This is a genomic window from Erwinia sp. HDF1-3R, assembly GCF_039621855.1.
GTDB lineage: Bacteria > Pseudomonadota > Gammaproteobacteria > Enterobacterales > Enterobacteriaceae > Erwinia.
This window is the reverse complement of sequence record NZ_CP155071.1, coordinates 3046407-3104077: the sequence shown is the minus strand read 5'-3', so window position 1 is coordinate 3104077 and position 57671 is coordinate 3046407. Positions and strand designations below refer to the sequence as shown.

The following is a 57671-nucleotide window of genomic DNA, read 5'->3' as shown; positions in this document are numbered from 1 at the left end:
CGTCTGCCAGCAGCTTCACTTCAGCGGGGGCCCCTTCGGCATGGATGATGACGGCAAGCGCATCACGCGTTTGCAGATACACCTGCTTTTGTTGATCGAAGCGGGACAGCTCCGACTCAATGGCCTGAGGATCGGTAAAGAGCGCCATGTTCCTTATTTCGACCAGCATATTTCGCAGCGTGGTACCCATTTCGTTAACCAGCACGACTTTTTTCAGCTTAAGGTTAACGACGGTGTTCATACTGTCTCTGGACTGACTCAGACCATTAAATGCCAGGCCCAGACAAAGAATAAAGAGCAAAATTAACAGGGAAAAACCTGCTGTCAAACGGGTCGATATTTTCATGTATCCATCCAGCTAAAGGTTATGGGGCAGATCTACTATCGACAGCAGCCTTAGAGAGCAACAGGGTGAGAGGGATATTTATTTAAGCGATGTTACCCTGGCTGTGGGGGAGGCGTCAGGGTATTGGATATTTGAATAATTCCTTACAAAAGAGTCACCTGTGCACATTTTGCAGTAACCTGACACGGCTTATCCCTGCTACCGATCCTCCTGAGTTTCGCGCTCACTTGCTTTGTGTAATGTTATATCATAACATTTTGAATCTTTACTAAAGCGAGGGTCGAACGTTGAAGAGTCATCTGGGTAAGTGGGTGTTGGCATCGGGGATGCTGATCGTCAGCAGCGAGGCGCTGTCACATGCGCATCATTCACACGGCAAGCCGCTGAGTGAGACAGAACAGCACGCGGCGGAAGGGGTGTTTGCCGATCGGGATGTGCAGGACAGAAATCTGACCGACTGGGAAGGGATGTGGCAGTCGGTTTATCCGCTGCTGCAGAAGGGCACTCTGGATGCAGTATTCCGTAAAAAGGCCGAAAAGGACAACAGCAAAACCTTTGCGTCGGTAAAGGAGTATTACCGCACCGGCTATGCCACCGACGTCGCCACCATTGGCATTGAGGATGGCGTGATGGAGTTCCACGTCGGGGACAAGGTCAGTGCCTGCCACTACACCTACGCGGGTCATAAAATATTGACCTATGTCTCCGGTAAAAAGGGCGTTCGCTACCTGTTTGAATGTCACGACGCCAACAGCAGCGCGCCAAAATACGTGCAGTTCAGCGATCATATTATCGCGCCGCGAAAATCCAGCCATTTCCACATTTTCATGGGCAACCGCTCGCAGCAGGCGCTGCTGGAAGAGATGGACAACTGGCCAACCTATTACCCTTATCAGCTGTCGGATAAAGAGGTGGCAGACGAAATGCTGCATCATTAAGCCTTTCGCCTGAACCTGGCTCAGCTCCCACGCAGCAGAAAGGAAAAGGGATGCAAGGCGCCCTGGTCGTCTATTGCGGTATAGTTGAGTGTCGATTCACCGTCGGGCAATGTTCCGGCTTTATTCTGCAGGGGAAACGTCCTGGTGGTGAAAGGGGCAACGTTTTTCTCCGCATCCAGGTAAACGGGATAGGTATTCTGGCCGAGGGTGATACTCATCTCTCCGGGCGTAAAGTAATAGGGGGTGTTGTTAACGGCGATCACCCCCTCCTTACCCGCTAACCGCTGAAGTTTGAAAACCACTCTTTTGGTCCTCTGCTCAAATGATTCCGTTTCTTTGAACGGGCGATTAATCACTTTGAGCTGGGTATTTAAGGCAATACTCACCTTATTATTTGCCTCCCTCAGGGTGCTTTTTTTGACCGAGCTTATTTCATAGATATTCAGCCAGTAGAGCGACTCCCGATCGGTGGGGAGTTTATCTGCCAGCGCACTTCGCATGATTGTGATCTCCTTTTTTTCACCTTTATTGAGCGTAAACACGCCGGGAAGCGCGACGAAAGGGAAAGCCTGGCTTCCCGGATCCTTGTCCGGCGTCCCCCGGTCTACCCAGCTCTGGACCAGCGCCGGGGTGTCGGCGCTGTTGACCAGCAGTAAAGGAGCACGCACCTGGTGCGGATGGAAAATAACCCGGCTGGCCTGAGGAATAATAGCGGCAGGACAGGCCGTGGCAAAGGATGCGAGGAGCAGGAAGAGTTTTTTCATTCTACTGTAACCTGATTAAGAGATAAGCGGTCGCGTCAATTTTGCCCGCGCTGACGTTTTTTCCCGGCAGCTGAGCCAGCTGCGCAACGAAGTTTCTCTGATACATGTTGCTGTCTCCCTGACCGCCGCGGGTTCGTTGAGCGTCCTCCAGCACGGGCCGCCATCCGGCACTGCTGCTGTAATCACTCCAGCCGAGAAATGAGACCGGTTTGCCGCTGGAGGTATTGAGTTTGATACCCACGCCAGTGGCAAGGGAGGGGTCTGAATCATAGTGATCAGACACCAGATAATCTGAAATGCCATTGCTCCCGGTCAGCCCCAGCTTTTGAGCCTGAAGCCAGGCCGCATAGCTGGACTGAAAACCCAGTGAGATCTGGCCTGAAGCCACACCAGATTGCGTCTCTGCTGCATTTGAGCATTCGAGCGTGACGCTCAGCGGCGCACTTACCGACTGACCCTGCGAGAGCGCGTTAATGCTGACCGATGGAAAAAGGACGTGGGCGGTATAGTTTTCCACCCGGCATCCCTGACTCCGGTTCTGCGTAAGGGTTGCGACCGGCGCGGTATTCATCCCGAAGGCCATATAACGTCCGGTGATCCAGGTGTCAAAGTTATTCCAGCTGTCTTTTCCGGCTTCGGGAACATTCTGGCCCGGCCCCATAAAAACCACGTAGCCATTGGGCTGATTGCAGTTATAGGACCCCGTATAGCTGTCCTTTGCGGCAGAGGGACAACCCCATGACGCATAGCCGCTATCCCGATTGTTTTTATCTGTCCTGATCAGTTCAGCGCCGATCGGGCTGAAGTGCTTGCCTTTAATCAGTATTTTATTGCCGCTCACGTCATAGTCAGTCAGCGGGACTTTCTGCCAGATCCGCGTAAAAGGCTTACTGCTGCGCAGATGAACCAGCTTCAGCGCGGTAAAGGGGAAATAGGTCTGGAAATAGTTATCCCCCATATTCCATGCGCCCCCGACGTTACTGTCGCCATTGGTGGCAAATACCTCAAAGATCTTGTCCTTATCCGCCAGGTCGCACTCATAGAGCACGCGTTCGGGATCGCTATTTTTAATCGAGGGAACAACCTGAAATACGGAACGGGCCAGCACCGTACCGGCAGGCTGATATCGCAGGTCCATCAGGCCAATGTTACCCAGATTCAGCGATGCGCCACAGGCATCACACCCCTGATCGACCGCCCTGATGCGGGTACAGTTTGCCTGCAGCGGCGTACAGAGGCTGGAAATAAGGACAACGAAAGCATAAATACAATATTTCATTTTTTATCCTGGTAAATCAGAAACGACACACGGCGTTTGCATAGGTAATAACCGCATCCGGTTTGGGCGTTGGGATATGATAATTAATGGTGCATGAATCATTTTTACCCGCACCCCAGACGGCCTTCAGCGTTCCCTGCGTCTCACTCAGCCGCAGATACGCATTCCCTGCCTGGCCGAAGGTCCCAATGGTTTTTCTTTGTTCATTGATAATATCGGCGCCCATTGGCACTGAAATATTCCGGTTAGTGGTCGTTTTCATCATCACCGGATAGCCGCGCAGCGTCTGAAATTTAACCCTGACCATAGCACCGGCATAAGGCGCGATGGTTTTCTCGCTGTTCTGCACCTCAACCTGACTGTCGCTGCCGCTGGCATCCAGCGCGATAGCGTTATAGTGGTAAGGGATCAGGGAGGGCACCAGGGCGTATCCCGAACCGTCAACGTGAATGCCGGGGCTACTGATAACCCGTGCTCCCTGAGCGCCTTTTGCCTCAATCAGCGCAAAGGTATCACTGACATAATTTCCCAGCGTCAGTCCGCCGCTGTGCAGTACCGCCGCGCCCATCGCATTCACCGACATCTGATTAAACCGCGACGACGTTGAAGCGGTGGCCGTAAGACTGGCCAGGGACATTTTCCGGTTAACGCTGCCGCTGAAAGTGGTATCCCTCTGGCGCTGGTCGCGATTAACGTTCAGGCTGTAGCCGGTTTGATCTTCTCCGGCCACGCCGCTCAGCGAGGCGTTATAGCTGCTTCCGCTACTGCTGTCATGGGTGCCTCCCAGCGTGAGGTACGGTGAGTTGGTGGCGGAGCCTAACGGCATTGAAAAGCTAATCTGTAGCTGGGTATCCTTGAAATATTCATTCCTGCGCGTCGGTGCTGCAAATCGCCGAAAAGCGTCATGCGAGTGCGATCGGACCGTATACTGCCTGGAGAGGGACAGGTTCATTGAAATATTTCCCGGCATAACGGTGCTGTATCCGGCCTGGTACTGCGTGTCACGCGAGCGCCCGTCATAGTAATTCTGCCTGGAACCAGAGAGATAAATACTGCCCCAGTCGCCCAGCGTTTGATTAATGGTCATCTGCAGACGATTACGCTGCATGTATTCGCTGCGGGTATTATCCTGCCCCGGGGTCGCGTTGTTATTTAACGCAATGACGTCGTTAAGGTCACGGTATCCGTGCGTGGAATACTGATACCCGGCAAACGTTAGCGTGGTGTGGGTCGGCTCAAAGGTTCGGCTGTAATTCAGCTCATAGCGCCATCCCTGGGCGGTATTGCCCTCGTTCAGATCGGCTGAAGAATAAGCACTGTTGAATCCAACGGCGCCCATTTCCGAGGCCCAGACGCCACCCGCCAGCAGCGAGCGGTAGTCATTTCCCAGCCGCATTCCACCATTGATGGTGATGGCGTTGGTCAGGCCCCGTTTAACCGTGAGTTCGGTGAAGTTATTGTCTTTGCGGTAATCTGTGACCTTACCGGCAGAAAAGCTGTAATCGGTTCGTCCCGGGCGTAATGATTCAGGTAGAACGGCAAAGGGTACGGTATAGCGGTGACGACTGCCATCGGACTCCAGCACCTCCACGCTGAGGTCGCCGCCGTAGCTCACCGGACTCAGGTCATTGATGAGGAAAGGGCCGGGTGGCACCGTGGTCTGATAAATTCGCTGCCTGCCCTGCCAGACAGAGACGCGGGCATTGCTGTTAGCCACCCCACGGATTTCCGGGGCATAGCCGCGAAGGGAATCCGCCAGCATCCTGTCGTCCGAGTTCAGATTGAGCCCACGAAAGCTGACCGCATTAAACAGATCTCCGGCGCTAAAGAGCTCCCCGACAGACACTTCACTTTTTACGGACGGCAGCGCACGTTGCACCCAGCTTCGGGTGGTTTGCCAGCGATTACCATATTCATTATGGGTAAAATTACCCTGCTGACGGAAACGCCACATGCCGATATTCATCCCGCCGTTAATACCCAGCCAGGTGGACTCGAAACGCTGACCATTTTTATAATCAGAATAGAACTGATTCACATTGTAATTAACGAAGGCCATCGTGGATCCTTCGGAAAGATTGTCAGGCGCAATGTAGCCTGCGGGCTGAGTAACAAGCATCGCCTGCGGAATAGTGATATCCACGCGCAGTTTACCCGTATCGACCCGCACCGACGCCGCCGGGAGAAAGCGTTCGGGATGGGTACATCCTTCTGCAGGCAGGTCAGAAAGATAACGCTCCCTGACGGCAAACGCCCGGTAAAAACGGGGAGGAAGGCACAGGGTAAACTCTCCGTTTTCCCGTTGCAGCTTTAACGGCGTGTTACTCTGAAATTTACCATTGAGGTAAAGGTCAACATCATATTCACCTGACTGGAAATAGGGATCCCCGGTGCCATCTTGAATATTCAACTGGCCTGGCAAAGCAGCACGAATCAGCGAGGGATCGAAAATATAGTCATTATCTGCTGACGTTTTTGCGTAGCCCGCAGGTACCCCACACAGCATCAGCAGTAGCGTTATAAGTAAAGATTGGTTTTTCATTGCGATTTATTTTTTGCGATTTCTATTATATCGTCTGAACCAAAATCATTAATCAAAAGTGCACGCATGCTCCAACCTGAAAGCGTACTGTCTTTTCCTTTTCGGCTGACGTTAGCTTGACTGAAGGGGGCAATCGTCACCGCGTCACTAAAATTCACTTTTTCCGTACCGCGCTGTAGAGAAAAAGAGCGGAGATTGGCATAAAAAGGAGAGCGGTTTTTAATGATGATATCGCCGCCGTTGAGGCTAAAGGAGAGCTTCTCACGTATTTTATCGACTTTGGGTGAGATACCATCCGGACGAACAAATACTTTGACCCTGCTTTTAACAATAAGGTAAAGCTTGTTTTTATCTTCATCATTTTTTTTTACCGAGGGAATATCAATGTACTCAAGGTAAAACATGGACTCTCTGTCCTGTGGCAGGTTTTCCCTGGTGATTTTTATTTTCACGGTCTGACCGGCATCAGGTAAAATTCTGAATACCTGAGGCAGAGCAACAAAGGGCGGACGATCAGCGTTTTCCTCATTCCCTGGCATAATCTGAACCAGGGCAGGGTGGTGACCTGAATTAGTAAACTGTATATTTTTCTCCTGTCGGGCATTATCAATTATTATGCGGGTGCCGTTCAGGACAACGCTTGCCTGCGCGGTGCTTATTAGAAATACAGCGATTAAAGAGAGAATAAAATGCCTGAGCACAATGGACTCCGGCCCCTCGCATAAGGGAGGGGCAATAAGGTTTATGGATAGCTAATTGCGTACTGCACGCTGCTCAATACTGACCCTGCTGAAACACTCCCTGCATCAGTATAATATTCCACGGAATAATCCTGTGAAGTGCTGGTCGCTCCTTCGGCAAGCTTCATTCCCGACACCTTTGCCTGGCCCGATGAGAGATTAATCACTTTATCGCTGGAATCTAACAGGCGCAGATCAACATTTTCAGCCGTGCCGGTATTTCCAAGATTACCATTAGTGGAAATATTGTTTCCCTGGAAGAGAACATTAATATCCTGGCTGCCGGAGGCAGGGGCGGGGCAGCCTGAGACATTAATAGTGAAGCTGGTTTTACCCGCGGTGGCTTTTGCAGTGCTTAGCTGACCTGTTGACACGGTCGGCAGTAAAACCACCGGGCTGCCTGATGCACCATTAACATCAACATTACAGGTCTGGGCATTGACTTCACCCTGGAAGCGAATAGTATTTTGTGATGCCGCCTGCACATTGCCTGAAATTACCCCTGTAACACAGGTGGAAAGCGCTAAATATAATGATACTGAACTGGTTTTCATTAAATTCCCCTTGATTTAGTAGGCTGCTGAAAGTGAGGAGGTTCAGCTCTCTCATCAGCGGAGGGAATGTTAACACCTCGCTTTTTTTTATCGTCTGAAGTAATTTGAATCTATCTCATATGAGAGGTGATGAGTAAAGCTAAAGCCTTTTCCATGGGATAAAATCCACTTATAACAATAAGTTAGCGTATTTCTCTGACGTGAACGATGCGGCGGGGTAGATTTGTAGCGGATTGGAGATCGAATCAATCTTTCGGCTGTTTGATGGATGTTATAATAAAGCGCAATACTGAGGTAGCGACCTGAACGACAGGAAGAGATAACACACCTTCATCCTGAAGTTCAGATTTTATATGAATCGCTACTTTTCGCAGATAAAGAGTGGCACAGGATTTGAGTAAAAAATCCAGGTGTCTATTCCCGTTCTCTTTATGGTTAAGGGAAGCTTTCCACCCTTTTTGACAAAGAACTCCGGGAACCACTTTTTTTCTTCCTCGCCTTTTATCTCATTCATTGGGGAGTTCTGAATAAGCGTTGACTGCGCGATAAGGATGTTATTTTCCTCATGATAGTCAAATTGAATGACCTTACTGACATTGATGCGGGACTCTTTTCCCTCATAAAGGGCACCGGAAAGGGTGAGCAGTCCTTTCCCATCATTCATTTTCTGCCCGATGATAAGAGAAAGCTTATCATCACCCTTAAAGTAATTAATGTTGCCTACGCAGCTGATCTCCCTGTCTTCACAGAACCTGTAAAAAAATAATTCACCTATTGCAATCATAATAATAACAAAGGTCAGAGTCTTCCTCACAGGGGGTTACCTATATAGTAATAAGAAATGCAGTTAGGTCTGAGGAAGGGACCTATCTCTTTTTCACACTGTATCACTGACATTCTGCTCCCACCCGGAAATAGCGTGATGTAGACATATTTTCGTTCATCACATCGTATTTTCTTTTTTATCACTGCTTGCATAGTGATGTCATCATCCGCCATATTATTGCTGTAAAACGCGCAGCCATTAAAATCGAATCTCTTCACGTAATCCACGCTGTAAGTGATAAAATTAAGACAGGGCGTCAACACGATGGCGGCAAAGGCCACGCCATAAGCGATGCAGAAGAGAGCATTATTTATTTTCAGTCTGATACGCTCAGGCTGTGAATATGTCCCGGTGGAGGCTTCTGAAACGTGATTTTCCTCAGTGGGAAGAGGAAGCTCCTCGGGAAGAATGGTGACGTTTTCATTGCCCTCAGGCTCTGCCTGCCTGGGAGCGGGATCATTTTCACCCTCAGTTGAAGAAGGCTCATTCTGTAACTCGGTGCAGGTGATTTCTACCTTTCCCGACAGCATAAATCCGCGCCGGGGAACGGTGCGAATAAAGTCCTCACTATTACCGCAGGCTAACAGTGCTTTCCTGAGCATTGAAATGCTTTGATACAGCGCATTGGGACTGACTTCCATGCCAAACCTTCTCCAGGCAAAGTCATAAAAAGCCTCATGCTCAATCACCTTCCCCTGATTTTCAATGAGCAACTCCAGACAATATACGGAGGATGACTGGATTTTTAATTCTTTGCCACCGCCGCGCATAACTCTTCTGCCGGGTTCAAATTCAACTTCCCCTCCTATGGAAAACTTTCTCATCGGGACTTCTCCGTGATGTAAGATCAGAAAATGATAAGTTTCATTAAATATTAAGGTTTGCTTTTAATGCCGCTTTATGCTTGAAAGTCGCTGTGCTGTATATCATTGGTTGGGTTATCTCAGTTTTGTTTCTTCAGGGTTTATCTGCGACCTGTAAGCGAATAACGTCGCAATGGTGAAACCTCGGCAGTGATTAATAAATTATACCGTTTTCTCAGGCTTAATAAGTTATAAAAAACTAAGAAAATTGCTAAATTGTATGAATGCCAGCGGGTCTCGGGGAAGTGTCAGTAACGGGATGCGTTATTTCTTTCAGGGTTATGTACCTGCATTGCCCTGAATCTAACAGAACGACTGAGTATTCCAGTCTTACCGCGGCCGATGGAACCCTCGCGCCTGTGCCTGTCAATTGCTGGTTTAGTATACTGCTATGCACGCTTTCCAGAGGAGACAATCGACCCTGGTGCTTCATTGGAGAGGAGGGGGGAAACGAAACAGCACAAACCTTAAAGATAAGATTTGCGCTCAATACCTTCTCATGGCGCTTACCCCGAAAGGGTAAAATAACTATGCATGTTTAAATTTTATATTCAATGTGCAAGTGTGGTTAATGCGGCGTTCCTTTTGGTTGTTTAATTATAATAAAATCCAGGGGTGTCTGTGATATTCCCTTCGGGTGTGCGAGATTAAATGCGAAGTGTGAATTTGATCACCAAAGAAAATTTATAATTGTTTACTATCCCTGATGTTTAATTTTACAAGGGCATTTTTCCTGTATTACCTGCTTAATTATTCCCGATGATGGGAATTTATTATTTATTACGGGGTGTAGTAACATTATTATGGATAGTCATGTGGTATTTAATCGGGTATACCGGACTGACGAACGCACCGTTTCGGCAATAAAAACCTTTCTGCGTGAAATTGATCTGAGCATCGACAGGACCATCAGGGTGTTTGTGACCGCCACGCAGGCGGGCAGGCTGGTGGCCTGCGGCGGCATCGCTGACAATATCATTAAGTGTGTCGCCGTCTCGCCAGAATTACGTGGTGAAGGGCTGGGGTTGAGCCTCGCCACTGAGCTGGTTAACCTGGCCTGGGAGATGAACCAGACTCAGCTGTTTCTCTGTACGAGCACGCAAAATGAGTCTTTGTTTCGGCAGTGCGGATTCTACCCTGTCGCCCGCGTACCGGGGGTGATGGTACTGATGGAAAACAGTCCCTGTCGGCTGGCCCAGTATGCTGCGCGGCTTGCGCATCTGCGAAAACCCGGTAAGAAAATTGGCGCTATTGTGATGAACGCCAACCCCTTCACCCGCGGGCATCAGTATCTGGTGCAGCAGGCGGCGGCGGCCTGTAACTGGTTACATCTGTTCCTGGTCAGAGAAGATACCTCCCGCTTTCGCTATCAGGACAGGTTTGATCTGGTTGTGGCCGGAACGCATGGTATAACCAATCTGACAATCCATGAAGGCTCACAATATATAATTTCACGGGCCACTTTCCCCTGCTATTTCATTAAAGAAAAAGGCATCGTCGATAATTGCTATACCGAGATCGACCTAAAAATATTCCGACAGTCTCTGGCTCCCGCCCTGGGCATTACTCATCGCTTTGTGGGGAGTGAACCTTTTTGTGCCGTGACGGAAAAGTATAACCGCGATATGCATTACTGGCTAAAGACGCCTTTATTAACGGCACCGCCCATAGAACTGGTTGAAATTGAACGGCTGAAATATAAAGGGACGCCTATCTCGGCCTCATGGGTAAGGAAACTGCTGCCCGCCGGTAATATGCAGGCTATTTCACCGCTGGTGCCGGAAGCAACACAACACTATTTAGAACGCCTGCTGGCAAAAAGTCAGAAAACTGCCGCGACTCAAAACAGAAAGCCAGATAATCAGAGGACGGAATGAAAATAATCAGGGAAGCCATGGCCGGAACGCTTGAGTCCAGCGATGTGATGGTCCGCATTGCGCCTGCGGAGGGTGCACAGCACGATTTACTGATTGCCAGCAGCGTGGAAAAGCAGTTTGGCGAAGCCATTCGACAGACGCTGCTTCAGCTGCTGACGCGCTATCGGGTTGAGCCGGTGCAGGTGATAGTTGATGATAAAGGTGCGCTGGACTGTGTGATCCGTGCGCGAATGGAAACGGCGCTGATGCGCGCCAGCGGGCTTGAAACCCTCCCATGGGAGGTGAGTCATGATGACGCTTAAGCCACGCGTCCGGCGAAGTATGCTGTTTGTTCCCGGTGCCAACGCCGCCATGATCAGCAACGCCTTTATCTATCAGGCAGATGCGCTGATGTTCGACCTGGAAGACTCCGTTATTCTTCGTGAAAAGGATGCCGCACGGCGGCTGGTTTACCATGCGTTGCAGCATCCCCTCTACCAGCAGGTGGAAACCCTCGTTCGGGTAAATGGCCTGGATAGTCCTTATGGCCTGGCAGACTTACAGGCCGTGGTACGGGGAGGGGCTGATATCGTGCGCCTGCCAAAAACCGATCGTGCACAGGATGTGCTGGATATGGCGCAGGCCATCGGCGCCATTGAAACCGCCTGCGGGCGTCAGCAGGGCAGCACGGGCCTGCTGGCGGCGATTGAATCCGCAGAGGGGATAACCAATGCGGTGGAGATAGCACAGGCATCACCGCGATTAATGGGCCTCGCGCTTGGCGCGGAGGATTACGTCAGGGATCTGCGAACCGAACGTTCGCCTGAAGGCACTGAGCTGCTTTTCGCTCGCTGCACCATCCTCCAGGCTGCCCGCGCAGCCGGTATCCAGGCCTTTGATACGGTCTACTCTGACGCCAGCAATGATGCGGGCTTCCTGCGCGAAGCCGCTCTGATTAAGCAGCTGGGTTTCGATGGGAAATCCCTGATTAATCCCCGGCAGATCGCGCTGCTCCACAACCTCTACGCGCCCACCGCCCGCGAAGCTGACCATGCACAGCAGGTCATAGACGCCGCTGCCGCCGCTGAGCGGGAAGGGCGGGGCGTGGTTTCGCTCAATGGCAAAATGATCGACAGCCCGGTGATTGAACGCGCCCGGCTGGTGCTGGAGAGGGCAGCGCTTTCCGGGCTGCATCAGGAAGAGAGCGACAGTAAGGAGACCCGATGAACCGACAACAACGTTTGATGACTTTGCCCTCACGGCCAGAAGTTATGCTTTTCCAGGATGCGGTAAAAGCAGAGCAGCGGGCAATAAAACCTGCCGATATGAAGCGCTGCGCCTCTCTCCAGGAATCTGTCCGCCGCAGTGGATTGCAGGATGGCATGACCCTCTCTTTTCATCACGCCTACCGCAATGGCGATCTTGCGCTTAACCAGGTGATGGACACGCTGGCGGAGATGGGGCTGCGCAATCTGACCCTGGCCTCCAGCTCGCTCAGCGACTGTCATGCGCCACTGATCGCGCATATTCGCAGCGGTGTGGTGAGCCGCATCTACACGTCAGGCCTGCGTGGACCGCTGGCGGAGGCGATATCGCGGGGTCTGCTGCGCGAGCCGGTACAGATCCATTCGCACGGCGGGCGGGTCAATCTGATCGCGTCTGGCGAGCTGCATATTGATGTCGCTTTCCTGGCGGTGCCGGGCTGTGATGAATACGGCAATGCGAATGGCTACAGCGGTGAGGCCTGCTGCGGCTCGCTCGGTTATGCCCAGGTTGATGCGCAGTTCGCGGACAGGGTGGTATTGCTTACCGAAGCGATACTGCCTTATCCGCATTCTCCTGCCAGCCTGACCCAGGATCGGGTTGACCTGATTGTCCGTCTGGCGCGGGTGGGGGATGCCGACAAAATTGGGGCCGATACCACGCGCATCACCTCCAATCCGCGTGAGCTACTGATTGCACGACGTGCGGCAGAGGTGATTGCGGCATCCGGCTCACTTATCGAGGGTTTCTCTCTGCAAACCGGCAGCGGCGGTGCTTCGCTGGCGGTCACCCGTTTTCTGGCCGATAAAATGCGTGCGCGAGGGATCCACGCGGCCTTTGCGCTGGGAGGCATCAGTTCAGCCATGGTGGAACTGCATGAGCAGGGACTGATCGGCAGCCTGCTGGACGTGCAGAGCTTTGACCGTAAGGCCGCGATGTCGCTGGCCCGCAACCCGGGCCACATTGAAATCAGCGCCAGCCAGTACGCTGACTTTTACTCCAAAGGGGCGGTGGTCGATCGGCTTGACGTGGTGGTGCTCAGCGCGCTGGAGATTGATACGGGCTTTAACGTTAACGTCCTCACCGGCTCCGACGGTGTGATCCGTGGCGCTTCCGGCGGCCACTGCGATACCGCCGCCGCCGCGGAGCTGGCGATCGTTGTTGCTCCGCTGGTGCGCGGGCGTATGCCTACCGTGGTGGAGGCGGTAACGACCTGCATTACGCCGGGTTCGGGCATTGATATCCTGGTCACCGACCATGGCACGGCGGTTAATCCTTCCCGTCCGGCGCTGGCGCAGCGCCTACGCGATCGGGGCATTGAGCTGGTCACTATCCAGTGGCTTTATGAGCGGGCTAGGCTGCTGACGGGCGATCCGCGGCCTGTCGCGTTTACCGACAATGTGGTAGCGGTCGTGCGCTACCGCGATGGCTCGGTGATTGATGTGGTGCATCAAATTGCTGAATAACGTCGGGCAGGCAACGATCCCGGCACAGGCTACCGGGCGCGCCATCAGCCTGACGGAACTGCTCGCCAGCCGCGATAACCGCCAGGCGCGTCAGCAGCAGTGGCTAAAGCAGCATCCGGTCACGCTGCTGGTGCTGACCGTCGTGATGCCTGGCCCGATTAAAGACAGCGCGCTGACCCGTCGGATATTCAACGCCGGCTGGACGCAGATCCAGCAGGCGGGTCAGCCGCTGGCAGGGCATTTTCTTCGGGCAGACGCGTTTGCGCTGGCCACGGGCTGCGAGGGGTTTTGGTCGATACAGGCTGATGCGAAAGAGGTAAAACAATGGGCGGTGGCGCGGGAGTCAGACTCTCCTGTCGGACGACTCTGGGACATTGATGTCCTGACCACGGACGGATGCATTCTGTCCCGACGGGCCAGCCAGCTGGCTGAACGTCAGTGCCTGTTGTGCTCGCTGCCCGCCAGCGTCTGTGCCAGGCAGCGGACGCACAGCCAGGCTGAACTTCTGGCAGAGATAATCAGGCGGGCAGATGCAGCCTGTACTCTATGATCGTCCGGGCATCGTTGATGCGTTGCCGCAGCCTGAGCTGCTGGCTACGGATGCGAGGGTCAGCCCCCCGGATCCCGCTCAGTTTGCTGCCGATGCCGTGCGGGCATTACTGGCGGAGGTGACGCTGACGCCTAAGCCCGGCCTGGTTGACTGCTGCAACAGCGGTGCGCATCGCGATATGGATATCGGCACATTCCGGCGCAGCGCCGCCGCGATTGGCGCATGGTTTCCCGTTTTCATTAACCAGGGCAGGGAAGATGCCATGCTGCCGGAAGAGCAGCTACTGGCGCGCCTGCGTCCGGTGGGAATGGCGTGTGAAACGCATATGTTCCAGGCTACGGGCGGGGTGAATACCCACAAGGGGACGATTTTTTCACTGGCGCTGCTATGCTCGGTATTTGGACGGCTTTATCAGCAGCGGCGGCCGGTGACTGCACCGGCGCTGTGTGCCGGAGTAGCAGCCATCTGTCAGGGGCTGGTGTCCCGGGAGCTGGAACATAACAACCCCGGAAAAACGGCAGGCCAGCGCCTGTTTGCGGCCTGCGGGCTACGCGGTGCGCGGGGGGAGGCCGAAGCCGGATTTCCGCTGGTGATGAATGGCGCGCTCCCCCTGCTGCGCCAGCGCAGAGAGAACGGCTGGGACGAACAGGCCGCGCTCACGGACTGCCTGCTGTGGCTGATGGCGCATAACGCGGATACCAACGTGGTGTCTCGCGGAGGCATGACCGGGCTGCGCTGGCTACAGCAGGCGTCGTCGGCGCTGCTGGCACAAAGAGAGAGCGGCCATGCGCAGGCAGGAACAGGAAAGCATTGCTATGCGCAGGCAGCCACCAGGGCATTAGAAAAATTCGACGATGCCTGCATCGCCCGTCATCTCAGCCCCGGCGGGAGCGCAGATTTACTGATAGTAAGCTGGCTGCTGGCCCGTTTGCCGCAGTGTTGATGACCCCGGAGGGTCGCCTAAGGAGAGGCTAAATGTCTGAGTTAACATCGAAAATAATGAAATCCCTGGCACCGCTGGTGGTGCTGGCCGCAATTTTACTGCTACCTGTCCCCTCGGGAATGCCTCCCCAGGCCTGGTATTTTTTCGCCATCTTCGTTGCCATGATCGTCGGGATGATCCTGGAGCCTGTTCCGGCCACGGCAGTCAGTTTTATTGCGGTGACGGCCAGCGTGCTGGCCGCTGACTGGGTGTTGTTTGACCCGGCGGAGCTGGCCGCTCCGGGCTTTAACGCCGGTAAAGAGGCGCTGAAATGGGGGCTGGCGGGGTTTTCAAGCACGACGGTCTGGCTGGTATTCGGTGCGTTTATCTTTGCGCTGGGCTATGAATCTACCGGACTCGGCAGGCGTATTGCCCTGTTTATGGTGAAATTTATGGGCAAACGGACGCTGACGCTGGGCTACGCCGTGGTTATCGTCGATATTCTGCTGGCCCCCTTTACCCCTTCCAACACCGCCCGTACCGGCGGCACCGTCTTTCCGGTGGTGAGAAATCTTCCGCCGCTGTTTGACTCCTTCCCGAACGATCCCTCATCCCGCCGCATCGGCGGCTACCTGATGTGGATGATGGTCGTCGGAACCAGCCTCAGCTCGTCGATGTTTATCACCGGGGCGGCGCCAAACGTGCTGGGCATTGAGTTTGTCAATAAAATCGCCGGGCTGCAAATCAGCTGGATGCAGTGGTTCCTGGCCTTTCTGCCGGTAGGACTGCTGCTGCTGATTGTGGCACCGCTTATCTCCTGGTATCTCTATAAGCCCGGCGTTACGCACAGCAATGAAGTGGCGGTCTGGGCCGGTGGCGCACTGCGTGAGATGGGCAGGGTGACGCGTAAAGAGTACAGCCTGATCGCGCTGGTGCTACTCAGCCTGTGCCTGTGGGTCTTTGGCGGTAAAGTGGTGAATGCCACGGCGGTCTGTTTGCTGGCAGTCTCACTGATGCTGGTCTTCCAGGTCGTTGCCTGGAAGGAGATAACCCGCTACGCCAGCGCCTGGAATACGCTGGTCAACCTCGCCACGCTGGTGGTGATGGCCAGTGGGCTGACCCGATCCGGTTTTATCGACTGGTTCGCCACCACCATGAGCACCCATCTGGACGGGTTCTCGCCGGATATGACCATCATCACCTTAGTGCTGGTGTTCTATTTTGCTCATTACCTCTTTGCCAGCCTCTCCGCCCATACGGCGACGCTGTTGCCGGTGATTCTGGCGGTAGGTAAAGGTCTTGACGTTCCTATGGAGCAGCTCTCGATGCTGCTGGTCCTCTCCATCGGCCTGATGGGCGTGCTTACGCCCTACGCGACCGGTCCTGGCGTCATCATCTACGGCTGTGGCTATGTGAAGTCGAAAGACTACTGGCGTCTGGGCGGCATTCTCGGCGTGGTTTACATCGCCGCACTGCTGCTGGTGGGCTGGCCGATTCTGCGTCTGTGGTACTGAGTTCCCGCCGCTCCGACGCCAATCCGTGAGCACAACGTTCACCGTGCCCCGTTCCACGGGATGACGTTCAAATGCGCTGCCGCAACGGGCAGCGCTGTCTGATAACTCAGCACAGGGTCCTGTGCCGTTCGCGACGAACCGAGAAGATAAACGCCGCAATAAACAGCATGGCGAACAGGAGCACGATGGTTGGGCCTGGCGCGCTGTCGAGGAAAAAGGAGAGGTAAGTGCCGCTAAAGCACACCGTGACCGACAGCAGCACGGCGCAGATCATCACCGACGAAAAGCGGCGCATCAGCAAAATAGCGATAGCGCCGGGCGCAATCAGCAAGGCGATCGACAGAACAATCCCCACCGCTTTCAGCGTGGCAACAATGGTCAGCGCAATCATACTCAGCAGCCCGTAGTGCAGCAGCGAGGTGTTCAGCCCGCAGGCTTTAGCCTGCTGTGGGTCAAAGGCATGCAGCAGCAGATCGCGCCATTTCGTTCCGACAATCAGCGCAATGGCGCAGGCGATGAGGCCGCTTTGCCAGAGATCCTGTGAAGCGATGCCAAGCATATCGCCAAACAAAATATGATCGAGGTGCACCTCAGACTTCACGGAAATATAGACGATCAGGCCTGCGGCAAACATCCCGGAGAAAACGATACCCATCACCGTATCCTGCTTAATCCGGCTGTTCTCCTGAAGGTAGCCGGTAGCCAGCGCGCAAAACAGCCCGGCACAAAACGCGCCAATGGCGAGGGGAATGCCGATAACCCAGGCAATGACCACACCGGGAAACACCGCGTGACTCATGGCATCGCCCATCAGCGACCAGCCCTTGATCACCATAAAGCTGGAGAGCAGGGCGCAGGGAATGGCGACAATGACCGAGATGGCCAGCGCCGTGCGCATAAAATCAAACTGTAGTGGACTGAGTAACACTTCTGTCAGGGTCATACTGCCTCCTGCCCGCCGCTAAAACGCCTGCGCCTTGCCAGCAGGCCATGTTTCGGTGCAAAGACGAACGCGGTAAGAAAGACCAGCGTCTGCGCGACCACGATGATGCCGCCGGTTGCGCCGTCGAGATAGTAGCTGAGCCAGGCACCGAAAAAGCTGGTGAGACTGCCGATAACCACGGCAATAAGTAGCAGCCACTGAAACCGGTCGGTCAGCAGCCAGGCCGTCGCGCCGGGCGTGACCACCAGACAGATCACCATAAACGCACCGACGGTTTGCAGCGCGGCAATGGTACAGGCCGCCAGCAGGGTGAAGAACAGCAGTTTTAAACGGATGGGATTCAGGCCAATGGATCGCGCATGGTTTTCATCAAAGAAGGTCACCATCAGATCCTTCCATTTGATCAGCAAAATCAGCAGGGAGGTGAAGCCGATAATCCCCAGCTGGAGGATATCCTCCGGTGCAACGGCCAGAATATTGCCCAGCACGATGGTCTGAATATTCACCGAGGTGGGATTCAGCGAGACCATAAATAAGCCGAGGCCGAAGAATGACGAGAAAATCAGGCCGATAATGGCATCTTCTTTCAGCCGCGACCGCTGGTTAAGAAACAGCATGCTTCCCGCCGCCAGCCCGCCGGAGAGAAACGCCCCCAGCGCGAAGGGCAGGCCAAGCATATAGGCGCCCGCCACGCCCGGCACGATTGAGTGCGAAAGGGCATCGCCAATCAGCGACCAGCCCTTCAGCATCAGGTAACAGGAGAGAAAAGCACATACTCCGCCGACCAGCGCCGACACCCACATGGCGTTCAGCATGTAGTGATAGTGGAAGGGTTCGGCCAGCCACGCCATCAGCGCACCTCCCCAACGGCCGCCAGATCCTGGGGCTGAGGCGGCGGATCGCTGAACACCACCCCGCGCAGCGCGCCGCTAAAGGCGTTTTCCAGGTTTTCCCGGGTAAAGGTCGTGGAGGTCGGCCCGCAGGCCAGCACCGTGCCTTTCACGATTGCCGTATGGTCGCAGTAGTCGCTAACCGTGGCGAGGTTATGGGTCGAGACCAGCATGGTGCGGCCCTCTGCCCGCAGCTCATGCAGCAGGCTGATAATCTGCCGTTCGGTATTAACGTCAACGCCGGTAAAAGGCTCATCCAGCAGGATCACCTGACCGCGCTGGGCAATGGCGCGCGCCAGGAAAACCCGCTTTTTCTGGCCGCCGGAGAGTTCACCGATCTGCCGGTGACGAAAGTCAGACATGCCCACTCTTTCCAGCGCCGCATCCACCAGGCGTTTATCTTCCGCGCGGGCAATACGCAGCATGCCCATATGACCGTAGCGGCCCATCATTACCACGTCCTCAACCAGTACCGGAAACGACCAGTCCACCTCTTCGGACTGCGGCACGTAGGAGACAAGATTGCTTTTCAGGGCGCGTTTGCCCGGCATTCCCAGCAGCGTAATTGATCCGCCGGAGAGCGGTACAAAGCCCATAATGGCCTTGAACAGCGTGGATTTACCCGAGCCGTTAATGCCCAGCAGCGCCGTAATACTGGCAGGCGGAACCGCCAGGGTTGCAGCGCGAAGGGCGGTATGACCGTTGCGGTAGGTCACCGTCAGATCGTCAACCCGTATGCCGCAATGAAGTGCAGAGCACGCATTCATTTCGCTAAACCCTCAGTGATGCCTTTAACGATGGTGTCGCTGGTCACGCGCAGCAAATCGAGATAGGTCGGCACCGGGCCGTCGGCGGTGCTGAGTGAGTCAACATAGAGCACGCCGCCGTAGTGGCTGCCCGTTTCACGCGCCACCTGACGGGCGGCCTTATCGGAAACGGTACTTTCACTGAACACCGCCGGGATATGCTGCTGCTTAACGACGTCAATCACCTTCCGCACCTGCTGCGGCGTTCCCTGCCGATCGGCATTTATCGGCCACAGGTATAGCTCTTTCAGCCCAAAGTCGCGGGTCAGATAGGAGAAGGCGCCTTCGCTGGTCACCAGCCAGCGCTTATCTGCCGGGATCTTCGCCAGCGCCTGCTGAACCGGGGCGACGGTGGCGCGAATTTTTTGCTTATAGGCGGCGGCGTTCTGGCGATAAATCTCCGCGTTATCAGGATCGTATTTCACCAGCGCATCACGGATATTATCGACGTAGATCAGCCCATTTTCCGGCGACATCCACGCATGGGGGTTAGGTTTACCGCTGTAGGGGCCTTCGCTGATACCCATGGGCTGAATGCCATCGGACACCACCACCTCCGGCACGCCAGCGAGATGGCGATAAAAGCGCTTAAACCATAATTCCAGATTCAGACCGTTAGCGAGGATCAGCTGTGCGCCCAGGGCGCGTTTAATATCGCCGGGAGTGGGCTGGTATTCGTGGATCTCTGCACCCGGTTTGGTAATGGAGGCCACATCGGCGGCGTCACCGGCAACGTTTTTCGCCATATCCGCAATGATGGTGAAGGTGGTGATGACTTTAAACTTCTCCTGCGCAGCGGCAGGCGTGAGCGACAGAAAGGTCGCCAGCAGGGCGCAAATCCCTGATTTTAACCACGGTGCAAACGGCATAAAAATCCCCCATAAGGCTTATAAAAACAGCATAATTAGCATTTGCTATAATGTATAGCACAGGCTATAAGTTGGAGCGAAGCGTTTTTTTATGAGGGTCACGCCAGGTTAGAAGCGGGCAGGGAAAGCAGAAGCCGGGGCAGGCGGGCACCGTGACATTCCAGTAAATTTTGGCCTCAGAAACAAAACCCTGGTCGCTAAGCGGCTATTATTAGAATGGTACTGATTACGGTTGGTTAAAATTCGCAGAAGGCGCCCAAAAATTCCGAAGGGAAGCTCTATCAAATACATAGGGTATTTCAGATGTGACTGCGTTATTTCCGCGTATAGAGTAGCGACAAGAATACATAAAAGGGGTGTGAGAATGAGCAGTTCTATTGATGAAGCAGCAAAAGACGCAAAACCGATTGTTGAAGCAGACAGAGAAGCCGATATTAGCAAATGTCCTTTCCATGCAGGAAACTCAAATAAAACGGCGGGTGGCGGTACCAGCAATCGTGACTGGTGGCCCAATCAGCTCAGAGTCGATCTGCTGAATCAGCACTCAGCCCGCTCTAACCCACTGGATGAATCCTTTGATTATCGTAAAGAATTTGCCAAATTAGACTACGCTGCACTTAAAGCCGATCTCAAAGCGCTGCTGACTGAATCACAATCCTGGTGGCCTGCCGACTGGGGCAGCTACATTGGCCTTTTTATCCGTATGGCATGGCACAGCGCAGGCACCTACCGTGCGATTGACGGGCGAGGCGGTTCAGGTCGCGGACAGCAGCGTTTCGCTCCCCTGAATGCCTGGCCAGACAACGTGAGTCTGGATAAGGCACGCCGCTTACTGTGGCCGGTTAAACAAAAATATGGCCAGAAAATTTCCTGGGCCGATCTCTATATCCTGGCGGGCAACGTTGCGCTGGAAAACTCTGGTTTCCGTACCTTCGGTTTTGGTGCCGGACGCGAAGACGTCTGGGAGCCGGATATGGATGTGAACTGGGGTGATGAAACCACCTGGCTTGAACACCGCCATCCTGAATCGCTGGCGAGCGCGCCGCTGGGTGCAACGGAAATGGGGCTGATTTACGTTAACCCGGAAGGCCCGGAGCACAGTGGCGATCCTGCGTCGGCGGCACCGGCTATCCGTGCCACCTTCGGCAATATGGGGATGAACGATGAAGAGATCGTTGCGTTAATCGCTGGCGGTCACACGCTGGGTAAAACTCATGGGGCAGCGGCAGCCAGCCATGTTGATGTCGATCCTGAGACCGCACCTATTGAAGCGCAGGGCCTTGGCTGGGCAAACAGCTATGGCAGCGGCGTTGGTGCGGATGCCATTACCTCCGGCCTAGAAGTGATCTGGTCACAGACGCCAACCCAGTGGAGTAATTACTTCTTCGAAAACCTGTTTAAATATGAGTGGGTACAGACGCGCAGCCCGGCCGGTGCTATTCAGTTTGAAGCGGTTGATGCCGGGGATATTATTCCCGATCCTTTCGATACGTCGAAAAAACGTAAGCCGACCATGCTGGTGACCGATCTGACCCTGCGTTTCGATGCGGAATTTGAGAAAATTTCGCGCCGTTTCCATAGCGATCCGCAGGCCTTTAACGAAGCCTTTGCCAGGGCCTGGTATAAACTGACCCACAGGGATATGGGGCCGAAAGCGCGCTATATCGGACCAGAAGTGCCTAAAGAAGACCTGATCTGGCAGGATCCGCTGCCCGCGCCGGTGTATCACCCAACGGTTGCCGACATTGCACAGCTGAAGGAAAAAATTGCGGCTTCCGGCCTCTCCATCGGTGAGCTGACCTCGGTTGCCTGGGCCTCGGCTTCAACCTTCCGTGGCGGTGACAAACGCGGCGGCGCAAACGGCGCTCGTCTGGCGCTGCCGCCGCAGAGAGAGTGGGAGGTTAACGCCACTGCCGCCCGCGTACTGCCGGTTCTGGAAGCTATTCAGCAGTCTTATCCGAAAGCATCCCTGGCGGATATCATTGTTCTGGCAGGCGTCGTGGGCGTAGAAAAAGCCGCGAAGGCGGTCAGCGTAGACGTTGAGGTGCCTTTTACCCCGGGTCGCGTGGATGCCCGTCAGGAACAGACGGATATCGAATCGTTTGAACTGCTTAATCCGGTAGCGGATGGCTTCCGTAACTACCGCCGTACTTTTGGCAAGACCTCGACAGAGGATCTGCTGATTGATAAGGCCCAGCAGCTTACGCTTACCGTGCCCGAATTAACGGTGCTGGTCGGTGGATTACGCTCGCTGGGAACAAACTTTGACGGCAGCCAGCACGGCGTCTTCACTGATAAGGTGGGCGAACTTAACGCCGACTTTTTCGTGAACCTGCTGGATATGCGCACGGAATGGAAAGCTACCGACGCCTCCGGTGAACGCTTTGCAGGGCGCGATCGCGTCAGCGGTGAGGTGAAATTTACCGCCACGCGCGCCGATCTGGTGTTTGGCTCCAACGCCGTATTACGCGCCAGCGCCGAGGTTTACGCCAGCGCAGATGCCAAAGAGAAGTTTGTTAAGGACTTTGTGGCGGCATGGACCCGGGTGATGAACCTGGATCGCTTCGACATCTGAAGTCTGTCGGCCCGCTAACGGCTAAAACTGTTGTGCAACAGGCCCGCTTAAGTGCGCTTAAGCGGGCTTTTCTGTTTGGATCTTTCCCACAACAGTAAAACTCTGTCTTCCCCACGTGTGATTCAGCCGGTCGGGTTAATGACCCGCCCAAACGGACGGTTTAGTTAACTGCCAGGGGAATGCACGCTCCAGCTGACCGGCTAGATTATAGAGTAATGACTCCCCACCAAAAGCGGCGAAAAACTGCATGCCAACCGGCAGATTTAGCCCCTCGCTGATATCTGAAGGGACTGACATGGCAGGGGTGCCACAGATGTTAGCCAGTGCGGTGAAAGGCGACTGATTAAAGACGTGATGCATCCATTCCCGACCCTCTGACTCGCGCTGATTCGCGTTGTAGCTCCCCAGCTTAAGAGGGAGATGGGGCAGGGTGGGCGTCAGCAACAGATCATACTGTTGGAAAAATAGGCCCATCTTTCGCGTCACCGTGTTGCGCATGTGCATCGCGCCTGACAGGTCACTGGCAGTCAACGACCTGCCCAACGCGTAAAGAGCCAGGCTGGAGGCTTCGAGTGTGTCACTGTTTATCGCACGCTGAGTCACACTGGCCAGCCCGTCGATCCAGACAGCGGTATTCGTGGCCCAGAACCGCGCGTTCATCTCGACAAACGCCTCCCAGCTCAGGCCGATATCAGGAGTGACAGATTCGATGTGATGCCCCAGTGAAGCCAGGCGGCTGATGGTTTTTTCAAGGCTGTGAATCACCTCTGAAGAACATGGGGAATTATTCAGCGGGCGTTCCATCACACCGATTCTGAGCCGCCCTGGATTGGTCTTCGCGCTTAAGGCAAAACTTTCACGTGGTGGAGAAATCTGAAACGGATCGCCTGCGAACGCGCCGTGCATTGCATCCATCAGTGCTGCGCTATCCCGTACGGAACGGGTAATAAAGCCATGTACCGCCAGCCCGGACCACACTTCGTCGACAGCCGGACCCATGCTGATCCGTCCACGGCTGGGTTTTACTCCAAACAGGCCATTTACCGAGGCGGGTACGCGTACAGAACCCCCACCGTCGGTCGCATGCGCGGCAGGAACCATACCCGATGCAACGGCTACAGCGGAACCGCCACTGGAGCCGCCAGCGCTAAATGCCAGGTTCCATGGATTTCGCGTGCCTCCGTTAAAGCGGGGCTCAGTGGTCGTACTTGCTGCCAGCTCGGGCGTGGTAGTGCGACCCAGCACCACAAGGCCAGACTGTTTCATGCGTTGCATCAGATTAGAGTCTTCTGAAGCGATCATCCCCTCGGCAAGACGGCTACCCAATTCATTTCGACGTCCTTTCTCTGTGATGCCTAAATCTTTAATAAGAATCGGCACACCGCGCAAGGCCCCCTGACGGCTGCTCTCTGCCTCCGGCCAACATTCAATCACCGCCTTGAGTTCAGGGTTTACCGCAGCAATAGCGGCAAGCGCGGCAGTCTTCACTTCGCACGCTTTTACCTCGCCCCGCGAGATAAGCGCCGCCAGCCCAACCGCATCAAACTCGGTGTATTCAGAAAGTTTCATAGTGCTCCGTTAAAAAGCCATTAATACGATAAAAACAATCGTGTATACTGGTGAGTATCACATGATACTATGTAGTATCGTACTATACTGAACGGTATCGTTCAATGAGGATTACTGTGCCCAGAAACATCGAGCCTCGCTTACCGCCCCGCGAACGCCTGCTGCTGGCGGCAGAAACGCTGTTCTGTCAGGATGGTATTTTGCGCGTCACCGTCGATGCCATTGCTGAGAAAGCAGGATCGACCAAAATGACGCTCTACCGCCATTTTGCGTCTAAAGAAGTACTGGTTATGGAATGGATCAAACTCCTGACTGAAGATTACGCTGCGATTTTCAATGATTTGCAGGCGCGTTTTCCCGACCAGCCCATCCAGCAAATAATGGGTTTTGTCCAGTTTATTACCGATAACGTAAATGCGACGCTGCATCGCGGGTGCCCGTTTACCAATACGCTGGCTGAAGCGGGCGAACATTTTCCGGACGTGCGCACGATAATTGTTGAACATAAGCAGAGGCAATTTCATCGACTGGAGACGCTATGCCAACAGTCGGGCGCCGCAGAGCCTGAATCGCTGGCAAAGGAGATAACCCTGCTGCTGGAGGGTGTGCAGATTGTCGCGCAGAATACGGGTTTTTCTGATGCCGCGACCTTCACCGCGACATGTATCGAGCAAAGACTGATGAACCTTAACTCATCTCAGGATAAACCTCGCTAGCCTCACCCTCCTGGCGATCCGGTCCGACAGGCTGGTACAGCTCTGAAAGTTACAGGTATAATCCCCTAAATTTTTTTATGGGTTTAGAGACGAAGATGACAAAACTCACCTTACAAGAGCAGATGCTTAAGGCTGGATTAGTGACCAGCAAAAAAATGGCCAAAGTGCAAAAAACGGCTAAAAAATCACGCGTTCAGGCCCGTGAGGCCAGAGAGGCGGTGGAAGAAAATAAAAAGTCACAGCTTGAGCGTGATAAGCAGCTCAATGAACAGCAGAAACAGGCCGCTTTATCGAAAGAGTATAAAGCTCAGGTGAAACAGCTTATTGAAATGAACAGGGTGGTCATTGCAAAAGGCAGCATTGATTTTAACTTTACAGACAATAACCTGATTAAAAAAATAGCCGTTGATAAGACGACGCAAACCCAGCTTATTAATGGTCGCCTGGCCATTGCCCGTCTGGTCGCCGATAACGGTGGCGAAAGCCAGTACGCTATTATCCCGGCGAGCGTGGCCGATAAAATTGCCCAGCGGGATGCGAACAGCATTGTATTAAATAGCGCACTCAGTCAGGAAGAGCAGGACGAAGACGATCCCTACGCCGATTTTAAAGTGCCTGATGATCTGATGTGGTAAATTTCGGTTAGCTTTTTCACGTTCAGCGCTAGCGGGCAAACGCTTCACGCACGGGCGTTAGCCTGACGTCGGGCTTCTCCGCTCTGGCAACGTAACAGCGATTTTCGCATTCAGAACGGGCAGGGATGTATGGCCTTAATCTCTTCTTCGCTGACAGGATGAACAAAGTGTAATTCACCGGCGTGCAGCATCAGGCGCGGTGTCCCTTCGGTTCCTGACAGCAGGCGACCACCATACAGATCGCAGCCCAAAATAGGGTGGCCCAGCTGCTGGCAGTGAATGCGCAGTTGATGGGTGCGCCCGGTCTCCGGGGTTAGCTCGACCCGCGTTAATGGCAGCATCCTCTCTTCCAGCCGGTGATAAAAGCGCTCAACGACCCGATAGCGGGAGCGGGCGGGTTTGCCGTGGATGGAGCAGACAGACATCAGCGGGAACAGCGCCGGATCTTTAGCAATCGCAGCATCTATCACCCCTTCGTCATCGTCCAGATGTCCACAGAGCAGCGCGCTGTAGACTTTAGTCACCGTGCGCTGGCTGAACTGATGGCAGAGAGCGGCGTTAATTGCTTTATTACGGGCAATCACCATCAGCCCGGATGTGCCGAAATCGAGGCGGTGGACGAGCGTGCAGCCGGGGAAGGTCTGTACCAGGCGATGATGCACCGAATCGAGATTTTGCGGATTTTTCCCCGAGAGGCTCAGTAGCCCGGCGGGTTTATTTATAAGTACCAGATGCTCGTCCTGATAGAGGATCTCTATGCTGTCATGGCACGGTGGGGCAATAAACGTATCGAAAATCACAGACATCAGGCCGCCCGGATGGAGAGTGGGAGCGGATAGTAGCGGATTTCTGGCCGGGTAGCGAATCGCCTGATGCATAAAAAAAGAAAAAAACGCCACCCATAATGTCAAATGGCTTTAGATGATGAGCGCTGTGTTTTGAGCTGTCAATTAGATAATTTGAACCTTTTTTCATGAAATGCAGCAATCTTATCAGGAGTGAGGTGCTCAGGTTCTCAATCAGGCCAAACCTCAATTTATTGGAAAAAGCTAAGATATACATCGAAATTTACCCTAAAGTTTTCACATGTTTTTTAAAGAAAACATTAGAATATTCTCTTTTTTTTGACGAATTTTTTCACGTATTATAGATTGTCGGACCCGTTTCCAGGTAGATAATTTTTTGTTTGGCACAGCTGTTAGTATTGCGACACTTTAAAATCTGTGGATAAGAATCAGCATGATTACTTCAATTTTTCTTGCAGTATTGGGTGCGGTGGTGGGAAGTTTTCTCAATGTGGTTATCTACCGGCTCCCTCTCATTTTAAAAGGAGAAAAATTAACACTTTCACTTCCTGCTTCGCATTGTCCTCAGTGCCAATCGCCGATAAAAGTACGTCATAATATTCCGGTGGTTGGATGGGTGATGCTCAGGGGGCGCTGTATCAATTGCAGACAACGAATCAGCCCACGTTATCCGCTGATTGAACTCCTGACTGCCGTCCTGTTTACTTTGATTATTAATCGATATGGTTTAACGCCTGAGGGAGTGATAGGGATACTTGCGATTACATTGCTGGTGCCACTTTTTTTTATTGATTTACAAACATCGTTATTACCCGATCGCCTGACCTTCCCGCTGATTGGATTGACGCTCACAGCATCATTAACCGGGTATGGTGTCGTAAGCTGGCAGGAGTCATTGCTGGCTGCGACCCTGGGATTTGCGATTCCCATGGTGCTGGCGAGCTTTTATTTATGGCGATATGGTAAAGCGGGAATGGGAATGGGGGATATGAAACTTTTTGCGAGTGTGGGGGCCTGGGTGGGGTTAGACGGATTGTTTCAGATAATGCTTTTCGCTTCATTACTGGCTATGTTCAGCGCCATTTTTGTGTTGCGGCGTAAACGTGGTGAAGCCTTCCCTTTTGGCCCTTACATAATCTTAGCTGCATTGGGGTGGATAGCCGTGTTTGTCTGATACAGTTAAAAATAACATCTAATCCATGCCGTCAATTAATATTACGCACATAGGTAATTCAGTGAAAATAAACTGCGTATGTTTATTTGCGTAGCATGATACGAGTCTATATAAACCTGATTACAGTACCATCTACAAACGCCCATGCAGCGGCTCAGGATGCGGCATCAATCATGCGATATATCAGTAATAAGAATACCCTGGTAGGATTTTGGCATAACCGGGCCAGTAAATCCGATGGTTACCAGAGGGCTCGGCTGATATACGGCTTTCAGCCGTACCAGAAGCCTGCAATGTCATAACCGTGGCTTTTATGACCGGTGAAGGGATTCCCAGCTTAAAGCCTTATAATATGTCTGATGCTGCCTTCAGGGTAAAAGTCGCAAAATTCAATGCTCAGGATCGTGCGGTTCTGCTCTCGTTGGGCGGGGCAGCTGCGCATAGTCAGCTTAGCGTGGGTAATATTAAAAAATTTTGCCGATGAAATTATTAACGTAATTGAAGAGTATGGCTTTGATGGGATGGATATTGACCTGGAGAAGGGTCGATTCCCGCAGGTGCAAACGCCCCTTAAATTCCTGCCGATCTGGAAACAGTCAAGCAAATATACTCAAATACATCATTGTGGTAGATAAAGCCGATAATCGTTATGCGGCAAGTGAAGCGACGCAGACTAGTATGTCTCTGAACTGGCAGGCGGCGGCAGACAATGTGGCAGAGGTAAATTATCCTACAACCCGTTATCAACCGAAAATCGCTATTTTCTCCCTTCCGCCTTCACCCGCGTATTTCGTACTTGTCAGATATCTCTCGCCTTCGTTATCGGGCAAAATCTACCGCATGAAAAAGATATGTAACGAGATGGCTACTGCAGACATGGGGTGATTTTTCATTTCATGAAAATTTATTTTAATAAACTTTAATTTTTTATTTAATTCATACGCCAGGATTTTTATATGATAATTAAATACCCGAAGTCTCGTGTTTTGTTACACTGGATGTCCGCCGTTGTCATTCTCTGGGCCACCATTAGCGGCTTTTGGGTAGGGCTGGGTAATCCCTCACCCGCAGTAAAGAGTTGGGTTGGTTTTTTTAACGTATCGCTGACAACTTTATTTATTCCTTTTTTTGCTATCCGACTTATTTACGCACTTTTCTCGAAAAAGAGGGAGGATGGTTTATTAACGAAAAGAGAAGAGAAAATGGCTTCTACAGGCCACATTGCACTTTATGTTGTCATTACCGTCGTTCTGGTTACCGGAGTGCTGATGATGGAAAGACCCATTAATTTTTTTAACTACTTGTCTATACCGCAGCCGTTAACCGATCCTCAGTTAACATCACTGTTCAATAAGATCCATTTTTCTTCCTGCTCTGTGCTTGGACTGCTGGTAACGGGACATATATTGGCAGTAGTTAAGCATCACTGGCAAGGTAAAGCACTACTACGCCGTATGAGTTGGTGATCAATTTCTCTACTAGCGCTAAGGCATTTTACTCGCTGAATTCTGCCGGCATAAAGGTATATTTGTACTCTCTGCAGCTGGCTATTTTAGGGATAGAAATACGTCCCTTTATCCTCTGCGTGAGACAGGTATCTGGCATCGCGGGACCCCACTTATTGGTTAAATGAGGATGCCAGCTACTAATTTTAGCTCATCAGGATAAGGATAATAAAAAAATGACAATGAAGAAAAAAATTGTTGGAGCCGTATTTTTTCCTCTTTTCGTTACATTTTGCACCAGTGCTTCAGCTATGTCACCGGATGCATCGCCCATGTTGCTATCCAGTATGAGCACGCAATACGATCCCCCGTCCCTGAAACAGGATGAATTTAAAGGGCTGGAAGCACAACCCGACAGCTGGAATCACCTTCTCTGGTCCGCCAAAGGCAATGTGCTGAAGGCCACAAACACAGGCAATTCCAGGTTGCGTTTAAACACAGAAATAAAATTGATGCCGGACAATATGCCTGGCACACTTGAAAAGTCGTATATTCTGCCCGGTGAAACACTCGTGGTGTATGGTGTATGTAGACATCATCTGCCGACCCAAACCACTGTAGTGGTTGCAGCGCTGGCAGAGGATGGCACGGATATAGGCAGTAAGACAATGCCGATCTCGCACTGAAAATCAGCGAGTTTTATAGGGGGTGGTTTTAGGCGTGCACAGCGGCGGTCCGCCTCAATGCGCGACAGCTTTCCTTCAAAATGACGGCGCAGGGCCTCAGTAATCCATGTCCGGTAATTCCCGCAATAGTGTCCATTAAAAAATGATAGCGCCGTGTTTACCTCCAGTAGAGACTGTGGTGTTCACTATGAGGCACTAAGATCACTGCGTTTAAAGTTATGGAAAACCTGCACAATGTTTACGAAATTCCCTTCACGCCGCGTCGTCGCCTGTGCTGCTGTGCTACTCATTGTCCTTACCATCGTGCTGTTCTTCTTCCTGTGCAGCCAGCAGGATCCTGAGTATGTCACGGCCACCGTGCGCAAGGGGGATATCGAAAATTCGGTACTGGCTACCGGCCGAATCGACGCTATCGAACGCGTTAACGTTGGGGCTCAGGTCTCGGGTCAGCTTAAGTCGCTGAAAGTAAAGCTGGGCGATCGTGTCACTAAAGGGCAGCCGATTGCCGACATTGACGATGTGCCGCAGCGTAATGATTTGCGTAACGCCGAAGCCGCGCTCAACGTGGTCAAAGCCGATCTACAAGCCAAACAAGCGCTATTGAAACAGGCTGAGCTGCGTTTTAAACGACAGCGGCAGATGCTGAACGAAGATGCCAGCTCGCACGAGGATTTTGAGTCCGCAGAGGCGACGCTCGCCAGCACCCGTGCAGAGCTGCTGTCGCTTAATGCGCGTCTCGTGCAGGCGCAGATAGAGGTTGAAAAGAAAAAGGTCGATCTGAGCTATACCCGGGTTATCGCCCCGATGGACGGCATTGTTATCGCGGTTGTCACGCAACAGGGGCAGACGGTTAACTCCAGCCAGAGCGCACCGACCATTATCAAGCTGGCCCGACTGGACGTCATGACCATTAAGGCGCAGATCTCTGAGGCCGATATTACCCGTATTTCCGTGGGGCAAAAAGCGCGCTTCACCATTTTCCCGGAACCGGACAGGCACTATAACGCGACGCTCCGCACCATTGAGCTGGCCCCTGAGTCGGTGATGAAAGATGACTCTCTTGCCAGCAGCAGTTCGGCTTCAGGCTCCGGCACCTCAAATGCTTCCGTCTATTATAACGCGCTACTGGACGTGCCCAATCCGGAAAACCGGCTGCGTATAGCCATGACTGCGCAGGTCGCGCTACTTGCCAGCGAAGCCAAAGATACGCTGCTGGTGCCAATTCAGGCGGTGCATAAAGCCGACGGAAATAAGCAGCTGGTGCAGGTTTTGACAGCTAAAGGCAAGCTGGAAACTCGCGAGGTTAAGACAGGAATAACCAACAGCGTGGATATTCAGATCCTCAAGGGCTTAAAGGTTGGGGAAATTGTGGTGCTGGCGCAGCCGGGTGAGAAATCGCCCGGAGAAGGGTTTGTGCTGTGAGAAATATCATTGAGCTGAAGTGCATTAGCCGTACCTACCGCAACGGCGGCCAGCCGCTTACCGTCCTGAAAGAGGTGAATCTGACTATCGCGGCAGGTGAACTGGTGGCGATTATCGGAGCTTCAGGTTCGGGGAAATCGACCCTGATGAACATCATGGGCTGCCTTGACGTCCCTGACAGCGGAGATTACTACATCGGCGGCCAAAATGCCGCCCTGCTTTCACCGGATGAGCTTGCAAGAGTACGGCGGGAACATATCGGCTTTATCTTCCAGCGCTATCATCTGATGCAAGATCTTAGCGCACTGGGCAATGTTGAGATCCCCGCCATTTACGCCAACAGTGGGCGTGACCAGCGTCGGCTGCGAGCAGCTGTGCTGCTGGCAAGGCTTGGGCTGGAAGGCCGAGAGCACCATAAGCCCGGCGAGCTTTCCGGCGGCCAGCAGCAGCGGGTCTGTATTGCCCGTTCGCTGATTAACGGCGGGGAGGTCATTCTTGCGGATGAACCAACCGGGGCGCTGGATTCACAGTCCGGGCAGGAGGTGCTGACTATCCTCAGTGAGCTTAACCAGCGCGGCCACACGGTGGTGATAGTCACTCACGATATGAAGGTGGCGCAGCATGCTCAGCGAATTATCGAACTGCGCGAGGGTGAAATTATTTCCGACAGCGGCAGCCGCGTAACCACTGCGGAAGTGTTGCTGCCGCCCAGTCGGACCCGCCAGAACCGCTGGCAGAGTTTGCTCGATCGTATGCGTGAATCTCTGCAAATGGCGTTGAAAGCCATGAACGCGCACCGTTTACGCACCACGTTAACCATGACCGGGATTATTTTTGGCATCGCTGCCGTGGTCACGGTAGTGGCACTCGGTGAGGGCGCGAAGCAGCAGACGCTGGAGAGCATTAAAGAACTGGGCACCAATGTAGTGAGTATTTATCCCGGGCGGGATTTCTTCGACGACAGCACCGAAGGCATTCGTACGCTGGTCCCGGCAGATGCTGAGGCGCTGGCAAAGCAGGGGTTTATTGACAGCGTGAGCCCGGAAGTGAGCGCCTCAGACAACATCCGTTTTCTCGGTAAATCCGCAACCGCCTCTGTTAATGGCGTCGGGCGCAATCATTTCCGCGTTAACGGCATTGAGATTATGCAGGGGGCCACCTTCAGGGACGATCGTAACGCCCTCCAGGAAGTCATTATCGATGAAAACGCCCGCAAAGCGTTATTTGATGAGGCTGGATTATCGGCACTGGGACAAATTATCTTCCTCGGTTCCGTGCCTGCGCGGATTGTTGGCATCGCTAAAAGCAACAATCGTAGCTATGCGCCAAACCGCATTACCGTGTGGATGCCCTATAGCACGGTAATGTACCGAATGGTCGGCAAACCTGTTCTGACCGGCATCAGCGTCCGGCTGAAGGACAATGTTGCTAACGAGGCGGCGGTCAGCGCTATCTCCCAGCTGTTGACACAGCGCCATGGTGTAAAAGACTTTCAGCTCTATAATTTTGAACAGATAAGAAAATCCATAGAACGCACCTCAATGACCTTCAGCATTTTAATTCTGATGGTTGCCTGTATCTCGCTGATGATCGGCAGTATTGGGGTGATGAATATTATGCTGGTGTCTGTTACTGAACGAACCCATGAAATCGGCGTGCGCATGGCGGTAGGGGCCCGTCGTAGCGATATTATGCTGCAGTTCATGATTGAGGCCGTGCTGGTATGCCTGATTGGCGGTGCGTTGGGTATCGCGCTGTCTTATGGCGCAGGTGCGCTGTTTACCGCGCTGGCAGGCGGAATGTTTACCGCTATCTATTCGTGGCAGGCCGCTGCGGCCGCATTTTTCTGTTCAACATTGATCGGCATGATCTTCGGTTATCTTCCCGCTCGCAAGGCGGCAAGGATGGATCCGGTCGCTTCACTGGCCAGCGAGTAACCTATGAAAATTTTATCACCTTCGGCGTTATGTATTGCCGCCGCGCTCAGCGCTGGCTGCGCAAAGACGCTGAAAAGCGACTATCACGCTCCTGCGATAGATTATCCCGCCAGCTGGTACCAGAACGATACCGCCGGAGACCTGGCACCGTTTGACTGGAAAGCGTTTAACGATCCCCGGCTGGAGCGCTGGCTACACCAGGTCATGGCAGGCAATAACGACGTGGCGATAGCCGTGCTGCGGGTGTACCGGGCACGGCTTGACGCTGAGAGAGTTGGCATCGCCAGCGATCCTGGGCTAAAAGGCACGCTGGGCGTGGACGGTAGAAAACAGCTGGACCGCTCATCCGACGGGACAAAAGGCAGCTCCGCCCTCCTCAACACCGCTTATGAACTGGATCTTTGGGGGAAAATTGCCCGTCAGCGCGATGCGGCAGCGTGGGCAAGTCAGGCCACGGAAGATGATTTGCGCTCTGCACGACTGACTTTGCTCTCAGAGGCCAGTAATAACTACTGGCGCATCGGTTTTGTTAATCAACGGATAGCCGCCCTTCATCAGAGCATCGACTACGCAAAAGAGACGCTACGCCTGGCTAATGCTCGCTACCGTGCGGGCGGCGCTTCATCACTTGATGTAGTGGAAGCGCAACAAAGCCTGCTGACCCAGGAAAACAGACTGACAGGGCTACAGCGTGAACGTCTGCAGGCGCTTAACCAGCAGACGGTACTGCTTGATGCCGCACCGGGCAGCCCTGTGTTTGAACCAACGACGTTGTCAAAAGAGGCAATGCCGCAGGTTAATGCGAACATTCCGGCCAGCGTACTGAGACACCGACCCGATATCAGTGCTAAAGAATGGCGGGTGCGTGAAGCTCTGGCTACCGTTGATATAAGGCGCACCGAATACTACCCCGCATTCAGTCTGACCGGCTCTCTCGGCACCAGCAGCAGTTTGCTACTGGCGTTCCTGCAAAATCCGATAGGCTCCGCAGGTGGCAGCCTGACGCTGCCCTTCCTGGAGTGGCGGCAACGGGGTGTGGAGGTGAAGATTGCCCGCATCGACTATGAGCAGCGACTGCTTGAGTTTAAACAGTCGCTGTATAAAGCGATGAGCAGTATCGAAGACGAGCTCTCCCTGCGTAATCAACTGTTGACCCAGGAGACAAGGCTCCATAGAGGACTTGAGCTGGCGCGGGAGTCAGAGCGGTTAAATGAAGTGCGTTACCGGCAGGGCGCTGTGCGTATCTCGTTCTGGCTCGACGCCCAGGAGAATCGCCGCCAGGCCGAGCTGTTACTGGATGAAAACCGCTTTAATCAGTTCCAGAATCTGGCAAAAATCTATCTGGAGTTTGGCGGTTCAGCGACTTTCCCCTAAAACTTACTTATTCCCGAATAGCAGCAAACGGATTTACTGCTCCCGGCGCTCCTTTGTAGTTTTCCTCAGAATAAATGATGCTTATTACATCTCAGGGCCATTTATCACCACGGCGAACCTGAGGGGGTTCTATCGATAAAAGTGAAGCCAACACGGTCGCCCTGACCACACTCAATGCTAACAAATCAGGAGAAGAATAATTCCCCACGTTCTCGCGGTGACCTGCCCCCAATAATTAAGCCGACACTTAACTAGTAACATCGTTTTGAGCCGTATCATTTTTGCCACTGCGATAGTTTGCAGCGAATTCCAACGGCGTCAGGTAATTAAGCGCAGAATGTGGTCTTCGCTCGTTATAGTCCTGTCGCCAGTCGCTGATGATCTCGCGTGCCTGATCAAGATCCTTGAACCAGTGTTCATTCAGGCATTCATCCCTAAACCGCCCGTTAAAACTTTCGATAAAACCATTTTGTGTCGGTTTTCCCGGCTGGATAAATTTTAACTCAATGCCATGATAATGAGCCCATTGGTCCAGCGCATGGCCGGTAAATTCTGGCCCCTGATCGGTGCGTATCGCTTTGGGATAACCCCTGAATAACGCCACATTATCGAGTATCCGCGTCACCTGTTCGCCAGAGATCCCGTGCGCAACAGCGATATCGAGGCTCTCTTTGGTGAAATCATCCACGCACGTCAGGCATTTTATCCTTCTGCCACCGGCGAGAGCGTCCATGACAAAATCCATCGACCAGGTCATGTTTGGAGCACTGGGCCGAACAAGAGGTTGACGCTCCACGGACAGCCCTTTACGACGCTTTCTCCGGTGAACAGCCAATCCATTTTCATGATAAATACGGTAGACTTTTTTATGGTTTACGTCGACGCCATCGCGTCGCAGCAGTTGCCAGATACGACGGTAACCAAAGCGTCGGCGCTCATGCGCCAGCGCTTTTATCTGTTCCGACAGCGCTTCATCTCGTTGTGCCCGAAGAGAGCGATAACGACAAGTTGCTCTGGAAAGCCCGGCAAGATGGCAGGCACGACGTTCTGAAATACCTGATTGCTGGCACATCTGAGCAACCGCATTGCGCTTGTGAGACAGTGTTAATACTTTACCCCAAGCGCTGCCTGCAGGGCCTCCTTGTCCAGCATGGTTTCAGCCAACAATTTTTTCAAACGTGCGTTTTCATCTTCAAGCGCTTTGAGACGCTTGACTTCGGAGACTTCCAGACCGCCAAATTTTTTTCGCCACGTATAAAATGTCGCATCGGAAATATTATGCTTACGGCACAACTCCTTAGCTGCCATGCCGGCCTCAGCTTCGCGCAGGATGCCAATGATCTGTTCTTCAGAGAAACGCTTTTTCATGGGTAATGTCCTCATCGTTCAATGATAAACATTACTAGCCTGGCGATGGATTAACCAGAGGGGAGCAGGTCAGCGGGGTTGTCATGCCGAGGGTAAACGAAGTAAGCTGGAGCATTATTTCCAGGCAAATATTCTTACGGGATGAGAGGACAGCTGTGTTTTATCACGGTGAGAAAAACCCCATGTTGAACATGGGGCCAGAAGAAAGCACGCTATTATTAACGCTTTGACACGTTACTGTGATTGCCAGACATCGCTGTGACCCGGCTGTTCACCTTTAGTCCACCATTTGGCAACCCAGGTCTTACCTTCCCACACAACTTTTGCTCCACCAAAATATGAGCGTTCGGTATTCCATTGTTCACTGCCAGCCTTATTCAGGTTTTCCCAGACATCTTTGTTGCCGGGTTGATCGCCCCTGGTCCACCAGCGAGCTTTATACTCTTTCCCCTGCCAGCTCACAACGTCACCGCCCACATAGACTTTACCACTTTGCCATGCACCCTGGACTTCATTAACGGGTTTGTCGTCAACGGGTTTGTCGTCAGTGGGTTTATCGTCAATGGGTTTGTCGTCTACAGGCTTCTCTTCAGTAACTTCTGCTTTATGTTTAATAATAATATCAGCAGGGGCGGAATCGAGTTCACCATCATTTACTGTTAGTCTGAAACCTAAATTGACGTCCACAGGTGTGCTGGATAGCTCGAAGCTAGCGACATCCCGATCTTTGTTAATCAACGTGACAGTTGGACCAGATATTTGCTCCCATTTAAAAGAGAGAGGCGCTTCTTCAGGATCGACTGACGCGGAGCCATCCAGAATAACATGGGCCGCGCCTGTGACTTCTGCAGGGTAGTTAACTATCGCAGTAGGGGGGCGGTTAACAGTGCTTTCGTTTCCCTCATTAGCCGCCTCTTTCATCTCATTGATATAATCAACCTGATCGGAAAAGCTTAGCTGCTGGTTATTAGAACCCAGCGTCCAGACAAAGAAACCACCGTAGTTGTTGCGAGCCTGCCATGCGGCGCGCTCAATATTTTTTTCTCTGAGTTCAACATAGCGTCCGTCTGGTCCCCATTGACTATTAATGGTATTACCTAACAGGATCTTTGATGGATCGCCTACTGCCCTTGCATAGTTTGCCATCGCAGTCTTGTATTTAAAGTTAGGGCCAGCGTCGTAAGTCATTACGTTAAAGAAGTCAAAAATGTTTTTACCTTTGGTCAGTAGGGGCAGAACTTCACCATGGTGTGACGAACGCTTTTCTTCAACAAAGGAGCAGTCCTGGGTAACACCGGAGTTTGCACAGTTTTCCGGGTCGGCACCGACATGATAAGTTGTCAGGCTAATTAATTTTTTACTATCAGGCCCCAATAATTGGCGTACGCGCTGGGCTAAGTGCAATAAATTATCGTTTTCTTCAGGTGTCAGACGTGCTGCTTTTTCGAAATCAAAGTCGATGCCGTCAAGATGAACCGTACCTGCTTTTTGATAATTCCCCATCTCGCAGGTTTTTCCATCCCAGCTATGCGACAGACACTCACCGAGCATTTCCTCAGGCTTAAGGTTCTTTTTATAAACCGGAAAATCCGTATTTAGCAGCTTAACCAGCCCCTGAGCGATTTTTTCACGGTTGCTGCTGTTATCCAGATGTGACCACATAGATTCATAGGTTTCGCCACCAAAAGCAACCATCATCTTTTTCTCAGGATGCGCCAGTTTCACCTGAGTCCAGGTAGTATAAGGCGTTTCAAGATACCAGGCATTGTATTCAGGAATATCAAGTAGCTTATCGGAGGATGAAATGTTTCCCTGCGCATCCCACCCGCCGAATGACAGCAGCCAGGTGTCGACTTTAGCATGCTCCAATTGCGCGGCTGCATCTGAGGGAAGCCCCCATGAGGTTAAATAACTCAGCGTGCGATGCTGTTCAGCAGACATGGCAGACTGAGCAAACAGCGATGCGCTAATCATTAAAGCCAAAGATATTTTTTTCATATCACGTTCTCTCGTGTGCTAATAAATATTAGTTGTAATATATATGCTCGCTCAGCAAGAAATTTCTCTTTCTGAATAAGACTCGGGGAAGAGTAAAGTTGTTTTTTTAGATCATTGGCCTAACCCCCCCGTTCATGCATGAAAAAAGGATTTAGCTAAATCCCTTCAACACGCCTATCGTGCTGAAGGGATCTCTTCACCAGAGTTAAACTAGCCATCCCATTAATTATAAAAGTTAGGGATGAAATAAGTCAGTAAACCATGTCATTGCGCCGGGAGCGGCTAAGATGTTAAAAAACGGGCGGGTTTTGAAAGGAGAATACTGCGATTTGTTTAGCCAAACAGCGCTAAATAATTTTGCAATAATTTAGAGTGCAATATCATGATTGACTCACAGCGAGTTACGGTAAATTTCGTACGTGGCGTATTTCTGGATGGAAAAATGGATTATAAAAATCAACCCTGCTCCGGTTTATCTCGCGCCAGTGAAGGACTACTGCTCTCCTGTAGTGAACTGAAGGTTTTGGTTGACTGTGCTACCCGTTAAGCTGTTATCAGTAATATCTCTGGTCAGATATCAGGTCTTCAAATCGCAATATTAAACATACGCGTTTGCGCCAGCAGACAATAGAGCTGGCAGTCGGTTTGCACTCCCAGCTTTTCCATTGCGCGTAGCTTGTGAGCACTGACAGTTTTGTTGCTTAACGTCATTATTGCTGAAATGGTGGTAAGAGAAAGCCCGCGGCACAGCATACGCAGCACGTCGACTTCACGCGAAGTAAGTTCCTGACCGACAAGTGTATCGCGTCGGAGCAGCGAATCCATTAACCCACGCTCGATATAGACCTCACCATTCAGTACAGTGGTAATAGCGCGCCAGAGCATACGTTCACAGGTATCACGGCTGATATAGCCTTTGGCGCCAGCCTCAAGCGTCATACGGATAATATTGCTGTTCCGATAGGGTGAGAGAACCACGATACGGGTTTCAGGATACTCACGTGCCAGCCATTTCACCAGCTCCGTGCCGTTGAGTTCAGAAACGGGGCTGTGGGAGTTCATGGAAAAGCCAAGAAACAAGATATCAACGTGCTGATGAGAAAGCAGGCTGACCAGTTCTGTGGAAGAATCTGTATCGCCAATGACGTTAAAATGAATATCTTCCATAGCTGCGTTGCCTGCGGACATGGTGTTGATCATTGAGAGAATGCCGCGACGGATCAAAGTGTGCTCATCGGCAATCAGAATATTAACAGACATGTTGTTGACCTCAGGTAAATGGGACAAAGTATTCAGAGTTTGTTGATGAGAAAGATACGATGAACAGATAGATGTTTCTATCATACCAGTCAGAAAAGGACGTATCTGTTACTGAATCTTTTGTAAATTTACCTGACGGAAAACAGCTTTGGTCATAAATGAAACTAGCGACCTTATAGTGACGTTTATTTTGTCATTTTCTTTTTCACAAAGAGAGTTCAAAAAGCTGGATTTTGCTCAGCAAAAAGAAAAGCTGGGAAGGGGTTTTTACTCCAAGCTTAACCATTGCGCTTTTTTTCTGGGTGCTGACTGTCTTAGTGCTGACCTGCGTTTTTTCAGCAATCTCTCTGGCAGATAAACCCTGACAGAGCAGCTGAAGAATATTCGTTTCACACGGCGTTAGTAGCTTGTTTGTTTGGCAGCGGTTGTAGTGCAGCGTTGGAAGAGTTCGACAAAAATGACTTTCCCTGCTGTCATCCATGCTTTCAAGCACGTTTTCCAGGCAATATTCATTGTCGTTATAACTCATATGCCCATCAGCGCCCGCATTTAGCACCATTCGTAGCAGATACAGATTTTGATAGGCTGAAATCGAAATGATCCTGAGGTGGGGGAAATTTTTTTTCAGATACCTAATCAGAAGGATCCCATCCAGGCCTCTTAACGGTGTCAGCCGAGCGCAAATATTTAAACGTAAACCAAGAATAAGAATGTCTGCCTGTTTTGCCATCAGAAGATGATAGAGCTCCGTAGGTGTGCTGGCCTCTCCAACAACCACCATTTCTTTATCCTTTTCGGTAGTGGTTTTTTTTATGAGTGCATCCACCCCCCGGCGGATAATATAGCTATTTTCTGCGATGATAATATGCTTCATGACTTTTCCTGTTATTGACTGTGAACTGATTTGTTATGTCAGCGGATCTGCTGAGGGTTTAATATAAGCAATTTTTATCGGGGGATCTATAGTCAGACTGTTAGGACTTGGGGTTTTGACCCTTAAATATGCTTTTTTATATCTGTGAGGAAATCATGAGGAATACGTTAGAGAGAAGATTCTCATATCGAAACGGATGTTTCTTTCTTTAAAGTCATATTTTCTGGCGAAATAGAATGGTAATTTTTATTTTCATAAACAAATACAGTGATCACACGGTTGTTTTGTAGGGGAAAGGTTACTTTGCTATGAAGGGAATAAAAAGTATGGCTTCTGAAAGCCGCAAAGACTGGTCTGTAAAAAAGAAAAAATTGGCCGGTATGATTGCCATGTGCTATGCGGCACATATTAATTTTACCTATGCTCAAGAAACAATGACAGTGATTGCCACGCCACAAACTGAGACAGGTAAAGTTATCGTCAACACTAAAAATGCCGACGCATCATTGCCAGCGAGTGATGGTGCCGGATTATTATCAACTTTGCCAGGCTTTAGTCAAATTCGCACCGGCGCCAGTAATGGCGATCCCGTATTACGGGGGATGCCTGGGTCCCGTCTCAATATTCTGGCTGATGGAGGAGGTATGCATGGAGGATGCGGATCGCGAATGGATTCACCTACCTCATACATTTCTCCTAAAAATTTTGATTTAGTCGAAATCATTAAAGGGCCGCAAACTGTTTTATGGGGACCAATGGCGTCCGCCGGCACAATTTTATTTGAGCGCACATCAGAATACTTTACACAGCCGGGTATTAAAGGATCCGTTTCCTTATTACGCGGAAATAATGGCAGAGCCGATCAGGAAATGAGTGTCGCTGGAGGTAATCACAACGGCTGGTTGCGAATAGATGCTAATCGATCGGTGGCAGGTGATTATAAATCAGGCGACGGTACAACCATTCCTGGCAAGTGGAATAAGTGGAATAGCGGTATAATAATGGGGTGGACGCCAACAGAAAAGGATCTGGTTGAGCTGTCAGTAAGCGGAGGGGATGGAGAAGCCCGTTACGCCGGACGAGGCATGGACGGTTCGAAATTTCTGCGAAAAAGCGCAATGCTGAAAGTCGAGATGAACGACCTTTCCGATCATTTCACGAAACTCATATGGCGTGGTTACTACAACAGCACCGATCATGTTATGGATAACTTTTCGCTGCGTACCCCGTCAGCAATGAAAATGTCGTCTGAAGTGGGCGGCATTGTCAGTGGAACGCGACTTAGCATGGAATGGCAGAAAGACGATACGCAGATCGTCGCTGGCGTTGACGGCCAGCAGACTCAACACCGCAAAAAACAAACATATGGCTGGGCAACGGATGCAGAATATCGCCAGTTTGGCATTTTTACTGAATGGCAGCAGAGTCTGAACGATCAAAGTAAAACCGTAACGGGGTTACGTATTGACAGTATCCATGCCACTGATTTACGTCAGGGGAAGAGTGAGCGTCGTCAGGCGACACTGCCCGGGGCGTTTTTGCGATTTGAACACATTCTGCCCGATATGCCAGTGAAAGTCTGGAGCGGAGTGGGCTACACAGAGCGTTTCCCCGATTATTGGGAACTGTTCTCCGGTAAAGCAGGTAAAAACAGCGTTAAAAAGCTGAAGAATGAGAAAACGCTACAGTGGGACAGCGGTATTCAGTATCAGTCGGACGATCTCCATCTGTGGTTATCAGGCTGGGTAAACAAAGTAGATGATTACATCTTATTTGACTACTCATCAGCATCAAGCCGCGCAGAAAACGTTAATGCCTGGACTACTGGCGCTGAAATGGGTTCGGCCTGGCTTTTTTCTGCTGACTGGAAATTAGAGACGAGCCTTGCCTGGGTGCGTGGAGAAAATCTGAGTCAGCACAATGCGTTACCGCAGATATCACCGCTGGAAACCAAAGTTGCATTGACTTATAGCCATGATAAATGGACCAGCTCCACCTCATGGCGCGGCGTTGCGCATCAGAATCGCGTGGCGAAAGATAAAGGAAATGTGATCGGACGCGATTTGGGTCGTTCAGCAGGTTTTGGTGTGATGTCATGGAATGTAAATTACAGCGCAACCGACAAACTCTCAATAGGTGCTGGAATCGATAATATATTTAACAAAAATTACGCACAGCACCTCAACGTGGCGGGATATAAAGAATTTGGTTTTTCTTCCGGTCAGCGGATCCCCGAGCCTGGACGGACAGGATGGCTAAGTCTTGACTATACGTTTTAATGGCAGATGTCAAAAAGTGAGTGCCCTTAAGGGATAAAAATTGTCCCTATATACGTGGGCGAGATAGCCCACGTTTTTTTTAGTCTCTATTATTACCCTCTATATCGCCGCATTCGGTGCAACTTAATAAGGGGTAGGGTTATCAAAACAGAAGCTGTAATTAAATTGCAATATCAAACATACGCGTCTGTGCCAGCAGGCAATAAAGTTGGCAGTCGGTTTGCACGCCCAGCTTTTGCATTGCGCGCAGTTTATGAGCGCTAATCGTTTTAATGCTCAAATTCATTTTACCTGAAATGGCGGTAAGTGACAGTCCGCGGCACAACATACGCAGTACGTCATTTTCACGTAAAGTCAGTTCCTGACTGTCAGGCGCATCACGACGGAACAGGGAGTCCATTAGCCCGCGTTCAATGTAGACCTCGCCATCCAGGACGGTGGTGATAGCTCTCCAAAGCATACGTTCGCAGGTATTGCGGCTAATATAACCTTTGGCACCGGCCTCGAGTGCCATACGAATGATAGTGTTGTTCCGGTAAGGTGAGAGCAACACGATTCGGGTTTCAGGAAACTTACGCGCCAGCCATTTCACCAGTGCCGTACCGTCGAGTTCGGAAACGGGACTTTGGGAGCGACGAGTGTTGAGAGTAAAGCCAAGAAACAGGATATCAACGTGCTGATGCGAAAGCAGGCTGACCAGCTCTAGCGGCGAATCGGTTTCCCCAACGATATTGAAATGAGTAGCATCAAAAGTGGCATTTTCGGCGGACATAGTGTTGATCATCGAGAGAATGCCACGACGGATTAAAGTATGCTCATCGGCGATCAGAATATTAAAAGACATGGCATCAACCTCAGATAAAAGTGAAATAAGTATTCAGGATTTTTCAATGAGAAAGATATGGGGAACGGGAAGAAGTTTCTATCATACCAGTCAGAAAACCTCTAACAGGTTTCTAAATTCTGTTTTCTACCCGTATCTGTTAAGCCCGTCGTCCTGAGAAGTTGTAAGGATCGCCAGTGAGTATGTAGTCCCACGATTTTTTAGTACCACTTCCAGTTAGGATCTCCGGCCAGCTGAGTGCATTCAGCTAGCGTTTGTCATAATGTATCTGCTGGAACAGGGGGTTATCTTCACCATTTTATGACCCACTGGCGATTGACATTATTGATATACATGAAATATCAAACACATATTATCAGGTTACTCTGGCACGAACTCGTTGCCTGAACATCAGGCCAAAACCATACGCCGGATACCGCTCCGCCAGTTTTTGTAATGCCTCAATCACTGGCATGTCCCGTGTCGTGTCAGGACAGTAATGTAAAAGGCTTCGGCTGATCCCCATGATCCGGCGCCCGCGTCGTCCGCTGGTCTGATACTCCGTCATAACATAACGCACCAGCTCACGTTTTTTCGGGTACCCTTAAAGTTTTTTTGCCACAACATCCTTAAGGATTTCGTGATCCAGACTCAGTGAAGCGTACATTTGTTTTTCACGGCGAGTGAGATATTTCTATCTCCATGCTCCCAAATTCTGCATTTCTGAGAGAGTATTCATCTTCATTATCCGCTCAACATCAGGAGAATATCATGGGTAATTAACAATAAAATTTATTCCAGAACAGAAGGCACTCACTAATGAAAAACACAGGTTCTCGCTATCGTCAGCAGGAGGGATTTACGCTACTGGAACTGCTCGTCGTATTAATGATTATTGCTTTGCTGGCCGGGTTTGTTGGCCCCAAACTATTTTCTAATGTCGATCAGGCAAAAGAGAAAACCGCGTTACGTCAGATGCGATCCTTTTCTGATGCCCTCAGCCAATACCGTCTCGATACCGGTGCGTATCCCTCCGAGAGTCAGGGGCTAAAAGCACTAACGGAAAAACCAGATAATGTGCAGAACTGGAATGGCCCCTACCTGAGCCAGCAAATACCCTCTGACCCCTGGGGCAATGCTTATTATTGGCACAATCCTACTCGTGAGAAGAACAGCATCAATGAAGTCGATATTACATCCCTGGGTAAAGAGGGTAAACCGCTAGTTTATGGCTTCTGATGATGAAAAGATTGGCGCCGATCATTTTTCTGGCTGCATCAGCTTCCCCTGCGTTTGCGGACTGTTGGGAGGAGGCTGGTGCGCGTTATGGTATTGAGCCTGAGTTACTTCAGGCGATTGCAATTGTCGAATCAGGTCTTGATGCAGAGGCCATTAATAAAAATCGTGATGGCACACAGGATGTTGGATTAATGCAAATCAACAGCAGCCATTTTCCGACATTAAAGAAGTTTAACATCACCCGTCAGGCCTTAATTAAAGACCCCTGTCAAAATGTGATGACCGGTGCCTGGATACTTGCCGGGAATTTCCGTCAGTTGGGTTACTCATGGCAGGCCGTGGGTGCCTATAACGTCGGAAATGGTAAGGGGGTATTAAGGAATTCATTGCGAACTAAATATGTCAAAAAAGTTGTTCGGCATTACCTCAAATTAAAAAGAAAATAGGCAATCAAAGGGCCTTATGAAAATGAAAAACTTTGACGTTATTTATCTTGAACACGGGAAACGGAAAACGATGCAGATTAGCGCACTCTCGTCAGAAGCGGTGCAGGCTACTATGCAACAAGAGGGTTGCGTCGTGATGCGGATCGTACCGCGCGCGTCGGGCCGGGTAAAACGCTTTCCGCTTACCTTGTTTATCCAGGAACTGGTGGCATTACTGGAGGCAGGTTTGGTCGTGACCGAAGCGATTGAGGCATTACGGGCCAGCGGTCGCGAACCGCATTTGTGCCGGGTGCTGGACGTCCTGTTGACAAAGCTTTACGAAGGATGCCAGCTGTCACAGGCTATGAGCAGGCTGCCTGAGGTCTTTCCTGAGCTACTGGTCAATACTGTTAAATCGTCAGAACAGACCGGTCACTTGCCGATGGCATTGAAGCGTTTCCAGCACTACGAACAGCGGATGGATATTTTACGTAAACGTATTAAAGCTGCGCTGATGTATCCGACCATTGTTATGGCGGTGGGCGGACTCATTTTAGTCTTTTTACTGGGGTTCATTATTCCGCGTTTTGCCAGCGTCTTTGAAGGCATGAAGAATCTTAACGGCAGTGCACGCTTTATTTTATGGTGGGGTAGTCTGGTAGAAAGCCACGGCCTGCTACTGCTAACGACGATAGCTATGCTAACTGTCGCGCTGGTAGCGCTGCTTCGCACCGCACGCGTGCGACGAGCACTGCTAAGGCAACTGCTGCTGCTGCCGCAGCTGAGGCAGCAGCATCAGTTGACTATCCTGGTTCGTTTTTATCGCACGCTGGGGCTACTGCTGCAAGGGGGGATGCCTGTGGTCCAGGCGTTAAATCTTACGCGCTCAGTGCTGCCCTTCAGCCATCATATGCAGTTACAGCATGTATTAAATAACGTCCAGGCCGGTCAGGCGCTGTCAACCACTTTGGATGAGCAACAGATGGCGACGCCAGTTGCCACACGTCTGCTTCAGGCAGGCGAACGTAGTGGACAGCTACCGGTGATGTGTGAGCGAATTGCCGCTTTTTACGATGAAGCGCTTGAAAGAGCGATAGACATGTTCAGCAAAGTCTTTGAGCCAATGCTAATGATTATCGTCGGCGGGATTGTGGGCCTGGTGGTGTTTCTACTTTATATGCCAATCTTTGAACTGGCAGGGGGACTTTCCTGATGAGTTTGGTAACGTCTGCTGCAATGGACAGGCTGGATGCTATTTTAGCGCTTCCGCAAACCGAACGTTGTAACGCACTGGCGGCGGAACTTGATGACTGTCCTGACCAGCTACCTGCGCTGGCCATGGCGTTGGGGCTGGCTGGCCTGTCCGAAGAGCAGGCCAGCGCTGCCGAAGTCGATTTTACTCTTGTGCCATTGTCTGAGGCGCTTGCCCAACGTGTTCTGCCGCTCCGGAGTGGGGAGGAGCAATGGCTGGTGCTGGCCGATCCTTTTTCTTTGCCGCTGCGTCAGTGGGCGCAGGGACTGCCGCTACGTCCAGCGCTGACCTCGCTGTCATGGATTAATCTGACGCTGGATAAGCTAACCGGGCAGCAGCGTACGCTGGATCAGTTTGAACATCAGAATACGGAGAGTGATAGCGACGAACTTATACTGGAAATTTCGCCAGCCGGTATTGCCCGAGAACATAATGCGGTCATTAAACTGGTTAACGCCACCCTCTATGACGCGCTTCAAAGTCGCGCCAGCGATATTCATCTGGCTGCTGTCCCCGACGGACTGGCCGTTAAATATCGTATCGATGGGGTATTACATTCAATTCGCCACTGTGTCGGTGCGCAGCATGCGGAGCAGGTGATATCCCGTATCAAAGTATTAAGCTGCATGGATATTTCTGAACGACGCATTCCGCAGGATGGACGTTTCAAAGCGCTTATCCATCAGCGCCCGGTTGATTTTCGCGTCTCCGTCATGCCAAGTATCCATGGCGAAGACGCAGTATTGCGCGTATTGGATAAATCACACGATCGCACGCTAAGTCTGGAGGTGCTGGGATTTGATCGCTATACACTGGCGACCATTCGGCAACTGACAAATCTGCCCCATGGGATGGTACTGGTCACTGGCCCAACCGGCAGTGGTAAATCTACCACGCTGTATGCTGCACTGAGTGAACTTAACAGTGGCGAAAGTAAGATCATCACCATTGAGGACCCGGTCGAATATCAGTTGAACGATGTGCTGCAGATCCCGGTTAATGATAAGAAAGGACTGACCTTTGCACGGGGACTTCGCGCCATCTTGCGTCACGATCCCGATATTATTCTGGTCGGGGAAATTCGTGATGGTGAGACCGCAGGTATTGCTGTGCAGGCGGCGCTAACCGGGCATATGGTGCTCTCTTCTGTACATGCGAATAACGTCTTTAGCGTGCTTGAACGTTTCCTGTATATGCAGGTGGAACCGGCAAGTCTGATTACTGCACTCAATGGTGTGGTAGCACAGCGATTGGTACGCTGCATCTGTCCAGACTGTGTGGTTTCCGTCCAGCCGGATGCACAGGAATATGCTGCCTGGCAAGATAGCGAACTTCGCGATCACCCGGCCAACTGGCGTAAGGGAACGGGCTGTGAATCCTGTCGCCATAGCGGCTATCGGGGACGCCTGGCGATGGCAGAAGTACTTTCGTTCAGTGACGCTATGAAAGAGGCGTTGCTGGCCCGATCTTCAGTCCGGCGCTTACGTGAAGTTGCTTTAGCTGAAGGGTTCATTCCACTGCAAACCATTGCACTACATGCGGTGCTTGAAGGTAAAACTACATTACAGGAGATTAATCGTGTCGTTGCGCATGGCTAAAAACTGGCACTGTGACATTTTGCCGAATCGGGTCCGTTTACGCGATGGCGAAATGATCGTTAAAGAGTTGGTGCAGCCAGAAGGGCATGATCCTGAAGAGGTTCTTAACAATTTGCTGGGAGCATGTTCGGGCAGCCTGGCATGGAAGGACAGCATAACCTTCAGGCTGGATAACAGTCTGGTCAACACGCTGACGGTGCCCTGGCAGGAAGGCATCACGACGCCGGGCGAGCTACGTTCTTATACGCTTTCGCTGGCGCAAAGCACCTTTCCGCATGTGTCCGCACAGTCGCCGATGGTTGAGTTTGAAACGTTTGATTTTAAGCAGACCGCGCTGGCGGCAGTCCTGGAAACATCGCTTTGGCAGACATTTCGAAATGTTGCGCGTCAGCATCGTTTACGCTTCAGGGGAGTGGCAACGCCATTCCAGCATTTGCTGCGTATCTTCGGTGGCGCACTCCCCGTCAACGGTATCTTTGTTGTTGCCGGGGAGTTAAGCAGCACTTTTGCCTGCCGTGCAATGGGTGAATGGCAGCATGTTCATCGTCTGTCTTTTCCTGATTTTTCTGTGGTGCAACAGCTGGGGCTGGTAAAACGGCTGTCAGGATTAAATGACATGCCATGTTACTGCCTGGATAACACCTCCTGGCAAATTATCCAGCTTACCGATGAGTCAACTGCACTCTCATAAAAACCGTTGCGTTTCCAATTCAATATTTCCTTTTATAAATAATGCGGTAAGCGCTACGGACGCGCCCCGCATTAACCGTCAGGAGATTAGGATTGGCCCCTCTGCGAGCAATGCTTTTCTGACTGGTACTATAGTGAAATTTTATCCCGACCCGTATCTTTCCCCTCTTGAATTGACCCGCTCCGCATTCAACGACTCATGCTATGAGGATCTGCCATGTCAGGAAAATGTATTACAGGAAACATCTTGTGACGCCACGATTCACACTGATACCGCCCGGGTCACTTCGCGTTTCGCTGATTGTAACGTTGCTGACGCTACCCTCGATAGCGGGCATTGGTCATGCCTGGTATCACCATAAACAATTGACGTCATTCTCTAAACAGATTGAACAACGGCTGCGTACGCACCAACAGGCGGCCCGTACTATTACAGATAAGATCCGGCGTCTGCAGACGTCACAGCCTGTCACAATGGCGGTAATGACTCTGTTGGATCCCCTTGGCAGGGCACTCTCTGATGAGGTGCTGTTGCAGGAACTTGATGCCAGTATTCAGCAACAACAGGTGAGGATCAACGTAGTGGCAAAATCGTTACCCGCCCTGCTGGATTTTAGTGCACGTTTGCAGCGCATCCCGGCCCAGGTGGAATTACAAAATCACCGCACTTCAGCGGATAAAAACAGTCAGTGGCCACTTAGCGCCACACTCAGTCTGAACATGATGGAAAAGCGAGGAGCCGGGCGTGAGTAAAAAAATATCTTTGCCCTCCCTTGCGGTATTGCGTTGGAAAAGCGCCTGGCTGGTTGAAAAATACGGTAAGTGGCCACTGGCCGCTTTGGCGCTCCCTGTTGCGCTGGCGATCTACTGGACAGCATGGCTGAATCCTGAAAATGCGCGGTTGCGAAGTAACCTGGCGATCATGCAATCAAAATTGAAGGAGCCTTTACCGATCATTGCAGGCGATGAGCCTTCACAGCAAACGGCACTTAGCATAACGGAATACGAACAGGTAAAAATGCTGTTCGCCATTTTCTCTAAATACCATCTTCAGGCTGAGGGGAGTCGCTACCACTTTTCTCCTGCGGATCAAAACTATGGGAAAACCCTGAAGCTTTCCGTGCCGCTTCAGGGAAGCTGGCCTCAGGTTGCACAGGCGCTTCAGGAGATTATGCGGGTTTTACCGGTAACCGTTGATAGCGTGAATGCAAAAAGAAAGCAGGTTGACTCTGCGCAACTTGCTTTGACATTGCAACTGACCCTGCGCAGAGGGCAGACATGAAAATTCCACGTTATCTGGTCATCGCACTGGCCCTTACGGGGGCTTCCTTGCTGGTGAGCGAATTTTTATTTCCGGAACAGGACGTCATACAGCCGGCGCAGCCGCTCACCCCGCGCCAGGCAGTCAAATCGGCCGGTACGCCAACTGCGCGATTAACCGCGCAGGAGGGCTTTAGCGATCTTTTTCCGGTACCTGAACGGCTGCAGGTAAAACCAGCATTAAGGGATAGTGTACCTGTGCCTGAGCGACCTGCGGCGCCACAGTTTCCTTTTAACGTTGCAGGTGGGTGGTGGAAAGGGGGGCAGCGGATAATCATCATTACTGATGGAACCGTCGACCGGCTCCTGTGCCGGGAATGTTCGACTGAAGGCGCTGTACGCCCTGGAAAAGCTATCACCCCAGAGTGGCAGCTTAACGAGATTGCAGCCGATCACTTAACCGTTGAGTGGCTACCACAAAAATTACTCGAGCGTATTGAGCTTGGCGATCTGAAATCTGAACCGACACGATAAAATGAAAAGAATAACTCTTATTTGGGCACTGATAAGTTTTTTACTCTCAGGCTGCGCACAGCAGCAGGATATTGAAAAAAGCAGTATGCAGCTGGCTAGCAATGACTCACTGATTGACTCTCTGGCTAAAAACGATCGGGCACGAATTCATGCGCCTGATGATACAGAACTCAGCATCAGACACCAGGTTTTGACGGGACAGCTAGTCACCCGCTATCTGCAGGAAGCCGATCAGGCTGCTGCGCGCAATGATTACAAGCGAGCTTCGCAGCTCTGGAATGACGCGCTGACTTATCAACAGGGAAATCTGCGGGCGCTACAGGGTTTACAAAAGGTAGACGCCTGGCGGGCGTTGGATACGATTTATCAGCAGGCGACGGCGCTTACTGCGACCGATCCTGAACAGGCTCTTAAAAAGGTGCAGCAAATCCTGACGGAAAGCCCGAGATGGCCCCAGGCCGTGGCACTGCGCGATTATCTGCTGCGTGAAATTGCAGTACAAAATCAGCCGGAAACAAAACTCAATCGCGAATTACGAAAACCTGTTTCGCTGAATTTCCGTCAGCACAACCTGATGGCCATTTTTGATACCATCAGCCAGCTTACGGGGGTGAATATCATATATGATAAAGATGTGCCAGCCTCAACCACGGCTAGTCTGGTTGCCAGACATACTACGGCCGAGGATGCGTTGAATTTACTACTGCTTTCTAATGGATTACGTAAAAAAGTATTGAATGCTAATACGCTGCTGGTCTATCCCGCAACGGCTCAGAAAGAGAGAGTATACCGTGACATCGTAGTGAAAACGTTTTTCCTTGGGTACGCTAAAGCCAAAGACGTGAATGTCGCATTACGCAATATGGTGAAGCTGAAAGATATCCACGTTGATGAGCGTACCAACTCTGTTACCATTCGCGGTTCAAATGAAAGCGTGGAAAAAGCCGAGCGCCTCCTGATGACACTGGATCGCCCTGAAGCTGAAGTGACACTGGCGGTGGAAGTACTGGAAGTAAATGAGAAAGATGTTGAGAAGCTTGGTATTAATTATCCAGGGCGTATTGGGGTAGGCTTTAATGGTCTGGAAGGTGCAAAAGAGAATATTGCCCTGAACGCGTTTAACGGCGGCAATATGTTCGTCAATCTGGGGGCCGGACAAGGGATCAGCGCTGACATGCAGAAAATTCGTGACAATGCGAAAGTGCTGGCGAACCCCCGCATTCGGGTAAAAAACAATAAAAAAGCACTGATTGATATTGGTGAGCGTATTCCAGTACTCACCAGTACTCTATCAGAAGGTTTTTCTCAGGAGAAAGTCGAGTACCAGGATGTGGGGCTTAAACTTGAAGTCACGCCGGAAATTAGCGTTGATGGTGCCATTTCTATGGATGTGAAATTCGATCTCAGTACTGTCGGAAGTGCAGAAAAATCTAAAGACGGCGTGGCCTATTACCGTACTAATAAACGTGTAGCCAGCACCGTATTAAGCAGCCAGAACGGTGAAACACAAATGCTGGCGGGTCTGATTAAGCATGATGAAAAGAACAGCGCCAGCGGCTTACCTTACCTGAGTAATATACCGGGGCTGGGCCGACTGTTTGGTAGTAAAGAGAAAAGCCGCGAGCGCACGGAAGTCATATTGCTAATTACACCGGTGATTGAGAGAAATATTGATTTGCCTGGCAGCCATATTAGTACGATCGACATGGGCACGGACGATATGCAGGGCGATACGGGATTTCAACTGCGCGGCATGGAAAAAATGAGCACGGAGGGCATCTTTGAAATTCCCCCCCTTGCACCGCCCGCGCAGTTCCCGGCAAAAGTAAGCGCGCTTCCACCTCCGCTAATCAGTCGCGACATGTTGCGCAATAAGGAGTAATGATGATGCGCGGGCAACAGGGTTTTACGCTGATTGAGATGATGGTCACGCTGGCGTTGCTCGCCACGTTAGCAGCTGCGGCGTTACCGATGGTGCATCGGCACCAGCTACAGCGTGATGAAAACGTATTGCGCGAATCCTTACGCAATATTCGCATTGCAGTAGACCGTTATGCACAGGCGAGTGAGGCGGGGCGGATTGATAAAGAGGTAAATGCGTCAGGTTATCCGCGCACGCTTCAGGAGTTGGTTGACGGGGTGGTGGATAAAACGTCACCCACGAAAAAAAAGATCTATTTTTTACGTCAAATCCCGCGCGATCCTTTTTGTCAGTGCGAAGGCAAACCGGATGCTGAAACCTGGCAATTACGTGCATCGAGCCAGCCTCCGGATGAGTTCACTGGAGGAAAGGATGTTTATGATATCCGATCCAGTAGCAACGCTATCGGACTGAATGGAGTACCCTATGCGAAATGGTGAAAAAGGGTTTACTCTTATAGAGTTAATGGTTGTGATGGCGATTATTGCCACGCTTATGACGCTGGTCGCACCGCGCTTTTTCAGGCAAACCGAGCGGGCTAAAGTGGTCGTGGTGGAGCATAACCTGCATACAATGCGTGCGGCGCTGGACAGTTTTCGTCACGACCGTCTGGCCGGACCACAGCATCTTGAAGAGCTGGTCGCTGAAGGGTATCTGCGTGAGTTACCGTTAGACCCGCTGGCTAATCGCCGTGACAACTGGCAGACCATTACGGATGAAGCCGGGCAGATCATTGATGTCACCTCACCCTCCTTGCAGCCAAAGCAGGAAGAGCATGATGACTGGTAATACGACATGCTCAGCTCCGGAGCATTCAGGGCAGGGCGGGTTCACCTACGTGCTGCTGCTGCTGGCCCTGACCGTGCTGGCATTATCACTGCTTAAAAGTCATGACGGGGTAAAGTTACACTATCGTCAGCAGCAGGAGGCGGAGCTGCTTTTTCGTGGGGAACAAATTCGTGAGGCGATTAAACAGTACAGGATTGCGGGAGGCGCAAAAGGCTGCTTTCCCGGAGGCTTTGAAGATTTACTGAACGATTTTCGCGGCGGTAAGATCCGCTATCATCTGCGGCAGTGGTATATCGACCCTTTAACGGGTCAAAAGCAATGGGGAATGAAGTTCGATGACCAGCGGCGCTGGATTGGTGTTTATAGCAGGGGAGAAGGAAAACCGCTGCGCAAAGAAGGATTTACTCACGATGCGGAGAGATTCAAAAAGGCCAGACACTATCGTGAATGGATTTTTGCCGTAGAAACAGATCCAGGCGCACCGCTGCCAGAAGCCTGCAATAAACGTTAAGGTGTCGCTATGTCGGCCTGTGATAATCGCCAAAAGGTGAGAATGGTATGGTGAAATTTACTCTTCAATGGCTGGCCTTTTGTCTGCTATGGAGTGGGCTTGCCATGCTTAGCCTGGACAGCCGCGACCCCTGGAGTTTTTCAACCACCAGTTGGCTGGCAGGGGGGATTCTTTTTGGAACGTTACTCTTAAGCCGAATGCGTACGTGGCCGCTCTGGCTGGTGACGTCAATGGTGCTGCATATACTCTGTGGTTTTTATATAGGACGGCCGCTACCGCTCGCAGCGCTGTTCGCCGTTTTCGATGGATTAAGTATTCCATTTTGCGCAATAGCCTTCCTCGTGCTGGACCGCTTCTGGCCAGAGCAGGAGCGGGTCAGACCGCTATTTTTTTCACTGCTGGAAAATGGTGTGCTAATCGTCCTGACCTTTAGCGCGGGCACCCTGTTAACCCTTTGCCTCCAATACAGTAATTACGATATTGAGCCTCTGCATCTCGTCTCCTGGTCTCTGGCATTGCTGACAGGTTGTCTGGCGTTCTGGCCGCTAGCCTGGACGATTAAAAAGATCTCGCAGCCAGACTGGGGCGAATTATGGCGCAAAGAAAAAATCATTCTGATTATAAATACTGCCTTAATTTTCGCTCTGTTTAGCCAGAATTTTAGCGCCCCCAAGGCTATTATTTCGGGATTCAACCCTATCTATCTGCTACTAACCAGCCTGCTACTGTCGGCACTGTGCCTTAATGGGCGTACGCTAGGAATATTGCTTGTCATGCATTATGTTGTGGCCATCAAGGGCACTCTGGAGGGGCTGGGACCCTTTGTCAGATCTCATGATACGGTCTCCTCTGCAACCTGGGGGATATGGAATGTGCAATGGTATGTGGCTTTCACATCGTCGCTGGCATTTATCCTGTATCGTTTCGCAGAAAAATATCGCCTGCAGCAGAAGAGGCAAGCGGGCAGGGAACAGCTTGAGGTAGCGTTATCGGTTGCAGCAACGCAGATCTCTTTTCGCCTTATCTTGCCAGAAAGAAAGCTGACATGGGTTGGCCCCATCAGCCACTTTTTTGGACATGATTTCCCTGTAGTGACGTTGGCGCTGCTTGAAGCGGGCTGTAAATCTCCCTTTATTGAAGAGTTCGAAAGCTGGTTACGGAGTGGACAGCATGAATTATTTCGCCAGCACATAATGGTATTGAAGAGCGACGAAAGCATACCCTGTCTATTGGTGATTACACCTGAGTTACCTGATAATACGATGTCAGGCAGCATAGCCGTTTTGGCCTGATAACTGTCATTTTAGCAAAAAGGTGTCGCAATTTTTTCTGCATGATTCTTCATTTATACACACCCGAAATGACCCCTCTTATTCTTTCATCACTAATAAGAAGTGCTCATTTCTTTTAAAATTATCACGATTTTTTTCAAAAAATAAATTTTAGCGACTGTAGAATAGTCGATGTTGGCTGATGAATGCAGTTGATTCTTAATGAGTGTTGCATTTTTCTTATTTTTGTCAAAGTACTCCAGTTTGTGGTGTTATGGCGATATCGATATCATATGCCTGTTTTCTAAGATCGATATCATAAAGATAATGTTTGTGACATTCTGCACTTACTCTCAAATGGGTAGCTGGCTTTAGCTGGAGTTTCGTAGTTTCAATGTGAATTATTTATGATTTGTTCATCATTTTCATAATGTTTACCCCCCTCTCTGACAGAAAATGGTTAATGATGATCAATGACAACTGGATAGCCATGTGTGAAAAAAAAGTAATTCAGCTTCGTATGTTGTACTGCACATAGCCTCAGTTCGAGGTATAGTAAGCCCTTTTCCCCATCAAAATTCGCGGGGTTACGCCCTCGGGAGAGGAAAATGGCAAAAACGATTCTTATTGCAGACGATCATCCTGTTTACCTGTTAGGTTTACGTACGCTGATACAGTCTCAGGCTGAAAAATATGAAATAATTCATGAAGCCGTTACAGCGGATGAAGTCATCATTAAGCTGACTTCACTGCCTGTCGATGTGGTCATTACGGATCTCAGTATGCCGGGTCAGGTGCATTCCGATGGGCTGGCGCTTATTCAGTATATTAAACGTCGCTGGCCTGAAAGTACTGTTATCGTCATTACTATGATAACCAATCCGGGCATACAAAACTCGCTAGCCCGGTTGGGAGTAGAGGCGGTACTGAATAAAAACAGTCTTTCAGTCGATCTTTTGCAAACGCTAAAATCCCTCTTCTCATCGCCGGTGCGTCGGGCTGTTCAAACGGTTCCCGGCAATCTGGCCGTTACGTTATCGCCAAAAGAAACCGAGGTGCTTCGCTTACTATTGCGTGGGCTTACGGTCAATGAGATTAGCGCGCAGCTGAAACGGACCAAGCAAACGGTAAGCGCTCAAAAAACCAGTGCCATGCGTAAGTTTGGCGTGACTACTGAATTCGAACTTTACCAATATGCGCAGCAGATGGGGCTAAATAGCTGATGAGACGGTCAGGTAACAGTGAGCGGTGCTTATTTTTACCTCTTATGCTTAGCCTGCTATTTACTCTTTTCTGTGGGCAATTGCATGCAGAACTTCGAATTGGCCTTTTAAGCCACAGCCCGCCTTTGTATGCAGCCCCACCGGGACGCAGTGTGCTCACCGATGAAACATCATTACTCTGGAATGAATCCTCCACGCCAACGACGCTTATTCCATTTTCTTCTCGCCTCGAAGCGCTGGAAGGACTGGAAACGAAAAAAGTTGATGCAGTGATTAGCGCTGAGAGTTTTGATGACAATGGAATGAAAGCAACCGCGGCACTAATGACATTCCAGCTTTGCCTGCTGGGCACGCAACGGCTGGATCAACCTCTATTGGTGATACCGGAAGTTCCTGACTATCTGCGCACGGCATTAAGTCGCCAATCTCCGCTGCCAGTGGTTGGAGAGAATTCGCTTTATGATAACCTTCGGCACATGATGCGCAATGAAGCGAGTGGGGTTGTCGCGCCCTGTTTCATGACCGAGCAATTTATGCGTCGTGCCCCCCTGTCCGCTTTTTCGAGTACCGTTTTGTCGGATCTGCCAGGTATGAGCTATCGCGCGTGGGTATTACCCTCGCGCCCTAAGCTCGTAGCTGAAATTAATCGCCTTATCAGCCATCTCGATAAGCGAGATGTTCGTGGTTTAGAGCAGCGTTGGGGACTTCCGACAGGGAGTATTGCCGATCAACATACCTGGATGGACGGTAAAAACACCGGAACACTTGCTTTACGTATTGCCCTGGTAAATGGGCATCCGCCGTTAGTTATCACCGACGTTGAAGGCAGTGTTAGCGGCGTCTGGCGTGAATTTTTAAACGCGCTATTTCCCTCCACGATTTTTTCACTGCAGCTGGTTAATGTTGATAGTAAACAGCAGGCAGAAAAATGGCTGAGAGAGCAGCGCATCGATCTCATCATGGGCGACACGGCATTCTTGCCAGAAAATGATCACCACTATATTTTTGATAATCAGATACTGGGGCTGGTTAGTTTGAGTAGAAATCCACTTAAAGGCGATCTCCCTTCTTTACGTAATAAAAGAATTGCTGTTGTTCGTAACGCGCCACTCTCGCCATTACTGAATAAAATCCTGCCAGCTGGGGGCATTCTGATGGTTGAGGATATTTCTCATGGCCTGGCATTGATCGAGGCGGGTGGGGCAGATGGTATGATTGCTGATGCATTCAGCCTGAACTATGACCTGCGCCGTTATAACAGTACGAATCTTGTCCTTAATGGTGTTGATTTACCTGAAGTACCCTTGTGGTTTGTGTTACCTCAGGGTAATTCTGCGCTCCATGAGCGTATCAGCGATATTCTTGAAGGGGTCACAGCAGATAATATTTTGACGTATAAATCCCACTGGCTTGCTGCCAGTCAGCAGGAGGAAAACAGTCGCACAACACTCTGGCTGATACTTTCGGGGGGTATAACGGTCTTTGCCGTGATACTGGCAATAGTCATCGTTGCCAGGCATTTTATCCGCCAACGGCAGATCGAACAGACTCACAGGCAGCTTAGTGATGCATTGAGTCTTTGGCAGGCGTTACTCAATAACGCCCCGGTTCCGCTTTTTGTGTGCGACCCGGCTGGCAGAGTAGTACGCTTCAATCAGGCGTTCGCCAACTCTTCTATTGTGGAGGCGGATATTAAAGCCGGCACGCTCTTGCCTGGCGAAGCGGGCCAGCCGCTGGCTGAATGGCTTGATCTCCCAACGCGAATGGCCACGCTTTACGAATCTAAACCCCGTGTTGATGAGATAACCCTTACTCATTTGCCTCACCCTGTCACATTATTCCGCTGGCTGGCACGATATACCGACAGTGATGGTGTTCCTCAGGGTATGGTGGGCGGATGGATTGATATCAGTGATAAGGCTGAGCTGGAGACAGCGCTAAACCTGTCGCTGGCTCAGGCAGAGAAAGCGAGTGAAGAGAAAAGCGTCTTTCTGGCGCGTATGAGTCATGATATCCGCACACCATTGAATGTTATTTTGGGCCTGCTGGATATTGAACGTGAGGTTCATCCCTCGCTTGAGCTTGC

General features: G+C 51.2%; 52 protein-coding genes and 2 pseudogenes (2 of these 54 cut by a window edge). 34 read left to right on the top strand and 20 right to left on the bottom strand.

All coding sequences use genetic code 11. The features are described 5' to 3' along the window. Positions 1-346 carry the start of a methyl-accepting chemotaxis protein gene (locus AAGR22_RS14205; protein WP_067707346.1) on the bottom strand. The gene continues 1199 nt to the left of window position 1, outside the view, so only the first 346 of its 1545 coding nucleotides appear in the window; the start codon lies at positions 344-346; its stop codon lies beyond the left edge, outside the window. Positions 347-672: 326 nt separating this feature from the next. On the opposite strand from AAGR22_RS14205, the gene zinT reads away from it, so the two are divergent. Further along, positions 673-1284, top strand: a complete 612-nt coding sequence (zinT, locus tag AAGR22_RS14200; RefSeq protein ID WP_067707343.1) for a metal-binding protein ZinT — start codon at positions 673-675, stop codon at positions 1282-1284. A 20-nt stretch (positions 1285-1304) separates the two neighbouring features. On the opposite strand, the gene AAGR22_RS14195 is transcribed toward zinT, so the two are convergent. From AAGR22_RS14195 to AAGR22_RS14165, 7 genes are all read right to left on the bottom strand, one after another. Beyond that, positions 1305-2048 carry a molecular chaperone gene (locus tag AAGR22_RS14195; RefSeq protein ID WP_345828112.1) on the bottom strand — a complete coding sequence of 248 codons (744 nt, stop codon included), beginning with the start codon at positions 2046-2048 and terminating at the stop codon, positions 1305-1307. Position 2049: 1 nt separating this feature from the next. After that, a complete protein-coding gene (locus tag AAGR22_RS14190; protein WP_345828111.1) occupies positions 2050-3327 on the bottom strand; it encodes a fimbrial protein in 1278 nt (425 codons plus the stop codon). A 16-nt stretch (positions 3328-3343) separates the two neighbouring features. Beyond that, positions 3344-5869, bottom strand: coding sequence for a fimbria/pilus outer membrane usher protein (locus AAGR22_RS14185; protein WP_345828110.1), 2526 nt, complete (start codon positions 5867-5869; stop codon positions 3344-3346). After that, on the bottom strand, positions 5866-6570 hold the full coding sequence (locus AAGR22_RS14180) for a molecular chaperone (RefSeq protein WP_345828109.1): 705 nt from the start codon (positions 6568-6570) through the stop codon (positions 5866-5868). The genes AAGR22_RS14185 and AAGR22_RS14180 overlap by 4 nt, the downstream gene beginning before the upstream one ends. A 41-nt stretch (positions 6571-6611) precedes the next feature. Beyond that, positions 6612-7163, bottom strand: coding sequence for a fimbrial protein (locus AAGR22_RS14175; protein WP_345828108.1), 552 nt, complete (start codon positions 7161-7163; stop codon positions 6612-6614). A gap of 361 nt (positions 7164-7524) precedes the next feature. Then, positions 7525-7977, bottom strand: a complete 453-nt coding sequence (locus AAGR22_RS14170) for a hypothetical protein (protein WP_082804182.1) — start codon at positions 7975-7977, stop codon at positions 7525-7527. Continuing rightward, positions 7974-8813, bottom strand: a complete 840-nt coding sequence (locus AAGR22_RS14165) for a winged helix-turn-helix domain-containing protein (RefSeq protein ID WP_345828106.1) — start codon at positions 8811-8813, stop codon at positions 7974-7976. Before AAGR22_RS14165 ends, AAGR22_RS14170 begins: the two co-directional genes overlap by 4 nt. 842 nt (positions 8814-9655) lie before the next feature. Between AAGR22_RS14165 and citC the strand changes: the two genes are divergently transcribed. Genes citC through AAGR22_RS14130 form a run of 7 tightly spaced genes read left to right on the top strand, consistent with a single transcriptional unit; the run spans position 9656 to position 16423 of the window. Further along, the gene (gene citC / locus AAGR22_RS14160; RefSeq protein WP_345828105.1) at positions 9656-10729 is read left to right on the top strand and encodes a [citrate (pro-3S)-lyase] ligase; all 1074 of its coding nucleotides are present in this window, start codon (positions 9656-9658) and stop codon (positions 10727-10729) included. After that, entirely contained in the window at positions 10726-11031 is a 306-nt protein-coding gene (gene citD, locus AAGR22_RS14155) for a citrate lyase acyl carrier protein (RefSeq protein WP_345828104.1), read from the top strand. Before citC ends, citD begins: the two co-directional genes overlap by 4 nt. Further along, the gene (locus AAGR22_RS14150; protein WP_345828102.1) at positions 11018-11935 is read left to right on the top strand and encodes an aldolase/citrate lyase family protein; all 918 of its coding nucleotides are present in this window, start codon (positions 11018-11020) and stop codon (positions 11933-11935) included. The genes citD and AAGR22_RS14150 overlap by 14 nt, the downstream gene beginning before the upstream one ends. Continuing rightward, positions 11932-13437 (top strand): citrate lyase subunit alpha, encoded by a 1506-nt coding sequence (citF, locus tag AAGR22_RS14145; RefSeq protein ID WP_345828100.1) that lies wholly within the window; start codon positions 11932-11934, stop codon positions 13435-13437. Before AAGR22_RS14150 ends, citF begins: the two co-directional genes overlap by 4 nt. Continuing rightward, complete coding sequence (gene citX / locus AAGR22_RS14140) at positions 13427-13987, top strand: citrate lyase holo-[acyl-carrier protein] synthase (RefSeq protein WP_345828098.1); 561 nt, start codon at positions 13427-13429, stop codon at positions 13985-13987. The genes citF and citX overlap by 11 nt, the downstream gene beginning before the upstream one ends. Further along, the gene (gene citG / locus AAGR22_RS14135) at positions 13968-14930 is read left to right on the top strand and encodes a triphosphoribosyl-dephospho-CoA synthase CitG (protein WP_345828096.1); all 963 of its coding nucleotides are present in this window, start codon (positions 13968-13970) and stop codon (positions 14928-14930) included. The genes citX and citG overlap by 20 nt, the downstream gene beginning before the upstream one ends. A 32-nt stretch (positions 14931-14962) precedes the next feature. Continuing rightward, positions 14963-16423: an anion permease gene (locus AAGR22_RS14130; protein ID WP_345828094.1), complete on the top strand. Its 1461-nt coding sequence runs from the start codon at positions 14963-14965 to the stop codon at positions 16421-16423. A gap of 106 nt (positions 16424-16529) precedes the next feature. Here the strand turns inward: AAGR22_RS14130 and AAGR22_RS14125 are convergent, their stop codons facing one another. From AAGR22_RS14125 to AAGR22_RS14110, 4 genes are read right to left on the bottom strand one after another with little or no spacing between them, the layout of a single operon-like run. After that, positions 16530-17366 (bottom strand): metal ABC transporter permease, encoded by an 837-nt coding sequence (locus tag AAGR22_RS14125; protein WP_345828093.1) that lies wholly within the window; start codon positions 17364-17366, stop codon positions 16530-16532. Beyond that, positions 17363-18217, bottom strand: coding sequence for an iron/manganese ABC transporter permease subunit SitC (gene sitC / locus AAGR22_RS14120; protein WP_345828092.1), 855 nt, complete (start codon positions 18215-18217; stop codon positions 17363-17365). Before sitC ends, AAGR22_RS14125 begins: the two co-directional genes overlap by 4 nt. Next, positions 18217-19023 (bottom strand): manganese/iron ABC transporter ATP-binding protein, encoded by an 807-nt coding sequence (locus tag AAGR22_RS14115; RefSeq protein WP_345828090.1) that lies wholly within the window; start codon positions 19021-19023, stop codon positions 18217-18219. Before AAGR22_RS14115 ends, sitC begins: the two co-directional genes overlap by 1 nt. Beyond that, positions 19020-19931 carry a metal ABC transporter substrate-binding protein gene (locus AAGR22_RS14110; RefSeq protein WP_345828089.1) on the bottom strand — a complete coding sequence of 304 codons (912 nt, stop codon included), beginning with the start codon at positions 19929-19931 and terminating at the stop codon, positions 19020-19022. The genes AAGR22_RS14115 and AAGR22_RS14110 overlap by 4 nt, the downstream gene beginning before the upstream one ends. Before the next feature lie 364 nt (positions 19932-20295). Here AAGR22_RS14110 and katG point away from each other — a divergent pair, with 364 nt between their 5' ends. After that, a complete protein-coding gene (gene katG / locus AAGR22_RS14105; RefSeq protein WP_345828087.1) occupies positions 20296-22506 on the top strand; it encodes a catalase/peroxidase HPI in 2211 nt (736 codons plus the stop codon). A 135-nt stretch (positions 22507-22641) separates the two neighbouring features. On the opposite strand, the gene AAGR22_RS14100 is transcribed toward katG, so the two are convergent. Beyond that, a complete protein-coding gene (locus AAGR22_RS14100) occupies positions 22642-24075 on the bottom strand; it encodes an amidase (protein ID WP_345828085.1) in 1434 nt (477 codons plus the stop codon). A gap of 116 nt (positions 24076-24191) precedes the next feature. On the opposite strand from AAGR22_RS14100, the gene AAGR22_RS14095 reads away from it, so the two are divergent. After that, complete coding sequence (locus AAGR22_RS14095) at positions 24192-24791, top strand: TetR/AcrR family transcriptional regulator (protein WP_345828083.1); 600 nt, start codon at positions 24192-24194, stop codon at positions 24789-24791. 95 nt (positions 24792-24886) lie between these two features. After that, a complete protein-coding gene (locus tag AAGR22_RS14090; RefSeq protein WP_067707458.1) occupies positions 24887-25426 on the top strand; it encodes a DUF2058 domain-containing protein in 540 nt (179 codons plus the stop codon). 110 nt (positions 25427-25536) lie between these two features. Here the strand turns inward: AAGR22_RS14090 and AAGR22_RS14085 are convergent, their stop codons facing one another. Beyond that, positions 25537-26232, bottom strand: a complete 696-nt coding sequence (locus tag AAGR22_RS14085) for an RluA family pseudouridine synthase (RefSeq protein ID WP_345828081.1) — start codon at positions 26230-26232, stop codon at positions 25537-25539. A gap of 433 nt (positions 26233-26665) precedes the next feature. Here AAGR22_RS14085 and AAGR22_RS14080 point away from each other — a divergent pair, with 433 nt between their 5' ends. From AAGR22_RS14080 to AAGR22_RS14055, 6 genes are all read left to right on the top strand, one after another. Next, positions 26666-27406 carry a prepilin peptidase gene (locus tag AAGR22_RS14080; protein WP_345828080.1) on the top strand — a complete coding sequence of 247 codons (741 nt, stop codon included), beginning with the start codon at positions 26666-26668 and terminating at the stop codon, positions 27404-27406. 956 nt (positions 27407-28362) lie between these two features. Continuing rightward, positions 28363-28872, top strand: coding sequence for a cytochrome b/b6 domain-containing protein (locus AAGR22_RS14075; RefSeq protein ID WP_345828078.1), 510 nt, complete (start codon positions 28363-28365; stop codon positions 28870-28872). Between the two features lie 215 nt (positions 28873-29087). After that, a complete protein-coding gene (locus AAGR22_RS14070; RefSeq protein ID WP_345828076.1) occupies positions 29088-29537 on the top strand; it encodes a hypothetical protein in 450 nt (149 codons plus the stop codon). Between the two features lie 234 nt (positions 29538-29771). Then, positions 29772-30959: an efflux RND transporter periplasmic adaptor subunit gene (locus tag AAGR22_RS14065; protein WP_345828075.1), complete on the top strand. Its 1188-nt coding sequence runs from the start codon at positions 29772-29774 to the stop codon at positions 30957-30959. After that, the gene (locus AAGR22_RS14060) at positions 30956-32896 is read left to right on the top strand and encodes a MacB family efflux pump subunit (protein ID WP_345828073.1); all 1941 of its coding nucleotides are present in this window, start codon (positions 30956-30958) and stop codon (positions 32894-32896) included. The genes AAGR22_RS14065 and AAGR22_RS14060 overlap by 4 nt, the downstream gene beginning before the upstream one ends. A gap of 3 nt (positions 32897-32899) precedes the next feature. Then, complete coding sequence (locus AAGR22_RS14055; RefSeq protein ID WP_345828071.1) at positions 32900-34270, top strand: efflux transporter outer membrane subunit; 1371 nt, start codon at positions 32900-32902, stop codon at positions 34268-34270. 247 nt (positions 34271-34517) lie between these two features. Here AAGR22_RS14055 and AAGR22_RS14050 read toward each other — a convergent pair. From AAGR22_RS14050 to AAGR22_RS14035, 4 genes are all read right to left on the bottom strand, one after another. After that, a protein-coding gene (locus AAGR22_RS14050) for an IS3 family transposase (RefSeq protein ID WP_345827955.1) occupies positions 34518-35638 on the bottom strand; the annotation gives its coding sequence in 2 pieces (ribosomal slippage) (positions 34518-35386 and positions 35386-35638; 1122 coding nt in all). Positions 35639-35872: 234 nt separating this feature from the next. Continuing rightward, on the bottom strand, positions 35873-37636 hold the full coding sequence (locus AAGR22_RS14045) for a glycosyl hydrolase family 18 protein (RefSeq protein WP_345828070.1): 1764 nt from the start codon (positions 37634-37636) through the stop codon (positions 35873-35875). 585 nt (positions 37637-38221) lie between these two features. Beyond that, positions 38222-38896 (bottom strand): response regulator transcription factor, encoded by a 675-nt coding sequence (locus AAGR22_RS14040; protein WP_345828069.1) that lies wholly within the window; start codon positions 38894-38896, stop codon positions 38222-38224. A gap of 205 nt (positions 38897-39101) precedes the next feature. Beyond that, positions 39102-39770: a response regulator transcription factor gene (locus AAGR22_RS14035; RefSeq protein WP_345828068.1), complete on the bottom strand. Its 669-nt coding sequence runs from the start codon at positions 39768-39770 to the stop codon at positions 39102-39104. A 308-nt stretch (positions 39771-40078) separates the two neighbouring features. Here AAGR22_RS14035 and AAGR22_RS14030 point away from each other — a divergent pair, with 308 nt between their 5' ends. Further along, complete coding sequence (locus AAGR22_RS14030) at positions 40079-42049, top strand: TonB-dependent copper receptor (RefSeq protein WP_345828067.1); 1971 nt, start codon at positions 40079-40081, stop codon at positions 42047-42049. Positions 42050-42209: 160 nt separating this feature from the next. Here AAGR22_RS14030 and AAGR22_RS14025 read toward each other — a convergent pair whose 3' ends face one another. Beyond that, complete coding sequence (locus AAGR22_RS14025; RefSeq protein ID WP_345828066.1) at positions 42210-42893, bottom strand: response regulator transcription factor; 684 nt, start codon at positions 42891-42893, stop codon at positions 42210-42212. 256 nt (positions 42894-43149) lie between these two features. On the opposite strand from AAGR22_RS14025, the pseudogene AAGR22_RS14020 reads away from it, so the two are divergent. Beyond that, positions 43150-43282: pseudogene (locus AAGR22_RS14020) on the top strand (IS110 family transposase); the annotation flags it as partial. Here the strand turns inward: AAGR22_RS14020 and AAGR22_RS14015 are convergent. Further along, a pseudogene (locus AAGR22_RS14015) lies at positions 43279-43554 on the bottom strand (IS3 family transposase); the annotation flags it as partial. The pseudogenes AAGR22_RS14020 and AAGR22_RS14015 overlap by 4 nt on opposite strands. A 137-nt stretch (positions 43555-43691) precedes the next feature. Here AAGR22_RS14015 and gspG point away from each other — a divergent pair. The 15 genes from gspG to AAGR22_RS13940 form a co-directional block, all read left to right on the top strand. Beyond that, positions 43692-44111, top strand: a complete 420-nt coding sequence (gspG, locus tag AAGR22_RS14010) for a type II secretion system major pseudopilin GspG (protein ID WP_345828065.1) — start codon at positions 43692-43694, stop codon at positions 44109-44111. Beyond that, on the top strand, positions 44111-44557 hold the full coding sequence (locus AAGR22_RS14005) for a lytic transglycosylase domain-containing protein (RefSeq protein ID WP_345828064.1): 447 nt from the start codon (positions 44111-44113) through the stop codon (positions 44555-44557). Before gspG ends, AAGR22_RS14005 begins: the two co-directional genes overlap by 1 nt. Before the next feature lie 22 nt (positions 44558-44579). Further along, entirely contained in the window at positions 44580-45749 is a 1170-nt protein-coding gene (locus tag AAGR22_RS14000) for a type II secretion system F family protein (protein ID WP_345828063.1), read from the top strand. After that, positions 45749-47386, top strand: coding sequence for a GspE/PulE family protein (locus AAGR22_RS13995; protein ID WP_345828062.1), 1638 nt, complete (start codon positions 45749-45751; stop codon positions 47384-47386). Before AAGR22_RS14000 ends, AAGR22_RS13995 begins: the two co-directional genes overlap by 1 nt. Continuing rightward, positions 47367-48077 carry a hypothetical protein gene (locus AAGR22_RS13990; protein ID WP_345828061.1) on the top strand — a complete coding sequence of 237 codons (711 nt, stop codon included), beginning with the start codon at positions 47367-47369 and terminating at the stop codon, positions 48075-48077. Before AAGR22_RS13995 ends, AAGR22_RS13990 begins: the two co-directional genes overlap by 20 nt. A 248-nt stretch (positions 48078-48325) precedes the next feature. Next, positions 48326-48829, top strand: coding sequence for a hypothetical protein (locus tag AAGR22_RS13985; RefSeq protein WP_345828060.1), 504 nt, complete (start codon positions 48326-48328; stop codon positions 48827-48829). Further along, a complete protein-coding gene (locus AAGR22_RS13980; protein ID WP_345828059.1) occupies positions 48822-49358 on the top strand; it encodes a hypothetical protein in 537 nt (178 codons plus the stop codon). The genes AAGR22_RS13985 and AAGR22_RS13980 overlap by 8 nt, the downstream gene beginning before the upstream one ends. Next, the gene (locus tag AAGR22_RS13975) at positions 49355-49870 is read left to right on the top strand and encodes a hypothetical protein (RefSeq protein WP_345828058.1); all 516 of its coding nucleotides are present in this window, start codon (positions 49355-49357) and stop codon (positions 49868-49870) included. The genes AAGR22_RS13980 and AAGR22_RS13975 overlap by 4 nt, the downstream gene beginning before the upstream one ends. A 352-nt stretch (positions 49871-50222) precedes the next feature. Next, positions 50223-51752, top strand: coding sequence for a secretin N-terminal domain-containing protein (locus AAGR22_RS13970; RefSeq protein ID WP_345828057.1), 1530 nt, complete (start codon positions 50223-50225; stop codon positions 51750-51752). Positions 51753-51754: 2 nt separating this feature from the next. Further along, positions 51755-52231: a type II secretion system protein gene (locus AAGR22_RS13965; RefSeq protein WP_345828056.1), complete on the top strand. Its 477-nt coding sequence runs from the start codon at positions 51755-51757 to the stop codon at positions 52229-52231. Next, entirely contained in the window at positions 52218-52580 is a 363-nt protein-coding gene (locus AAGR22_RS13960) for a prepilin-type N-terminal cleavage/methylation domain-containing protein (RefSeq protein ID WP_345828055.1), read from the top strand. The genes AAGR22_RS13965 and AAGR22_RS13960 overlap by 14 nt, the downstream gene beginning before the upstream one ends. After that, complete coding sequence (locus AAGR22_RS13955) at positions 52567-53091, top strand: hypothetical protein (protein WP_345828054.1); 525 nt, start codon at positions 52567-52569, stop codon at positions 53089-53091. Before AAGR22_RS13960 ends, AAGR22_RS13955 begins: the two co-directional genes overlap by 14 nt. Before the next feature lie 47 nt (positions 53092-53138). Further along, positions 53139-54383, top strand: coding sequence for an MASE1 domain-containing protein (locus tag AAGR22_RS13950; protein ID WP_345828053.1), 1245 nt, complete (start codon positions 53139-53141; stop codon positions 54381-54383). A 587-nt stretch (positions 54384-54970) separates the two neighbouring features. Further along, positions 54971-55585, top strand: coding sequence for a response regulator (locus tag AAGR22_RS13945; RefSeq protein ID WP_345828052.1), 615 nt, complete (start codon positions 54971-54973; stop codon positions 55583-55585). Positions 55586-55737: 152 nt separating this feature from the next. Then, on the top strand, positions 55738-57671 hold the 5' portion of the coding sequence (locus tag AAGR22_RS13940; RefSeq protein WP_345828051.1) for an ATP-binding protein. 1330 nt of this gene lie beyond the right edge of the window; the window shows 1934 of its 3264 coding nt (coding positions 1-1934); the start codon lies at positions 55738-55740; the stop codon falls past the right edge of the window.

What these genes read in the sequence shown, in the direction of transcription:
- zinT (WP_067707343.1), top strand. Translation starts at nt 673, where the DNA reads ATGCTGATCGTCAGCAGCGAGGCGCTGTCACATGCGCATCATTCACAC.
- AAGR22_RS14195 (WP_345828112.1), bottom strand. Translation starts at nt 2,048, where the DNA reads ATGAAAAAACTCTTCCTGCTCCTCGCATCCTTTGCCACGGCCTGTCCT.
- AAGR22_RS14190 (WP_345828111.1), bottom strand. Translation starts at nt 3,327, where the DNA reads ATGAAATATTGTATTTATGCTTTCGTTGTCCTTATTTCCAGCCTCTGT.
- AAGR22_RS14185 (WP_345828110.1), bottom strand. Translation starts at nt 5,869, where the DNA reads ATGAAAAACCAATCTTTACTTATAACGCTACTGCTGATGCTGTGTGGG.
- AAGR22_RS14175 (WP_345828108.1), bottom strand. Translation starts at nt 7,163, where the DNA reads ATGAAAACCAGTTCAGTATCATTATATTTAGCGCTTTCCACCTGTGTT.
- AAGR22_RS14165 (WP_345828106.1), bottom strand. Translation starts at nt 8,813, where the DNA reads ATGAGAAAGTTTTCCATAGGAGGGGAAGTTGAATTTGAACCCGGCAGA.
- citC (WP_345828105.1), top strand. Translation starts at nt 9,656, where the DNA reads ATGGATAGTCATGTGGTATTTAATCGGGTATACCGGACTGACGAACGC.
- citD (WP_345828104.1), top strand. Translation starts at nt 10,726, where the DNA reads ATGAAAATAATCAGGGAAGCCATGGCCGGAACGCTTGAGTCCAGCGAT.
- AAGR22_RS14150 (WP_345828102.1), top strand. Translation starts at nt 11,018, where the DNA reads ATGATGACGCTTAAGCCACGCGTCCGGCGAAGTATGCTGTTTGTTCCC.
- citF (WP_345828100.1), top strand. Translation starts at nt 11,932, where the DNA reads ATGAACCGACAACAACGTTTGATGACTTTGCCCTCACGGCCAGAAGTT.
- citG (WP_345828096.1), top strand. Translation starts at nt 13,968, where the DNA reads ATGCAGCCTGTACTCTATGATCGTCCGGGCATCGTTGATGCGTTGCCG.
- AAGR22_RS14130 (WP_345828094.1), top strand. Translation starts at nt 14,963, where the DNA reads ATGTCTGAGTTAACATCGAAAATAATGAAATCCCTGGCACCGCTGGTG.
- AAGR22_RS14125 (WP_345828093.1), bottom strand. Translation starts at nt 17,366, where the DNA reads ATGACCCTGACAGAAGTGTTACTCAGTCCACTACAGTTTGATTTTATG.
- sitC (WP_345828092.1), bottom strand. Translation starts at nt 18,217, where the DNA reads ATGGCGTGGCTGGCCGAACCCTTCCACTATCACTACATGCTGAACGCC.
- AAGR22_RS14115 (WP_345828090.1), bottom strand. Translation starts at nt 19,023, where the DNA reads ATGAATGCGTGCTCTGCACTTCATTGCGGCATACGGGTTGACGATCTG.
- AAGR22_RS14110 (WP_345828089.1), bottom strand. Translation starts at nt 19,931, where the DNA reads ATGCCGTTTGCACCGTGGTTAAAATCAGGGATTTGCGCCCTGCTGGCG.
- katG (WP_345828087.1), top strand. Translation starts at nt 20,296, where the DNA reads ATGAGCAGTTCTATTGATGAAGCAGCAAAAGACGCAAAACCGATTGTT.
- AAGR22_RS14100 (WP_345828085.1), bottom strand. Translation starts at nt 24,075, where the DNA reads ATGAAACTTTCTGAATACACCGAGTTTGATGCGGTTGGGCTGGCGGCG.
- AAGR22_RS14090 (WP_067707458.1), top strand. Translation starts at nt 24,887, where the DNA reads ATGACAAAACTCACCTTACAAGAGCAGATGCTTAAGGCTGGATTAGTG.
- AAGR22_RS14085 (WP_345828081.1), bottom strand. Translation starts at nt 26,232, where the DNA reads ATGTCTGTGATTTTCGATACGTTTATTGCCCCACCGTGCCATGACAGC.
- AAGR22_RS14080 (WP_345828080.1), top strand. Translation starts at nt 26,666, where the DNA reads ATGATTACTTCAATTTTTCTTGCAGTATTGGGTGCGGTGGTGGGAAGT.
- AAGR22_RS14075 (WP_345828078.1), top strand. Translation starts at nt 28,363, where the DNA reads ATGATAATTAAATACCCGAAGTCTCGTGTTTTGTTACACTGGATGTCC.
- AAGR22_RS14070 (WP_345828076.1), top strand. Translation starts at nt 29,088, where the DNA reads ATGACAATGAAGAAAAAAATTGTTGGAGCCGTATTTTTTCCTCTTTTC.
- AAGR22_RS14065 (WP_345828075.1), top strand. Translation starts at nt 29,772, where the DNA reads ATGTTTACGAAATTCCCTTCACGCCGCGTCGTCGCCTGTGCTGCTGTG.
- AAGR22_RS14055 (WP_345828071.1), top strand. Translation starts at nt 32,900, where the DNA reads ATGAAAATTTTATCACCTTCGGCGTTATGTATTGCCGCCGCGCTCAGC.
- AAGR22_RS14045 (WP_345828070.1), bottom strand. Translation starts at nt 37,636, where the DNA reads ATGAAAAAAATATCTTTGGCTTTAATGATTAGCGCATCGCTGTTTGCT.
- AAGR22_RS14040 (WP_345828069.1), bottom strand. Translation starts at nt 38,896, where the DNA reads ATGTCTGTTAATATTCTGATTGCCGATGAGCACACTTTGATCCGTCGC.
- AAGR22_RS14035 (WP_345828068.1), bottom strand. Translation starts at nt 39,770, where the DNA reads ATGAAGCATATTATCATCGCAGAAAATAGCTATATTATCCGCCGGGGG.
- AAGR22_RS14030 (WP_345828067.1), top strand. Translation starts at nt 40,079, where the DNA reads ATGAAGGGAATAAAAAGTATGGCTTCTGAAAGCCGCAAAGACTGGTCT.
- AAGR22_RS14025 (WP_345828066.1), bottom strand. Translation starts at nt 42,893, where the DNA reads ATGTCTTTTAATATTCTGATCGCCGATGAGCATACTTTAATCCGTCGT.
- gspG (WP_345828065.1), top strand. Translation starts at nt 43,692, where the DNA reads ATGAAAAACACAGGTTCTCGCTATCGTCAGCAGGAGGGATTTACGCTA.
- AAGR22_RS14005 (WP_345828064.1), top strand. Translation starts at nt 44,111, where the DNA reads ATGATGAAAAGATTGGCGCCGATCATTTTTCTGGCTGCATCAGCTTCC.
- AAGR22_RS14000 (WP_345828063.1), top strand. Translation starts at nt 44,580, where the DNA reads ATGAAAAACTTTGACGTTATTTATCTTGAACACGGGAAACGGAAAACG.
- AAGR22_RS13995 (WP_345828062.1), top strand. Translation starts at nt 45,749, where the DNA reads ATGAGTTTGGTAACGTCTGCTGCAATGGACAGGCTGGATGCTATTTTA.
- AAGR22_RS13975 (WP_345828058.1), top strand. Translation starts at nt 49,355, where the DNA reads ATGAAAATTCCACGTTATCTGGTCATCGCACTGGCCCTTACGGGGGCT.
- AAGR22_RS13965 (WP_345828056.1), top strand. Translation starts at nt 51,755, where the DNA reads ATGATGCGCGGGCAACAGGGTTTTACGCTGATTGAGATGATGGTCACG.
- AAGR22_RS13960 (WP_345828055.1), top strand. Translation starts at nt 52,218, where the DNA reads ATGCGAAATGGTGAAAAAGGGTTTACTCTTATAGAGTTAATGGTTGTG.
- AAGR22_RS13955 (WP_345828054.1), top strand. Translation starts at nt 52,567, where the DNA reads ATGATGACTGGTAATACGACATGCTCAGCTCCGGAGCATTCAGGGCAG.
- AAGR22_RS13950 (WP_345828053.1), top strand. Translation starts at nt 53,139, where the DNA reads ATGGTGAAATTTACTCTTCAATGGCTGGCCTTTTGTCTGCTATGGAGT.
- AAGR22_RS13945 (WP_345828052.1), top strand. Translation starts at nt 54,971, where the DNA reads ATGGCAAAAACGATTCTTATTGCAGACGATCATCCTGTTTACCTGTTA.